Below are 56371 nucleotides of genomic sequence, written 5' to 3' on the forward strand. Positions count from 1 at the left end.
AAGCCTTCCTCGCACCCCTGCTCCTGCGCCAGGCGCTGCGCGGTGAAGAGGATGTGCCCGGCGAGCTGCTTGTCGTCGGCCTCGCTGAGGTCGTGCAGGGTTGCGATGTGCTTCTTGGGTATGACCAGAAAATGCACGGGTGCCTGTGGGGCGATGTCATGGAAGGCCATGACCTGATCGTCCTCGTAGAGCACCTTGGCCGGAATGTCCCCGGCGACGATCTTGCAGAACAGACAATCCACGTCGATCTCCTGCTGGCTGAATAGACCCGAAGTGTAACAGCGGCTATGCCCTGGGGTCAGGTGCCGCCCGTGAGTTCACCCTTACGCCGGCTGAAAGAGTTTGCCGACCCGCGCCGCGATCACGCGGACCAGGGCACGAGGGAAGATGCGCGGCAACAGGCTGCCCAGGCGATTGCGCCAGCCCGGCACGATCACCGCCTGACGCCGCTCCAGCCCGCGGACGGCGGCCAGGGCCACTTCCTCGGCGGACATCAACAGCTTGCCCTGCTCCATGCGCCCGGTATGCAGGCCGGCGTTCTTGAAGAAGGCGGTCTTCGTCGGACCTGGGCAGAGCACCGACACCGACACCCCACGCCCCTTGAGCTCTTCGCGCAGACCCTCGGAGAAATGCAGCACATAGGCCTTGGTCGCCGCATAGCTGCTCATGTAGGGAATGGGCTGGAAAGCCGCGGTGGAGGCCACGTTGAGGATCTGACCACCGCCCTGGATCGCCATGTGCTGGCCCAGGGCGTGACAGAGGCGGGTCAGTGCCAGGATGTTCAGCTCCAGCTGTTCCTGCACCCGCGGCCAGTCTGCTTCGAGGAAGTCCCCACCGCTGCCGATCCCGGCGCAGTTGACCAGCAGGCCGATGGCGCGCTCGCTCTGCTCCAGCTCGTGCAGCAGCCCGGTCAGGTGCAGGGGCTCGGACAGATCGCAGACGCGGTAGAGCACCTCCACGTCGAAGCGCTGGGCCAGTTCGGCGGCGATGCTCTCCAGCTTGTCCTTGCGCCGGGCGAGCAGGATCAGGGGCTGACCCCGCCGCGCCAAGGCCTCGGCCAGGGCCAGGCCGATCCCGCACGAGGCACCGGTTACCAGGGCATAACGCTGCATACTGCTTTCTCCAGGATAGTGCCGGTCGCCGGCGGGGTCCGCCACGGACCTAGTAGGGTTTGACCACCACCAGGATGACGATGGCGATGAGCACCAGCACCGGTACCTCGTTGAACCAGCGATAGAACACATGGCTGCGCTTGTTCTCGCCGCGCTCGAATTTCTTGCGCATGGCGCCACAGACATGGTGATAGCCGATCAGCACCACCACCAGTGCCAGCTTGGTGTGCATCCAGCCCTGGGTCAGCCAGCTCGGATTGATCACCAGCAGGCCGATGCCGAACACCAGCGTGAGGATCATCGCCGGCAGCATGATGCCGCGGTACAGCTTGCGCTCCATCAGGCAGAAGCGCTCATGACTCACGGCGTCGCTGCTCTGGGCGTGGTAGACGAACAGCCGCGGCAGATAGAACAGGCCGGCGAACCAGCAGACCAGGGCAATCAGGTGAAAGGCTTTGAACCAAAGATAGAGCATCGGGGCGTTCTCCTTATCAGGCGGCGCGATATTAGAGTGGCGCTGCCGGCAAGTCATTCACTCCGGTCGTCTCGGCTGACAGCCCACGGTCGCGCAATAGTTGACCGTTTTGCTCGGGCAAGCGGATAATTTCGAGACTGAATTGTGTTCGGCGCAAGCCGGGAGACTACGGCAATGACCATTGAAACCTTCACCCCGACCCCCCTGCAGTTCACCCTGGGCGCGGCCAGCAAGGTGAAGAACCTGATCGAGGAAGAGGGCAATCCCCGCCTGAAGCTACGCGTCTTCGTCACGGGTGGCGGCTGCTCGGGCTTCCAGTACGGCTTCACCTTCGATGAAGATTCCGCGGATGACGACACCGTCATCGAGCGCGATGGCGTGCATCTGGTGGTGGACCCCATGAGCTTCCAGTACCTGGCCGGCGCCGAGGTGGATTACCAGGAAGGCCTGGAAGGCTCGCGCTTCGTCATCAAGAACCCCAACGCCGCCACCACCTGCGGCTGCGGTCAGTCCTTCTCCATCTGACCTGAACCGTGCCCGGCCTAGCGCGGGTAGAGTGCGCCCAGGACCCGGAGCCCGCTGGCTCCGGTGACCTCGGGGCAATTGCCGGGTAGCCGTTCGCAGAAGCGCTGGGCCAACCAGGCGAAAGCCATGGCTTCCATCCAGTCCGGCGATACCTCATAGGCCGCGGTACTCTGTACCTTCGCGGGTGCCAGGTGCCGGGCCAGGCGCTTCATCAGGTCGACATTGTGCGCACCGCCGCCACAGACCAGCACCTCGTCCACCGTCTGGGCCGTGCGGATGCTCTCGGCGATGCTTCTGGCGCTCAGCTCGGCCAGGGTGGCCTGGACGTCAGCGGGATCCAGGGCGGCGTGCTGTCCAAGATGCTGCTGCAACCAGCGCAGATTGAAATGCTCGCGGCCGGTACTCTTCGGTCCGCTCTTTACAAAGAAGGGGTCGCTCAGCAGCCGCTGCAGGAGCGTTGGGACGACCTGCCCCTGCGCTGCCCAGGCACCGTTCGCGTCGAAGTGCAGCCCCTGGCTGTGATGGATCCAGGCATCCAGCAGTACATTGCCCGGTCCGCAATCGAAGCCGCGCACTGGCAGCCCCGGCGCCAGCAGGGTCACATTGCTGAAGCCGCCGATATTGAGCACTGCGCGTGGGCGATCCAGGCCGAACAGGTCGGCATGGAAGGCTGGCACCAGGGGAGCGCCCTGGCCACCCGCGGCGAGATCACGACGGCGGAAATCGGCCACCACGTCGATGCCGCTCAGCTCGGCCAGGAGGGCGGCGTCGCCGAGCTGCAGGGTATAACCCTGCGCCGGCAGGTGGCGAATGGTCTGGCCATGGCTACCCACGGCGCGGATGTCGTCCGGTGTCAGCCCCTGTTGCTCGAGCAATTCGGCGATACCTTGGGCGGCCAGCCTCACCCAGGCCTGCTCGGCCTGGGCGATGCGCTCGATCTCGTTGTCCCCAGGCGCGCACAGGGCCAGCAGCTCGCCACGCAAGGCGTCGGGCATGGGCATGCCCAGGGCGGCGACGAAGCGGGTCCGTTCCTCCTGCTCGATCAGGGCGATATCCAGTCCATCCAGACTGGTGCCGGACATCACCCCCAGGTAGCGCGGCATCCTAGCGCTTGTTCATCGCGAGGAGCGAAGCCCGCTCCTGGTCCATACGGGCCATGAGCGGCTGGCTCTGGGCCAGGAAGCGCGAGATTTCGTTCTTGGCGATGGGATCGGCCATGGGCAGTTTCACCCCAAGCGGATCGACGTGGTTGCCGTTGATGCGGAATTCGTAGTGCAGGTGCGGCCCGGTTGCCAGCCCGGTCATGCCCACGAAGCCGATCACCTGGCCCTGCTTCACGGCCGTACCGGCCCGCATGCCCTTGGCTATCCGGCTCATGTGGCCGTAGACGGTGGTGTAGGTCTTGCCATGTTGGATCATCACCACGTTGCCGTAGCCGTTCTCGCGACCGGATTTAACGATCTTGCCATCACCGGTGGCATGGATCGGCGTCCCGGTCGGCGCGGCATAGTCGACGCCCTTGTGCGCCCGCATCTTGTTCAGCACCGGATGGAAACGGCCCATGGTGAAGCGCGAGCTGATCCGCGAGAACTCCACCGGGGTACGGATGAAAGCCTTGCGCATGCTGCCGCCTTCCGCCGTGTAGTAGTTGGTGGTGCCGTTCTTCGCGGTATAGCGCACCGCGGTAAAGGCCTTGCCCTTGTTCACGAAGCGAGCGGCCAGGATGTTGCCGTAGCCGACGTGCTTGCCGTTGACCACCTTGTCCTCGTACACCACCTCGAATTCGTCGCCTTCCTGGATGTCCAGCGCGAAGTCGATGTCGTAGCCGAAGATGTTGGCCAGCGCCATGGTCATGTCGTGCGACAGCCCGGCCTTCTGCGCCGAGGCGAACAGCGAACTGCTGATCCGACCCTGGGCATAGGCCTTGCGGATGTCCGGCGTAATGGTCTTGTGCTCGACCTCGTAGCCTTGGTCCGACTTGACCAGCGACAGGGTCTGCAGCGCGGTGAGTTTGGTGCGTACCGCCAGCAGTTCGCCAGAGGATTCACGCTGGAATTCGATTTTCTGACCTACCCGCAGGCGGGTCAGCTTCTTGGCTTCCTTGCTGCTGGCAATGACCTCGTGCACGACGGCGGCGGCAAGGCCGGCCCGCTCGAACAGTGTCGAGAGCGTATCGCCCTTGCGCACCGTCTCGGTCGTCCATTGCGGCTCGACGCTTTCGGTGGCGACGACCTCTTCTTCGGCAGGAGCTTCCTCGGCATTCTGCTCGGCCGGTTGATCCGGAGAGATCTGGGCAAAGGGGGAGGTGGCCTGGGTGTCCGCACCTTGAGTATCGGAGAGCACTTGCTCCTTTAGATCATCCTGATCCTGCACGGCGCGCCTGGCGTCGTGTTCCACATCCAAATTGATGAAAGTACGTTTCGCCTCGACCTGCTGAGAGGGAAACACGAGCAAGGCCAGACTCAAGAGTGCGGCCACCCCGCTGGCGGCCACGAGGTGGCTTTTGGGGTAGAACGGACTTTTGGAGATTGGCTTCGTCATTTAGCTACAGTGATGATGTGACGTTAAAAGAAGTGAATAACTGCCTAAAATATAATCAAAAGCTAGCTGTCACAACCCTTTGGGGCGGTTGATCCGACGTGCCGGCTGGCGGCTACCAGGGGCATCTTGATAAGGTTCACGCTTTCGAAATTCAGAGGCAAAGCCCCTATGAAAACGGTCCAGGAGCAGCTGGCGGTCATCAAGCGTGGAGCAGATGAGCTGCTCGTCGAGTCAGAGCTTGTAACAAAACTGGAGCGCGGCACCCCGTTGCGCATCAAGGCAGGCTTCGATCCGACCGCTCCGGATTTGCACCTCGGCCACACTGTGCTCATCAACAAGCTGCGTCAGTTCCAGGAGCTGGGCCATCAGGTCATCTTCCTGATTGGCGACTTCACCGGCATGATCGGCGACCCCAGTGGCAAGAGCGCTACCCGTCCGCCCCTGACCCGCGAGCAGGTGCTGGAGAATGCCGAGACCTATAAGGCCCAGGTATTCAAGATCCTCGATCCGGCCCGTACCGAAGTGGCCTTCAACGCCACCTGGATGGATCAGCTGTCGCCGGCGGACTTCATTCGCCTCTCTTCTCAGTACACCGTGGCACGCATGCTCGAGCGCGATGACTTCAGCAAGCGCTACGCAGGCAACCAGCCCATCGCCATCCACGAGTTTCTCTATCCCCTGGTCCAGGGCTATGACTCGGTCGCCCTGCGCGCCGATGTCGAACTGGGCGGTACCGACCAGAAATTCAATCTGCTCATGGGGCGTGAGCTGCAGCGTGCCTACGGCCAGGAAGCCCAGTGCATCCTGACCATGCCATTGCTAGAAGGCCTGGATGGCGTCAAGAAGATGTCCAAGTCCCTGGGCAACTACGTCGGCATCCAGGAAGCCCCCGGCGTCATGTACAACAAGCTGGTGTCCATTCCCGACACCCTGATGTGGCGTTACTTCGAGCTGCTCAGCTTCCGCAGTCTGGAAGAGATTGCCCAATTCCGCAGCGACGTGGAGCAGGGCGCCAATCCCCGCGACATCAAGATCAAGCTGGCCGAAGAGATCGTCGCCCGCTTCCATGGTGAAGAAGCGGCGCAGACTGCCCATCGCTCTGCGGGCAATCGCATGAAGGAAGGCGAGCTGCCGGAGGACCTGCCTGAGGTCGAGTTGGAAACCGATGCGCCATTGCCGGTCGCCGCCGTCCTCAACAAGGCCGGCCTGGTGAAGAACGCGGCGGCCGCCCGGGACCTGCTGGCAGCCGGCAGCGTCAAGGTGGATGGCGAAGTGGTCGATCGTGGCTTCCAGTTCGAGATCGGCCGTACCTATATATGTCAGGCCGGCAAGAAGACTTTTGCCCGCATCAGCGTCCGTCAGCAATAAAATTGAAATAACCTGTTGACGCCCTCTGAAACTCGCCTATAATGCGCCCCACTTCCGGCGCAGATGCTGAAGCGGCTTGAAAATCAAGCACTTAGGTCTGAGTCGGGCGAGGGGTCCACGGATTCTTCGCCATTTGGTTCTCGCCTTCGGGCGGTAACAGAGTGAAAGGGAGGGGTTGACAGCGTCTCAGGATGCTGTAGGATTCGCCTCCCGCTGCCGAGATTGGTTAGACCGGTCAGGCAAGCGCAAGTGGTTGAGTTGAAACGAAAAAGTTCAAATCAACGCTTGACAGGATGTGAGGCTAGCGTAGAATGCGCGCCTCGGTTAGCGACACGGTCGCAGCCACTGCTCTTTAACAAGTTGAATCAAGCAATTCGTGTGGGTGCTTGTGAGATAAGTCTGATGTCGCAAGATTATCAGCAACACAAGTAACTCGTGAATTCATGAGTTTTTTGCGATTGCTGAGCCAAGTTTAGGGTTTTCTCAAAACCCGATCAGTCTACTTAACTGAAGAGTTTGATCATGGCTCAGATTGAACGCTGGCGGCAGGCCTAACACATGCAAGTCGAGCGGATGAAGAGAGCTTGCTCTCTGATTCAGCGGCGGACGGGTGAGTAATGCCTAGGAATCTGCCTAGTAGTGGGGGACAACGTTTCGAAAGGAACGCTAATACCGCATACGTCCTACGGGAGAAAGTGGGGGATCTTCGGACCTCACGCTATTAGATGAGCCTAGGTCGGATTAGCTAGTTGGTAGGGTAACGGCCTACCAAGGCGACGATCCGTAACTGGTCTGAGAGGATGATCAGTCACACTGGAACTGAGACACGGTCCAGACTCCTACGGGAGGCAGCAGTGGGGAATATTGGACAATGGGCGAAAGCCTGATCCAGCCATGCCGCGTGTGTGAAGAAGGCCCTCGGGTCGTAAAGCACTTTAAGTTGGGAGGAAGGGCTCATAGCGAATACCTGTGAGTTTTGACGTTACCAACAGAATAAGCACCGGCTAACTTCGTGCCAGCAGCCGCGGTAATACGAAGGGTGCAAGCGTTAATCGGAATTACTGGGCGTAAAGCGCGCGTAGGTGGCTTGATAAGTTGGATGTGAAATCCCCGGGCTCAACCTGGGAACTGCATCCAAAACTGTCTGGCTAGAGTGTGGTAGAGGGTAGTGGAATTTCCAGTGTAGCGGTGAAATGCGTAGATATTGGAAGGAACACCAGTGGCGAAGGCGACTACCTGGACTAACACTGACACTGAGGTGCGAAAGCGTGGGGAGCAAACAGGATTAGATACCCTGGTAGTCCACGCCGTAAACGATGTCAACTAGCCGTTGGGATCCTTGAGATCTTAGTGGCGCAGCTAACGCATTAAGTTGACCGCCTGGGGAGTACGGCCGCAAGGTTAAAACTCAAATGAATTGACGGGGGCCCGCACAAGCGGTGGAGCATGTGGTTTAATTCGAAGCAACGCGAAGAACCTTACCTGGCCTTGACATGCTGAGAACTTTCCAGAGATGGATTGGTGCCTTCGGGAGCTCAGACACAGGTGCTGCATGGCTGTCGTCAGCTCGTGTCGTGAGATGTTGGGTTAAGTCCCGTAACGAGCGCAACCCTTGTCCTTAGTTACCAGCACGTTATGGTGGGCACTCTAAGGAGACTGCCGGTGACAAACCGGAGGAAGGTGGGGATGACGTCAAGTCATCATGGCCCTTACGGCCAGGGCTACACACGTGCTACAATGGTCGGTACAAAGGGTTGCCAAGCCGCGAGGTGGAGCTAATCCCATAAAACCGATCGTAGTCCGGATCGCAGTCTGCAACTCGACTGCGTGAAGTCGGAATCGCTAGTAATCGTGAATCAGAACGTCACGGTGAATACGTTCCCGGGCCTTGTACACACCGCCCGTCACACCATGGGAGTGGGTTGCTCCAGAAGTAGCTAGTCTAACCTTCGGGAGGACGGTTACCACGGAGTGATTCATGACTGGGGTGAAGTCGTAACAAGGTAGCCGTAGGGGAACCTGCGGCTGGATCACCTCCTTAATCGAAAGATGTCAGCTTGCTGGCAAGCACCCACACGAATTGCTTGATTCACTGATAGAAGAGCAATTGAGTTAGTTAGACTCAAGGTAAGACGATTGGGTCTGTAGCTCAGTTGGTTAGAGCGCACCCCTGATAAGGGTGAGGTCGGCAGTTCGAATCTGCCCAGACCCACCAATCGATGGGGCCATAGCTCAGCTGGGAGAGCGCCTGCCTTGCACGCAGGAGGTCAGGAGTTCGATCCTCCTTGGCTCCACCATCTCCACCTAACCGCTAACGCAATTGCTTGAAAAGCTCAGACATGAGCGTTTGATGCACCCTCCGGTGTAGCCCAAACTCTGATGTCTGGTCTTTGATCAGAACTGTTCTTTAAAAAATTGGGAAAGTGATAGAAGTAGACTGCATTAACTGTTTTCACTGGCAGTTAGTGTCGTCAAGGTAAAATCTTGCGAACTCAAGCGCAAGTTTTCGGCGAAATGTCGTCTTCACTCATCTAACGCTTTGCAGATCGGTAACGTCCTTGGACGTCAGCGAGATTGCTTGGGGTTATATGGTCAAGTGAAGAAGCGCATACGGTGGATGCCTTGGCAGTCAGAGGCGATGAAAGACGTGATAGCCTGCGATAAGCTTCGGTGAGGTGGCAAATGACCTGTGACCCGGAGATCTCTGAATGGGGAAACCCACCTAGCATAAGCTAGGTATCTTAACCTGAATCCATAGGGTTAAGAGGCGAACCAGGGGAACTGAAACATCTAAGTACCCTGAGGAAAAGAAATCAACCGAGATTCCCTTAGTAGTGGCGAGCGAACGGGGACCAGCCCTTAAGTTGATTTGAGAGTAGCGGAACGCTCTGGAAAGTGCGGCCATAGTGGGTGATAGCCCTGTACGCGAAACGCTCTTATCAATGAAATCGAGTAGGACGGGGCACGAGAAACCCTGTCTGAATATGGGGGGACCATCCTCCAAGGCTAAATACTCCTGACTGACCGATAGTGAACCAGTACCGTGAGGGAAAGGCGAAAAGAACCCCGGAGAGGGGAGTGAAATAGAACCTGAAACCGTATGCGTACAAGCAGTGGGAGCCCACTTTGTTGGGTGACTGCGTACCTTTTGTATAATGGGTCAGCGACTTATTTTCAGTGGCGAGCTTAACCGAATAGGGGAGGCGTAGCGAAAGCGAGTCTTAATAGGGCGTCTAGTCGCTGGGAATAGACCCGAAACCGGGCGATCTATCCATGAGCAGGTTGAAGGTTAGGTAACACTGACTGGAGGACCGAACCCACTTCCGTTGAAAAGGCAGGGGATGACTTGTGGATCGGAGTGAAAGGCTAATCAAGCTCGGAGATAGCTGGTTCTCCTCGAAAGCTATTTAGGTAGCGCCTCATGTATCACTCTGGGGGGTAGAGCACTGTTTCGGCTAGGGGGTCATCCCGACTTACCAAACCGATGCAAACTCCGAATACCCAGAAGTGCCGAGCATGGGAGACACACGGCGGGTGCTAACGTCCGTCGTGAAAAGGGAAACAACCCAGACCGTCAGCTAAGGTCCCAAAGTCCTGGTTAAGTGGTAAACGATGTGGGAAGGCTTAGACAGCTAGGAGGTTGGCTTAGAAGCAGCCACCCTTTAAAGAAAGCGTAATAGCTCACTAGTCGAGTCGGCCTGCGCGGAAGATGTAACGGGGCTCAAACCAGGCACCGAAGCTACGGGTATCACCTTTGGTGATGCGGTAGAGGAGCGTTCTGTAAGCCTGTGAAGGTGAGTTGAGAAGCTTGCTGGAGGTATCAGAAGTGCGAATGCTGACATGAGTAACGACAATGCGAGTGAAAAACTCGCACGCCGAAAGACCAAGGGTTCCTGCGCAACGTTAATCGACGCAGGGTGAGTCGGTCCCTAAGGCGAGGCTGAAAGGCGTAGTCGATGGGAAACGGGTTAATATTCCCGTACTTCTAGTTACTGCGATGGGGGGACGGAGAAGGCTAGGCCAGCTTGGCGATGGTTGTCCAAGTTTAAGGTGGTAGGCTGACTGTTTAGGTAAATCCGGACAGTTAAGGCCGAGAACTGATGACGATCCTTCTTTTAGAAGGAGAAGTGGTTGATGCCATGCTTCCAGGAAAAGCCTCTAAGCTTCAGGTAACTAGGAACCGTACCCCAAACCGACACAGGTGGTCGGGTAGAGAATACCAAGGCGCTTGAGAGAACTCGGGTGAAGGAACTAGGCAAAATGGCACCGTAACTTCGGGAGAAGGTGCGCCGGTGAGGGTGAAGGGTTTACCCCGTAAGCTCATGCCGGTCGAAGATACCAGGCCGCTGCGACTGTTTATTAAAAACACAGCACTCTGCAAACACGAAAGTGGACGTATAGGGTGTGACGCCTGCCCGGTGCCGGAAGGTTAATTGATGGGGTTAGCGCAAGCGAAGCTCTTGATCGAAGCCCCGGTAAACGGCGGCCGTAACTATAACGGTCCTAAGGTAGCGAAATTCCTTGTCGGGTAAGTTCCGACCTGCACGAATGGCGTAACGATGGCGGCGCTGTCTCCACCCGAGACTCAGTGAAATTGAAATCGCTGTGAAGATGCAGTGTATCCGCGGCTAGACGGAAAGACCCCGTGAACCTTTACTGTAGCTTTGCACTGGACTTTGAGCTTGCTTGTGTAGGATAGGTGGGAGGCTTTGAAGCGTGGACGCCAGTTTGCGTGGAGCCATCCTTGAAATACCACCCTGGCAATCTTGAGGTTCTAACTCTGGTCCGTTATCCGGATCGAGGACAGTGTATGGTGGGCAGTTTGACTGGGGCGGTCTCCTCCTAAAGAGTAACGGAGGAGTACGAAGGTGCGCTCAGACCGGTCGGAAATCGGTCGTAGAGTATAAAGGCAAAAGCGCGCTTGACTGCGAGACAGACACGTCGAGCAGGTACGAAAGTAGGTCTTAGTGATCCGGTGGTTCTGTATGGAAGGGCCATCGCTCAACGGATAAAAGGTACTCCGGGGATAACAGGCTGATACCGCCCAAGAGTTCATATCGACGGCGGTGTTTGGCACCTCGATGTCGGCTCATCACATCCTGGGGCTGAAGCCGGTCCCAAGGGTATGGCTGTTCGCCATTTAAAGTGGTACGCGAGCTGGGTTTAGAACGTCGTGAGACAGTTCGGTCCCTATCTGCCGTGGACGTTTGAGATTTGAGAGGGGCTGCTCCTAGTACGAGAGGACCGGAGTGGACGAACCTCTGGTGTTCCGGTTGTCACGCCAGTGGCATCGCCGGGTAGCTATGTTCGGAAGAGATAACCGCTGAAAGCATCTAAGCGGGAAACTTGCCTCAAGATGAGATCTCACTGGAGCCTTGAGCTTCCTAAAGGGCCGTCGAAGACTACGACGTTGATAGGTCGGGTGTGTAAGCGCTGTGAGGCGTTGAGCTAACCGATACTAATTGCCCGTGAGGCTTGACCATATAACACCCAAACAATCTGACCGCAGGTCAGAGCGTGAGGAAGACGACGCCGAAAACGAGCGCGTGGGTTCGCAAGACCCCAAAGACGAATTGTCTACTTCGATCACAGACCCAATTGGGCCGGCCAGGCAGTCTTAGCGCCTGGCCAGCCAACCGAATTGCTTGACGAACATAGAGCATTGGAACCACCTGATCCCTTCCCGAACTCAGAAGTGAAACGATGCATCGCCGATGGTAGTGTGGGGTTTCCCCATGTGAGAGTAGGTCATCGTCAAGCGCCTAACACCCAGCACCCCCGCTCAGTTCATTCTGGCGGGGGTGTTGTCTTTGGGGTGGGAAAAGTTTTGGCGGGATGCCAAGAGGCTTGGGCGGTGGGGCCTGCAGGCGGAAGCCGGAAAGCCGGAAAGCCGGTAAGCCGGTAAGCCATGCGGCTGAGGTTGCCCTCACCCTCTCCTGGGGGAGAGGGGGCCAGGAGCGGTGCGACTGGGCGCTTGAGGGCTACCTGACAGCCAAGGTGCTGCTTGGGGCCTGCAAGAGCGCCGACAGCCCGGCTACGCCGGGCTGTCGGGTTTGAAGCGCGCAGGACTGGCGTAGGTTGGCGCTGAGCGCAGCGAAGCCCAACAGGCGAACGCTGGCGCACTGAGCTTTGGAAGGCAAGCCTAGGCAGAGTGGCGAGGTGAAACCTCGATGTTGGGCTTCGCTAGGCTCAGCCCAACCTACGACAGCGTTACGAGAGCAAGAAAAAGCCCGGCAGACGCCGGGCTTTTTGCGTTTTGGAAGGGCTCAAGCAGGTTCGGGCAGGGCCAGGTCGCGTTTGGCGATGTACTTCCAGTCGGCTTCATCGATGTAGATGCCGCCAGGGCCGCTGCCGCCTTCGAGGTCAATGGCTACCTGGGCGCTGACCTGGGGTTTGACGCTGGCCAGGATGGGCACGAAGCCCAACTGTTGGCTGGTCTCGATCAGCGCCTGCTGGTTGCGTTCGTCGATGTCGGCGGCTTCGTCCAGGTAGTAGGGCAAGCGGATCTTGGCGGCCTGCTCCCGGTCCATCAGGTGTAGCAACAGATACATGTTGGTCAGCGCCTTGATGGTCATGGTGGTGCCATTGGACGCGGCGCCGTCGATGTCGGTATGCAGGATTGGCTGACCACCCTGCTTGGTGATCTCGAAGGCCAGTTCGAAGAGGTCCTTGAGGCCGAGCTGGTTGCCGTTGGCGGCTACCAGGCGGGCCAGGTATTCCTTGGCGTCCTCGTTCTTCTGGTCCTGGCTGCTGTCCTGGGTGAGATCAAACACCGAGAGGGTTTCGCCTTCCTCGTACTGACCGGCGCTGTGGATGATCTGGTCGATGTGCTTGAGTGCCTCTTTGTTGGGCGCCAGGACGATGCGGAAGCTTTCCAGGTTGGAGACCTGCTTGCGGTTGATCTCGCGGTTGAACAGCTGCAGCTGGTGTTCCAGGTTGTCGTAGTCGCTGCGGATGTTTCTCAGCGTCCGGGCGATGTCGGTGACGGCGGCGCGACGGGCCTTGGCCAGGGTCAGGGCTTCGTCCTGGCGATGGGCATAGGCATTGACCAGCAGCTGCAGGCGACGCTCGGGGTCTTCCTCGTTGTCGAACTTGGCTACGCCCTTGAGCCGCACCTGGGCATAGAGCGCCTCGATCTGGGTGTCGGCGCGCTGCAGGGCCTGCCAGGTGTCCTGATAGTCGTTGAGCAACGGCAACAGGTTCTCCAGGGAATCGTCCACCGCTTCCATGAAGGGCGTGCCCTGGGGCAGGTCGGTGGGTAGCAGCTGCCGGCGGCGCAGGGCGTCGGCGAGGGTGCGGTCCTTGGCTTCCAGATCGGCCAGTTGGCGACCGATCAGTTGAAGCTTGGCAGAGAGTTGCTGGACGCGTTCGGTGAAGGCGTCACCAGCGCGTCTCAGTTCGTCCTGGGCGGCTTCCAGTTGAGCCAGCTGTTCGAGTTTTTCGTTTTCCTCGGCGCCGAGGGTCTGGCAGCGGCGGAAGTCTTCGAGGGCCTTCTGGGCATCCAGGACCTGCTGGTAGAGGGCTTCGGCCTGGGCCTTGCTGGCCTGGCGGTCGATGCTGACGCCCTGCTGGGCCTTGAGTTGCTTGAGTTCGCGCTCCAGGCGATCCTTCTGGTCGCGCAGGGCGGCACGATCGGCCAGGGCCTGCAGGGTGGGCGGCTCGATCCCCGAAAGGTCGACGGACAGGCCCGGCAGTTCGAGGCGATCGCCCTGGAAACGCGCCAGGATGCCTTCGAAGGTCTTTACCCAGCTGCCGTCTTCGGCCAATTCGACGCCCTTGGCCCCCAGCGGCAGACTGAACAGCTGGCCATTGAACAGCCGCATCAGGCGATCGACGTCGGCCTGGCTGAATTCCTCGCGCAGGTGGGCGTAGCTGTTGTTGTCGGCGTGGTCGAGTTGCTGGCGTATGCCCTTGAGGCGCTGTTCCAGTTCGCGGACGCGCTGGTCGAGGTCTTCGCTACTGAACTGACGCGCCTGGGAGAGGGCACCGGCCAGTTCGTCGTGGGCGTCCTTGGCCGACAGCAACTGAGCCTCCAGAGGCACGGTGGAGTCCACCAGGGCGAAGCGGTGCTTGAGCTGGGCCAGGTCGGTGAGCCAGCGTTGCAGGCTGCTGATCTCGCGCTCGCGGCGCATCAGCTCACTGGTGCCGTCGCGCTGGCTCTGCTGCAGGCCGTCCTGTTCCTGGCGGTAGTGCTCGGTCTGGGCCAGCAGCTCGTCGCGACGGTCGATCGCGTAGTGCTGCCAGGTGCCGAGCAGACTGTCGAGCAGCGGCGAAAGACGGTGCAGCTTGCCCCTCAGGTGATCACGCTGTTCGACGCCATTGGCCAGGGCTTCCACGAGCGGGCCGGCGGCCACCAGGGACTGATAGTCCTGCTCCATGCGGCGCACGTCGCGGAAGGCTTCCTCGCAGGCGGCGATGTAGTCGACGCTGCCGGATCTCAGGCTGTGCTCGAAGGCGTCGAGAAACAGCTGCTTGAGCTTGGCCGCAGTGATCTCGCGCATGTGCAGCAGGTTGATGAAAAGGGCGCGGAAGGTCTTGAGACTCTGTTCGCTGGTGGAGCGCAACGGGATCAGGGTCAAATCCAGCGGAATGCTGGTGTGGCCGCCGACCAGCAGGCGGCGCAACTCCTCGGGTTTGACCTCGTAGGCCTTGAGGCCGGCACGCTCCAGGCTGGCGAAGAGCTCGCGCTGGCGCAGGCAGGCACCGTCACGTTGATAGTGGGCCAGGTCAAGCTCGCCGGCATAGGCGAAGAACTGGTGGCCGAAGCCTCCGCCCGGACCGCGACCGGCCACGCCGATGACGTGGGGACCATGGGCCAGGCGCAATTCGATGAGGATGTAGCTGGTGTCGGTGGCGAAGTAGAACTTGCGCGACTGCTCGTTGCTGTACTTGCCGAAGCTCATGTCGGAGAGCCGCGCCAGGATGGGGAATTGCAGGGCGTTGATCGAGGCGCTCTTGCCCAGGTTGTTGGCGCCATAGACCGACAGCGGCTGTTCCAGCGGGAAGAGGCCGAGGCTGTAGCCGGCGGTGTTGAGCAGGGCGAAGCGGCTGATGCCGTAGCGGATCATAGGTCGAACTCCCGTTCTGCGGCGATGGCGCGGGCCAGGGCGGCCTCTTCGTCATCTTCGTCGGCGCTCTCTTGCTCGGTGCTGTCCTCGTCGCCCGCAAGGGTTGGGGCCGGCAGCGGCAGATCGCTGGCATGCAGGCCGGCGGCCAGGTCGCGGTCCTGTTGCACGGTCAGGCAGACATCCAGGAAACGGTGCATGGGCGGCAGGAAGCGATAGGTCCCGTTGCTGTCCAGGGCGAAGCCCAGCTGGGTCAGGCGGCGCAGGATCTTTTCCTCCAGCTCTTCCTGGGTGGTGACCTCGGCCTGCAGGAAGAGGTCGCGGTACTTGTCCAGCAGCGCCGGCAGTTCGTGCCGACCCAGGGTGCCGCCGTCGAGCACGGCCAAGGGGTCGCGACCCTGGTCGGCCAGGTGCTCGACCAGGATGAAGGTGAACAGTGCCAGGCGCTGGGCGGTCTTGTTGACCTGGGCACCCATCTGCTCGGGGACGAAATAGTAGAAGCCGCGTGGATCGCAGACCAGTTCGAAGCCGAGGGCACGGAACAGGGCGCGGTACTGGTCCTGCTGCTGGCTGAGTTGGGCGTAGCTCTCGGGCTCGCTGCGGGACAGGTGATAGCCCTTGAACAGCTCGCGGAAGATGGGCGCGAGCTGGGTCATTTCGTTGAGATCAAGTTGCATGGGCATCGCTCGCGAGAGATCGGGCGGTCAGGGCGTAGGAGCACAGGCTGACGCGGTGTTCGAGGGTGTCGTAGTGGCGACGATCCAGCCGCTGGCGCTGGAAGCGCGTATCCCGAGACAGGCGCGAGAACCAGTAGAGCAGCTCGTCGGTGTCGCCGGCCGGCTCCTGTTCCAGCAGCCAGGCCATGAGGTCGGGCAGCGGCAGGGCGTCCTGGCAGAGATCGAGCATCTCGCGGGCGGTACGGGGCGCGGCCGGGCGTTCGCTGTCACGCGGGCGACTGGTCTGGCTGGGGAAGCGCGCCGGCTTGGGCTCGAAGCGGGCCAGGGCGTAGACATAGCTTTCCACCTGAGCGGTGGTGCCGAGGAAGACGCTCTGTGGCCGGCTGAACAGCGGCAAGGCGGCCTGGGGCACGGCGTCGAGACCCTTGCGGCGAATGGTGGCCAGGGCCAGGGCGGCGCCGCGGGTCACGGCGTTGTGCCGGCGTGCCTCTTCGCGCAGCGGTAAGAGCAGTTCGCGCGCGCGTCTCAGGGCCAGCTGGGCGGCATTGTGCATCTCCAGGATGCGCGCCTGGGTGCGCAGTAGCAGGTCGTCGTCGATCAGGTGGCCAAGGCGCTGCTGTTCACCCAGTAGGTGCAGGAGGACCTGCTCGACGCGATGCACGCCGCGTTCGAAGGCGCCGTCGGCGGCTACCAGCTGGATCATCGGCTCGACGTATTCGTCCCAGGTGGCCAGCACCTCGGCATAGCGCTGGCGTAGCGGAATCTGGCGGTCGCTGGTCTTGGCGCGCTCGGCCACGCCTTCCAGGGCATGGCCATCGTTGGCCAGCTTCTTGAGGACGTCGCGCACGCGCATGTCCAGCAGACGCAGCTGGCGCGCCAGGTCCGAGCCGTCGCGGTTGTCGAAGGCTTCGCGGATGTGACCGGCGAGGCGTTCCAGGTGGCGCAGGTAGGCCTCGATCTCCAGGCACAGGCCCAGGCGGTGCTCGCGCCTGAGGTAGCCGAGGAAGTCGTGGATCTGGCCATTGAGTTCGAAGCGGTTGGGGCTCTTGGCCACCGGCACTAGGATATCGAGGCGGATCCAGGTGTCCAGCAGCGCCGTAAGGTCGGCAGGCGTGCGTTCGGGCAACTGCTCGGCGAGGCGGGCGCGCAGTTCGGCCAGGCCCAGGGTACCGCTGTCGAAGTGGGTGCACAGCGGGTCGATGAGGTACCAGTGTTCGGCGAGGGTACGCAGGACGCGTTTGGGGTCGATCATGGCGGGGACCGCACCAGACAAAAGCGCCATTGTACTCCAGACGCCAGAGCCTTCGGTGTGACCGCGGTGGGACCGGTGGCCTTTCGATCCAGGGCGATCCGGGCGACAATGCCGCCCCGCATAATTCCCTCGCGTGTCCGAAGGATCCGCCCATGTCCGACCCCACCACTTCCGCCAGCCCCTCGCTTGCCGCCGAGGCGCGTCGTCGCGCCTATCTGCAGGCGTTGCAGCTGGATGTCTGGGTGCCGCGTACGGTGTTGCCCTTCGCGGCGCCTTCGCGGCCGGAAGCCCTGTGGGTCGAGGAACCGGAGGAGGCGCCCGTCGCCGCCCGGGTGGTACGCCCGGAGCCGGTGGCCAAGGCTGCGCCAGCCGCTGCAGTAGTCGAGGCACCGGCGGCGAATCGTCCGCGCATCGAGATCCCGCGACCCAGCGCAGTAAAGCCGGCTGCGGCCACGGTGGTCGAGGCGGAGCCAGAGCGCGCGCCTCCACCACCGCGCGAGCCGGCGCCTCGCTTCGCCCTGCAGCTGTTGCAGGCCGGGCGCTGCCTGTTGCTGCTCGAATTGCCGACTGGCGATACCCTGGGTTCACGCGATCCGGCCGCTCTGCTGCTCAAGGATCTGCTGCGCGCTGCCGGTCTGCCGGACACACCGCGGATCGTCAGCGAGGAGCCCATTCGCTGGCCGCTGCTCAACAGCGGTCAACTCGACCAGGGGCCGGCGGCGGCCTGCGAATTCGTGCAGAGCTTCGTCTCGGGGCATCAGGAGCGGTTGGGTGAAGGCCTGGGTCTCTGGCTGATCGGCGGCGCGGCGCGGCGCTGTAGCGGTGTCGAGGATACGCAGCTGACCGGCGTGGAGCAGGACACGGCCCTGGGACCGGCCTGGCTGGTACCGGGGCTGGACATTTTGATGGAGGAGCCGGCCGCCAAGGCCGCGCTCTGGCAAGCCATGCGCCCACTGCGGCGTCGCTGGATGGGACAGTAATGAACGATGCGGTGAGCTTTCGGCGGATGACCGAAGCCGATCTGAACACGGTCTTGAAGATCGAATATCAGGCCTTCAGCCATCCCTGGACCCGTGGCATCTTCCTGGATGCGCTCAAGTCCTACGACTGCTGGGTGATGCTGGCGGGCGACCAGCAGGTCGGGCATGGGGTGATCAACGTCATCCTCGACGAAGCCCATCTGCTCAATATCACCATCAAGCCGGAAAGCCAGGGCCGCGGTCTCGGTCTGTGCCTGCTGGAGCATCTGCTGCAGGAAGCGCGCAAGGCCAAGGCTAACGAGTGCTTTCTGGAGGTGCGCGCCAGCAACCAGTCGGCCTACAGGCTGTACGAACGCTATGGCTTCAACGAGATCGGCCGCCGGCGGGACTACTATCCCGCGGTCGGCGGCCGGGAAGATGCGCTGGTGATGGCCTGTACGCTGCTCGACTAGGCCTTCAGCGGTTTCAGTGATCGGCGCGCTTTTCGTCCAGATCCAGGCTGGTGTCACCGGCAAGGTCTTCGTCGTTGGCGTCCAGATCGGCGTAGCGGGCGTCTCTCTGGGTTTCGGCTTCGTTGGGCTCGTCGGCTTCGCCGTCCCAGGCCTCGCCATCCAGGGGATGGCTGCGACCGAGTTCGGCTTCGTCCTGGCCTGAGCCGCCGCCGATGTCGCTGTCCTCGACCACGCTCAGCTCCTTGTCATTGGGCCAGGCATCGCCATAGTCGCTTGGCGAGCGGGCGCCGGTTTCGTCCAGCAGGGTTTCCGGGCTGGCGTCATCCATGGTGGGCTGGTGATCCAGGGTCTCACCACCGGTCATCCCGGCCTGGCGCACGCGTTCCTCAGGGAATTGCCCTGCGTAATCGCGTTCATCCATTTCGTCGCCGATGCGACCACCGCGCTCGTCCTTGCGATCGCTGAAGTCGAGTTCGCGCATGTCGCCCATGCGGTCCTGGATGTCGTCGATCTCTTCGGGGGTCTTGGTGATGTCGGGCTTGTTCATGGTGGTCTCCAAAGGCTGGGCTGCTAGAGCATCTCCCTGAATCGGACTACGCGCCGGCAAGGGGAATTCCTCGGTGCTGCCAGAAGGTGTGAACGAACCATACGGTGACCCGGCAGTCGTACCTTCCATGATTGACCTCGACAGCCTTACCTCATCGGGCCAGCCGCTGGCCTTCTTCTTCGATCTGGATGGCACCCTGGCAGAATTGCAGCCACGTCCGGAACAGGTTTTCATTCCCGCCGAAACCCTCGCCGCGCTCGAACAGCTGGCGCGCCACCATGGCGTCGCGGTGGTTTCCGGGCGCCCGCTGTCCGAGATCGACGGCTTCACGGCGCCGCTGCGGCTGGCCGCGGCGGGGGTGCATGGCGCCGAGTGGCGCGATCCCCAGGGCGAGACCCATCGGGTGACCCTGGACGCTGAGGTGCTGGCGCAGGTCGGTGCCCGTCTGGAAGCGGCCCTGGCCGAACATCCGGACCTGCTGCTCGAACGCAAGAGCGTGGCCTTTGCCCTGCATTATCGTCAGGCGCCGGAAAAGGAAGCGCTGGTGCGCGAGCTCGCCGAAGGCATCGCGGCCGATCATCCCGAATTTAAGTTGCAACCCGGCAAATGCGTCTTCGAACTCAAGCCCGCCGCGGCGAGCAAGGGCGAGGCTATTGCCCGTTTTCTCGAACTGGAACCCTTTGCCGGCTGCCTGCCGGTGTTTCTCGGTGACGATCGCACCGATGAAGAGGGGTTCGACGTCGTCAATGCGCGAGGCGGTCTGACCATCAAGGTGGGGGAAGGGGAGACGGTCGCCAAGACCCGCCTGCCTTCGGTGGAAGCGGTAGCCCTATGGCTGCAACAGCTGAGCCGCGACCTCGCGCCAAATTATAAGCAAGGAGATTAGGATGAGCCGTTTAGTGGTGGTATCGAATCGGGTAGCCCCGATCGAGGAGGGCAAGGCGACCGCGGGTGGTCTGGCGGTGGGCGTACTGGATGCCCTGCGCAAGTCGGGTGGCATCTGGTTCGGCTGGAACGGCGAGACGGTCAAGGAAAACGGGCCGGCCAAGACCCAGACCAAGGACAACATCGACTATGTGACCTTCGGCCTGACCAAGCGCGACTACGACCACTACTACCGCGGCTTTTCCAACGCCACCCTCTGGCCGATCTTCCACTACCGGATCGACTTGGCTCGCTACAACCGCGAAGAGTACGACGGCTATCGAAGGGTGAACATGGCGATGGCCGAGCGCCTCAAGCCGCTGCTCAAGCCCGATGACATCATCTGGGTGCACGACTATCACCTGATTCCCTTCGCCGAAGCCTGCCGCATGCTGGGCATTCGCAACCGCATCGGCTTCTTCCTGCACATTCCCTTCCCGGCGCCGGAGATCCTCACCGCCATCCCGCCGCACAACGAATTGCTCAAGACCCTGTGCTTCTATGACCTGATCGGCTTCCAGACCGACACCGATCAACTGGCCTTCCAGGACTACATCACCCGTGAGGTACGCGGCGTGCTGGAAAAGGATGGCAGCCTGACCGCCTATGGCCACAACTTCCGCGTCGGCGTCTATCCCATCGGGGTGATGCCGGACGTGATCCAAAAGCAGGCGGAGTCCTATCGCACGCGCCGGCAGTTCATCTCGCGCAGCATCGAAGGCGTGCCCTACAAGACCATCGTCAGCGTCGACCGCCTCGACTATTCCAAGGGCCTGGTGGAGCGCTTTCAGGCCTTCGAAAAACTGCTGGAGCACTTCCCCGAGCATCACCGGGCCGTGCAGTTCGTGCAGATCGCGCCTTCGTCCCGTGCGGACGTGGTGTCCTACCAGAACATTCGCCGTCAGCTGGAGAGCCATGCCGGCCATATCAATGGCCACTTCTCCGAGCTGGACTGGACGCCTATCCGCTACCTGAACAAGAGCTATGACCGGCGCACGGTGATGGGGCTGTTCCGCTCGTCCGACGTGGGTCTGGTGACCCCGCTGCGTGACGGCATGAACCTGGTCGCCAAGGAGTACGTAGCCGCCCAGGATCCGGAGAATCCCGGTGTGCTGGTGCTGTCGCGCTTTGCCGGTGCGGCGCGGGAACTCAATTCGGCGCTGATCGTGAACCCCTATGATCACGTCGGCATGGCCGAGGCGTTGGACCGGGCGCTGCGCATGTCGCTGGAAGAGCGCAAGTCGCGCTACGAGGACATGATGCGGGTGATCCGCAAGGCGGACCTGGCCTCCTGGCGCGACAACTTCCTGCGCGACCTGCGAGCCTTCAGCTCCAAGGCGCTGGTGCAGTCCATCGATACCCAGGATGTCGCCGACGAAGAGGCGGAGAGCAAGCAGAAGGTCGCTCTGTAAGCTTTTTGCGATTTGATTGAGCCCGGCTTAGGTCGGGCTTTTTCATGGGGGCGAAAAAGCCGTCTTGAGCTGAGTCTTGGAATGGAGGGCAGGGAGTGGTGATGCCCTCACCCTAGCCCTCTCCCAGAGGGAGAGGGGATGAAGGGGCGGCATCAGCCCTGTAACCGCGTGCCTTGATCTGCTCGCGGTCAGGCTTTTTCAGGGCAGCGGAAAAATCCGGGCAATAAAAAAGGGCCAGCTTACGCTGACCCTTGGAAATAGGTGGTGGCTACGCAGGGACTTGAACCCCGGACCCCAGCATTATGAATGCTATGCTCTAACCAGCTGAGCTACGTAGCCATCCGAGGCGCGCATTATTGGCAAGCCGCCGGTGACTGTCAAGCTTTCAGGGAGAGAATTTTTTGGTTGTCGATCAATTGCTTGGCACCGCTATGACTTCCACGACGCAATATGCGTGGAGAGATTCTGACTCTCTTGATGGCTGACGCCGCTTACCCTGTTGGCATATTGCACTTCACCAGGTACACGAGAACCAACGGCGCTGTCGTAGCGCTATGCCGGCAAGGAAAGGAATGCCAGGGGAGGCTCCTTGGATGCTTCATGGCCTGGTGGTGTGGTGAGCCTCAGAACAAAGCTTGATGCGCACAAGGTGAGGCCGTAGGTGTACGGGGGCGGATCCCAATAGCGCAAGTCAGGTCAGCGGATCGGCGCAGGAGGAGCGCTGGGTCAGGCGCTAGTCTGGGGTAGGATGCAAGGACCTTTCTTCGCGAGGATATCCCTGCCTCCATGACCAAACTCTCCGGCGACGGCCTCACTCCGGTCCGGCGCATGAAGCTCATCGCGCTGCTACTGCTGTTCCTGGCAGCAGCGCTCTATTGCGTGGCCACTGCCCTGGAGGCCAGCCATCCGGCCTGGGGCTACGCCGCCGCCTTCGCCGAGGCCGCCATGGTCGGGGCCATCGCCGACTGGTTCGCGGTGACGGCGCTGTTCCGCCATCCGCTGGGCCTGCCGATTCCCCATACCGCCATCATTCCGCGTAACAAGGCCGGGGTCGGGCGCAAGCTGTCGGACTTCATCTGCCTGCATTTCCTCGCCACGCCCCAGGTGCTGGCCAAGCTGGAAGAGCTGGACGCCGCCACGCGCCTGGCGGGTTGGTTGCGCCAGCCGGACAACGCTGCTGCCGTCGCCAGTCAGGCCACCGGTGTCGCCCGCTATTCTCTAGAAGCCCTGCGCGAAGTACGGGTGCAGGCCTTCATCCGGCGGATGGCGGTGGAGCGGCTGCAGCGCCTGGATGTGGCGGCGCTGTCCGGCGAGCTGCTCGATATGCTGACCGCCGACAACCGTCACCAGGCGGTGCTCGACGAGGTGCTGCAGGAAATCGACCGACTCTTGCAGGACGAGGAGACCCAGGCGCTGATCGCCCGCACCATCGGTGGTGAGCTGCGCACCCTCAAATACCTGGGGCTGGACGAGCGGGTCGGGCGCTGGTCGGCGATCAAGGTGGTGCAGGCGGTATCGCGCCTGATCGGCGAGATCAGCCATGACCGCGAGCATGAGTTGCGCCGGCATTTCGATGGCTATCTGGTCGGCTTCATCGAGCGCCTCAAGGAGGACCCGGCCTTTCGCTGGCGCGGCGAGCAGCTGCGTGATCGGTTGCTTGCGCATCCGGCGCTGGCTGGCTATCTGCAAGAACTGTGGGATGAACTGGTGAACTGGCTGCAGGCGGATCTTGCCGCCCCGGACTCGCGCATCCGCCGCCGCCTGGGCCGACTGCTGGCCGAGCTGGGTGAAACCCTGAGTCGCGACGAGGCCATGCGCCGCTGGATCAACGAGCAACTGATGGCGGTGGCGCCGCCCTTCATCGACCGCAATCGGCGCCGCATCGGCGACTACATCGCCGACCGGGTAGCGGCCTGGGACACCGGCGAGCTGGTCCAGCAACTGGAGCAGAGTGTGGGCAAGGACCTGCAGTTCATCCGCATCAACGGCACCCTGGTGGGCGGCCTGGTGGGCTTGGTACTGCATGCCCTGACGGTTTGGTTGGGGCCGGGGTAGGGTTTTCCAGCCTGATCTCGGCCATGGGCCGCTCCTACAGAAAATCACGCTTGGCAGGAGCGGCCCATGGCCGCGATGCTTCGAGTGCCAACAGCTCAATTCCGTTGGCATACCCGTCCTCTCCTCTTGGATGTGAGCCGGGGAAAGGGTGTGCCCAAACCCCGCCTTTCAACGTGGAAAAGGCTGCGCCGTTTTCCACGCTACGGTTATCTGATGAGGTCATCCCCGCCACCCATCACCCCACCCGCACCCAGACGGCGGCGCGCGGACTAATCCTGATAGTCACTGTCCCGAGCGTCCCATGTATCGAATCGGCTTCGCCTGCATGTACCGTCATCCCGAGCGCAGTCTGTCGCTCAAGGAACTGGAGCAGATCGAGCGGACCTTCAACACCCGCACCACCACCCTGCGCTGGCTGGGTAGCGTCGAGCGTGCCGTGGCCGAGGCCAAGTTGCTGGACGTGGTCACCCACAACCTGGATGCCCAACTGAGATTCGTCGAGCATGTCGCCGACCGGCCGGAAAACCTGCGCATGCTGCGCCTGAGCAGCGATCTGCTGCCCTTCTACAGCCACCCTGAGTTCGCCTACTTCTACCGCTCCCAAGAGCTGCAAGGCTTGCTGGCCGACCGCTTTGGCCGCCTGGGCGAGCTGGCGCGTCGTCGTGATGTACGGCTGTCGCTGCACCCAGGGCAATTCTGCGTACTCGGCTCGGACCGCCCCGAGGTCGTGGAAAACAGCCTGAAGGAGTTCGAATACCACGCCGACATGATCCGTCTGATGGGCTACGGTCAGCGCTTTCAGGACTTCAAATGCAACGTGCACATCGCCGGCCGCCTGGGCGTGCCTGGCATCCGCGCGATCTGGCCGCGTCTCTCCACCGAGGCACGCAACTGCATCACCTTCGAGAACGATGAAAAGACCTACGGTGTCGACGACTGCCTGCAGCTGGCCGATCTCGCCCCGGTAGTGCTGGACATCCACCACTGCTGGATCCATGAGGAAGCCTACATCGACCCCTGGGAGCCGCGCGTGGAGCGTATCCTCGACAGCTGGCGCGGGGTGCGTCCGGCCATGCACTACTCCCAGCCGCCGGAGGCCCTGATGGAAATGGGCGTCTCGCCCACCGAGCGGATCGACATCAAGTTCCTGCTGCAGCAGATCAGCAAGCGGGTGCTCTATGCCCACAGCGACATGATGTGGAACGACTGGTGCAACCGCTACGCCTGCCAGTTCCTCGACCGCTTCGACATCATGTTCGAGGCCAAGCACAAGAACGTCACGGTGCAGGATTTCTACGATCGCTACCTGGGCGGCGACGGCAGCCTACCTCCAGCGGATCATGGAATTCTTGCGGGCCAGGATGCCGCCAACCCGTAGCGTGGAAACCGAGCAGCGTTTTCCACGGGTAGGTACTGACGCCACCAGTGGACAAGGCTGCGCCGCTGTCCACGCTACGGGAGCTAGTACGTAGGTTGGCGCTGAGACGGCTCCATCGTCGAAGCCCAACGCAGAGGTTTAACCTTGGGCGCTGTTGGGCTTCGCTGCGCTCAGCGCCAACCTACGGGCGGGCCTTCATTCGCAACATGCCGCAATGAGCCCATCAGGCGATAGGCCGGAAGACCCGCTTAACTCAAGGGTCATCCTTCTGAACCGACCGTCGCGAGGCCTGCCATGCCGACCCGTCGCCATTTCCTGCAGACCACCACCGCCCTGGTTGCCGCCGTGACCGCTGCGCCCTGGCTGTGGCAGAGCGCCTTGGCCGCCGAGCCGTTGCTGACCCGCAAGATCCCTCGCACCGGCGAGGCCCTGCCGGTGGTGGGCCTGGGTACCTCGGGCAATCTCGATGTCGATCTGAGCGACGCCGCCCTGGCGCCCTTGCAAGAGGTGCTCAAGGCGCTGCTCGACGGTGGTGGCAGCCTGATCGACACCGCGCCCAGCTATGGCAATTCCGAGCGGGTGGCCGGCGAGCTGGTGAAGCGCGCCCAGGCCAGGGAACAGGTCTTTCTCGCCACCAAGGTGTCGGCCACCGGTCGCCAACGTGGTGCTGCCCAGTTGGCTGCCAGCTTCAAGGCACTGCAGACCGATCGCCTGGATCTGGTCCAGGTCCACAACCTGCAGGACACCGCCACCCAGTTGGCGCTGCTGCGCGAACAGCAGCAGGCCGGCAAGGTGCGTTATGTCGGCGTCACTCACTATCGCGAAGCGGCGCTGGACGATCTGCTGGCCACGCTGAAAAAGGAGAAGGTCGACTTCGTGCAGTTCAATTATTCGGTGGGGGAGCGTGAAGCGGAAAAGCACCTGCTGCCCTATTGCCGGGACCAGGGTATCGCCGTGCTGATCAATCGACCCTTCCAGCGCGGCAATCTGCTCTCCGGCACCCGAGGCAAGCCGCTGCCGCCGCTGGCCACTGAGCTGGGTGCCAGCAGCTGGGCGCAGCTGCTGCTCAAGTTCATCCTCGCCGACCCCGCCGTGACGGCCGTGATCCCGGCCACCAGCAATCCGCGCTACATGATCGACAACCTGCAGGCCGGCCGCGGTCGCCTGCCGGATGCACGCCAGCGTGAGGCCATCGCCAGGCTGTTCGCCTAGATGAAGGACTGGCTCGGTCGCGTCCTCGACGCCCGCGCCGGCGAGTCGTCCGCGGCCCTGGCGGGCTTCGCATTGTTCCTCTGCCTGTTCGCCGGCTACTTCATGCTGCGGCCGATCCGCGAGGCCATGGGCATCGCCGGTGGGGTGGAGAATCTGCAGTGGCTGTTCACCGCCACCTTCCTGGTGATGCTGCTCGCCGTGCCGCTGTTCGCCTGGCTGAACTCGCGGGTGGCACGGATCCGCTTCGTCGACTGGGTCTACGGCTTCTTCGCCCTCAACCTGCTGGCGTTCGCCGCCTGCTTCGCCAGCCTGGGCGACAGCCTCTGGCTGGCGCGCACCTTCTATGTCTGGATCTCGGTCTACAACCTCTTCGTGGTCTCCGTGGCCTGGAGTCTGATGGCCGATGTCTTCGACAGCGCCCAGGCACGACGACTGTTTGCCTTCATCGCCGCCGGGGCCAGCGTCGGCGGGCTGCTCGGACCCGTGCTGGCCGCGGCCCTGGTGCCCTGGGTCGGTCAGGCGGGGCTGGCACTGCTGGCCGCCGCGCTGCTGCTCCTGGCCCTGACGCTCAAGGCCTATCTGATGGGCTGGCGCGAGACCCGTGGCGCTGGACGGCCGGGTGCGTCGCCGACCGAGAGTCCGCGGCGACCGGTGGCTGGCAATCCCTTCAGTGGCCTGACCCGGGTCCTGGCGTCACCCTATCTGCTGGCGGTGAGCGCCTTCGTCATCCTGCTGGCCACGGTCAGCACCTTTCTCTACTTCGAGCAGGCACGGCTGGTGGCCGAGCTGTTTCCCGACCGCGCCCGACAGGTGCAGGTGTTCGGCCTGCTGGATTTCGTGGTCCAGGCCGGCGCCCTGGCCAGCCAGGTGCTGATCACCGGCCGCCTGGCCCAGCGCCTCGGGGTGCGGGTGCTGCTGGCCGGGGTGCCGCTGCTGATGTGTGTGGGTTTCGTGGGGCTTGCCCTGCTGCCCACCTTTGCCATGCTGGCCGGGCTGATGATCGTGCGGCGAATCGGCGAATACGCCTTCATCCGTCCGGGCCGGGAGATGCTCTTCGCGCCGCTGGACGCCGAGACCCAGTACAAGGCCAAGAACTTCATCGATACCGTGGTCTATCGCGCCGGTGACGCCGCCAGTGGCTGGGCCAAGAGTCTGCTGGATCTGCTCGGCCACGGTGCCTGGCTGCCGGCTCTGGTGGGTGCTGGCTGCGCGGCGCTCTGGGCCGGGCTCGGCTTCTACCTCGGCCACCGGGCGGATCAGGCGGCCCAGGCGAGTGAAGCGGAGCGGCGCTGAATGCTGGCTGAATCGTTGTGTCCGGATACAACCCGGAGTTCCGGGGCGTGGTCGATGGGGTGCTAAGGTGAGACCTTCTCTTTGCTGCTGAGCCCTCCATGTTCCGCTCCCGCGCCATGATGTACCTGGTCCTTTTCGTCCTGCACCTGTTCATCGGCATCAGCCTGATCGGTGATCTCGGCCTCGGTCTTGCCGGTCAGCTGCCGTTGTGGGCCTTGCTGATCCTGTCCTTCGTCTTGGTGCCCCTGGGGTTTCGCTCCCGGGACATGGCCTCCCGGCTCCTGGCCTGGGCGGCGCTGATCGCCATGGGCGTGTTTTCCAGCCTGGCGGTGTTCAGCCTGCTGCGCGGTGTGATGGTGGCTTTTGCCAGCCTGATCGGCCAGCCGCTGGATGCCGCCTGGCGCGCCGGCAGCGCCTGGGTGGTGCTGGGCCTCGTGCTGCTGGTGGCGCTGCGCAGCGTCTACAACGCCCGGCGTACCGCCAAGGTCAAGGAGGTGGAGCTGACCCTGCCGGCACTGCCCGCCGCCCTGGAGGGGCTGCGCATCGTCCAGCTCAGCGACCTGCACATCGGCCCGACCATCAAGGCCGGCTACCTGCAGCGCATCGTCGAGCGGGTCAACGGCCTGGATGCCGACCTGGTGGCCATCACCGGCGATCTGGTGGACGGCAGCGTGGCCGAGTTGCGGCAGGAATTCCTGCCGCTGCAGCAGCTCAAGGCACGCCTTGGTACCTACGCCATCACCGGCAACCACGAATACTACTCCGGTGCCGAGGCCTGGGTTCGGGCCTGGCGCGAGCAGGGGCTGACCCTGCTGATCGACGAGCACCGGGTACTGCAGCACCAGGGTACGCCCTTCGTGCTGGCCGGCATCACCGACTATTCGGCACCGCTTTATGTGCCTAGCCACCGCAGCGACGCAGCGGCCGCCTTCGCCGGTGCCCCGGAAGGGCTGTTCCGTCTGCTGCTGGCCCACCAGCCGCGCTCGGCGCCCAAGGCCGAGGCGGCCGGCACCGACCTGCAGCTCTCCGGCCACACCCACGGTGGCCAGTTCTGGCCCTGGATGCACTTCGTGCGCCTGCAGCAACCCTGGGTGGCCGGCATCCATCGCCTGGGCCGGCTGACCGTCTACATCAGCCGCGGCACCGGCTACTGGGGGCCACCGCTGCGCTTCGGTGCGCCGAGCGAGATCACCCTGATCAGGTTGCGGCGGGGGTAGCGGTAGACCAGGCCGCCATTCAGCGCCCGCCTTGGCAAGAACCTCAGGTTAGACGCCTTACTGCCGCCCGAGGTGCCTGGCGGTTCTCGGAAGGGCGAGGGATGGCTGTTTGCCACTGCTTGCCCCTTGGAGTCGAATCCTTATCCTGACTCCGTATTCACCCGGACGCCCCAGCGTCCAAGGACAATCTGCAACACGGATAAGGATGTATCGCCATGACGAGGACAGTGGCTTTCTTGCTGGTCCCCGAGGTGCTCATGCTGGATTTTTCCGGGCCGGTGGAGGTGTTTTCCATCGCCAATCGCTATCTGCCAGCGGCTGACCACTATCGCATTGTGACCATCGCTGCCGGGCGCCGGCGGACCCTGCGCTGTTCCAATGGCATGACGATACGCACGGATCTCACTACCCAGCAGCCGCCCGCCGCCTATGACCTGCTGCTGGTGCCCGGTGGCCCGGGAGCCTACCTGGAACCACACCCGGACATCGCCACCTGGTTGCGCCAGGTGCCCGAGCGCTGCGGGCGCTACGGGGCTGTCTGCACCGGCACCTTTCTGCTCGGCAGCGCCGGCCTGCTCGATGGCCGGCGGGTGACCACGCACTGGAATTATCGCGAGCGGCTGGCGCGGCGCTTTCCTCGGGCCCAGGTGACCGCCGACGACATCTACCTGAGCGATGGTCCGCTGCTGAGCTCGGCCGGGGTCACCGCCGGCATCGACCTGGCGCTGGCGCTGGTGGCCGAGGATCACGGCAAGGCCATCGCCCGGGAGGTGGCCAAGGTGCTGGTGGTGGTGACCCAGCGGCAAGGCAAGCAGGCCCAGTTCAGTCCGCTGTTCGACGAGCCCGAGGCGGCCACCGCCATCACCCGGGTGCAGCACCACATCGTGGCGAACATCGAACAGGCCTATTCGATCAGCCGGCTCGCCGAGCTGGCGACCATGGGCACCCGCAACTTCGCCCGGGTGTTCAAGCGCGACACCGGCATGACGCCGCTGGAGTTCGTCCTGCGGGCGCGCATCGATCACGCCCGTGGATTGCTGGAGACCAGTGACCTGCCTTTGAAAACGGTGGCCTTTCGCAGTGGCTTCGCCAGCGACAGGTGCATGCGCGCCGCTTTCCAGGGCCATCTGGGGCTGACCCCGGCTCAGTACCGCTACCAGTTCAGCTGAAATCGGCCACCGATGGCGGTATCACGCCCGTCGATGGCAGCTTATGGCCGTAGATCGTCATACAACTGGCCTGGGCAGCGGCCAGAATGGTCGTACCTATCGGCAAGCAGAGGCGCATACCGTCGAGGGGCTGCGGAGCCTGGTGCCCCGCAGTCCCCGAGGCAAGGTGGCGCGACACGGTCATGCAAGAGCTCAAGTCCCTGGAAGACGCCAGTGCCTTCCGCTTCTGCGGCCTGGTCCTGGATACGCGACGGCGCCTGCTGCTGGATGGCGAGCGTGTGCTGCCCCTCGGCGGACGGGCCCTGGATATCCTGCGGGTGCTGCTGCAACAACCCGGCGAGCTGGTCGGCAAGCAGACCCTGATGGCCCGGGTCTGGCCTGGCGCGGTCGTCGAGGACATCAATCTGCGGGTGCACATCTCGGCCCTGCGCCGGGTGCTGCGCCCCTATAGCACCCAGGATCCCATCCTCAGCGCCCGGCATCGTGGCTACGGTTTCGCCCTGGCGGTAGAGCGCCTGAGCGAAGAAGACCTCACGCCGCTGGCCGAGACGCCGCTGCCCCTGACGCCCCTGGAGGGGCGCGAGACCAGCCTGGTCGAACTACGCCGCTTGCTCGCTCAACGCCGCCTGGTGTCGGTGGTGGGCACCGGCGGTGTCGGCAAGTCGCTGCTGGTCCAGCATCTGCTGCCTACATTGGCGGAGGGCTTCCCCGATGGGGTACAGAGTCTCGATCTCGCGGCACTGGGCCACATGATGGCGCTGGTTGAGCGGCTCGCCAGTGACCTGGGACTCGCCAGTGGCAGTGGTCTGCCGGCGCTGCAGGAAGCCCTGGCCACGCGGCGCCTGCTGCTGGTGCTGGACAACGCCGAGCGGCTGGTCGAACCCGCGGCCTGGCTGGTGGAGAACCTGCTGCAAGGCTGTCCACAGCTCAGGGTGCTGGTCACCAGTCGCGAGGCCCTGCGCGTGGAGGGGGAGGCCGTGTTGCGTCTGGCGCCGTTGCCGGTCGCGAATTCACCTTCGCGGCATCTGCGCGATGCCATGCGCGAGCCGGCTTTTCGGTTGTTCGTCCGGCGCGCCCGGGCGCGGCTGCCAGGGCTGCAACTGCGACCGACCGACGTGCAACTGGTAGGCGAGATCTGTCGTCGCAGCGAAGGTGTGCCCCTGGCGCTGGAGATCCTGGCCGAGCAGGTGGCGGCCCTGGGCCTGCACGGAGTACTGGCACAACTCGACGGCGGCTATTACCTGAGCGTAGCCGGGCGGCGTACTGCGGCGCAGCGCCAGCGCAGCCTCGGCGCCATGCTCGACTGGAGTCTGCACAGCCTGAGCGAATCGGAGTTCGGCGTGCTGGCGACCCTGGCCGAGGCCGGAGAGCATTTCAGTCGTCAAGAGGCCCTGCGGCTGGCGGCGCAGCGCGGGCTGGAGGAGGCCTTGTTCATCCCCCTCCTGGGGCAACTGGTGGACAAGTCGCTGATCCTGGTAGCAGGCAGTGGGGCGACCCTAGGCTACCGCCTGCTGGCCATGCTGCGCCTGCACCTGCGCCAGTTCCGCCAGCAACCGCCGCTCCAGGGCCTGCTGCTGCCAGGCCAGCGGCGGGATCCCGACGGCACGGGTGAATACCCGGCTCAGATGCGCCTGGTCGAAGAAGCCGCATTCCAGGGCGATCGCCGCCAGGGGTAATTCGCGCTTGGCGAGCAATTGCTGGGCGCGGTGGAGGCGCTGCTGCCGCAACCATTCCAGTGGAGCGAGCCCGGCACTGAGCTTGAACTGGCGGGTGAAGTGACTGCGCGACAGGCCGCAGACGGAGGCGACCTGGCTGACGCTGATACCGCGCTCCAGATGCTGCAGCAGGACCTCCTTGGCCAGCCGTTCCTGCCAGGCGGCCAAACCGATCAGTCGGGTACTGGATAGAGCCAGGGTGCTATCGACGGTCATGGACATGGCGCTTTCCCTATCAAACCAGCCGCGTCGCGCGACCGCCTGGATGAGAATGATTCCCTGCAGTTGTCTGACGTGCGAGTTGCCTATCGTTAATTAGCGTTAAGGCGGCAACGCTCTAGGCGCAATACTGTCGCGACGGGCCTGGTCGACTGTGCCGGCGAGCCAGCAGGTGCCAGCCCAGCAGGGCGAGGCCGAGCAGTCCGGCGAGCAGCAGGGGCGCCGGGCCATAGGCCTTGAGTGCGGCGAGCAAGGCCAGGATGTGTTGTTCGAACAGTCGCCCCAGGACCAGGCCGGAGCCGATCCACAGGGTGGCGCCGCCCAGGTCATAGGCCAGGAAACGCCGCAAGGGCATGGCACTGGCGCCCGCGCTCAGGGTGGCGAGGGCCGCGGCGCCGGGGACGAACTTGGCGACCAGCAGCAGGCCGGGCAGGCGGGTGGCGGTAGGGACATGGTGGCCAGGCAGGTGGCGCAGCAGCCAGGCGCCATGGCGCCGACCGGCCCAGTACCAGAGCAGATCGGCCACGCCGGTGACCGCCACGCTGGCCAGCAGCGCCAGGAGCAACTCGGCTTCATCGGCCGCGGCGCCCATCACCAGCAAAGACGGATAGGCCGGTACCGGCAGGCCCAGCTGTTCGCCAAAGACGTTCAGCGTCAGCCAGAGGGTGGCGTTACCGGCCACCAGGGAAGTCAGGGCTTGGGTGCTCATGGCGCGTTCTCGACAAGGGGAGGCCGTGGGAGCGGCCTCCTAGCGCAAACTAAGCCTACGATTTCGCGAGCAAATCGTAGTCAGAGCATTTGCGGCAGTTCGTTGGGCCGCAGATCAAACACCAGCACCTCGGCATCGGTCCCGTGGGCCAGCTGCAGCTCGTGCTCGCCGCGCAGCCTTGCGCCGTCACCGGCCTGCAGCAGGACGCCATTCAGCTCCAGGCTGCCGCGGGCGACGTGCACATAGGCATGGCGCTCGGGGGCCAGTTGCAGCGTGGCGCTTTCGCTGCCGTCGAACAGGCCAGCGTAGACCCGGGCGTCCTGACGCACTTCCAGCGAGCCCTCGGCGCCGTCCGGCGAGATGATCAGGGCCAGACGACCACGCTTGGCCTCGGCGCTGAAGTGCTGCTGCTGGTAGCGCGGTTCGGCGCGGCGCACGTTGGGCACGATCCAGATCTGCAGGAAATGCACACTCTCGCGCTCGGAGTGGTTGAACTCGCTGTGGCTGACGCCACTGCCGGCGCTCATCAGCTGGACGTCGCCCGGGCGGATCACCGAACCGGTGCCCAGGCTGTCCTGGTGCTCCAGGGCGCCTTCGAGCACATAGGAGAAGATCTCCATGTCGCGGTGCGGGTGCTCGCCGAAGCCCTGGCCCCCGGTCACGGTGTCGTCGTTGATCACCAGCAGGTCGGAGAAGCCCTGTTCCGCCGGATTGCGATAGCTGGCGAAGGAAAAGGTGTGGAAGGACTTGAGCCAGCCGTGGTTGGCGGCGCCGCGATCGGAAGCTTTACGAATGGCCAGCATGATGAGGCTCCTTGTCTGAGTGGGGCGCGGTCTGTTCCGACGCCATGGAAGTCATCCTACTGTGGCGCCCCAGTTTGATTAACGAGCTGGGAGGAGAATGGTCGTCCTGTTCTGGTTGACGATACCTTTCGCCAAAGGGCGCCTCCCTGTTTACCGTGATCGTTACACCTGACGCGGACGGGCAGGCCAGAGCCGTACCGCCAGGGCCAGCAGGGCAGTCGCCAGCGCCAGGCCGGCGACGCCATTCCAGCCCATGCGGGCCAGCAGCAGACTGCCCAGCGCCGCGCCGCTGGCCATGCCAATGAACATGCCGGTAAAGAGCACCGCGTTGAGGCGACTGCGCGCCTCGGGTTCCAGGCCGTAGACCTGCGCCTGGTGGGCGATCAGGGTGGCCTGGACGCCGAGGTCGAAGACCACCGTCGCCAGCGCCAGGAGCACCAGACCGGCCACGCCCGGCAGCCAGGGCAGCAGGAGCAGGCTGGCAAAGGCCGTGGCCGCCAGGCCGATGCCCAGGTGCGTCACCCATTCCGAGCCATGGCGATCCGCCAGGCGGCCGGCCCAGGGGGCGGCCAGGGCACCGGCGGCACCGGCCAGGCCGAAGGCGCCGGCGGCGGCGCTGCCCAGCTGGAAGGGCCCGGCGTGCAGATAGAGGGCGAGGGTCGACCAGAAGGCGCTGAAGCCTACTGACAGCAGCCCTTGCGCCAGGGTCGCCCGGCGCAGCGCGGCATGCCGGCGCCAGAGGGCGCCCAGGGAGCCGAGCAGGGCCGTATAGCTGAGTCGGGTGGTGGCGGCGAAGGCGGGCAGGCCGCGCCACACCGCCACGCCGATGGCGGCGATGCTCAGGGCGGCGAGCAGATAGACCGCGCGCCAGCCTAGCCACTCGCCCACCAGGCCGCTCACCACCCGCGACAGCAGGATGCCCAGCAGCAGGCCGGTCATCACCGTGCCGACGATACGGCCTCGCTCGGCCGGCGGCGCCAGGGTCGCGGCGGCGGGCACTAGGTCCTGGGCCACGGTGGCGGCCAGGCCGGTGACCAGGCTGGCCAGCAGCAGCCCATGCAGCCCGGGCGCCAGGCTGGCACCGAGCAGCGCCAGCAACAGCACGGCCAGCTTGGCCAGGATGATGCGGCGGCGGTCGAAGCGATCACCCAAGGGCGCGAGTAGCAGCAGCCCCAGGGCATAGCCGAGCTGGGTCAGGGTGGGGATCAGCCCCACGTCGGCAGCGGGCGCGGGCAGGGCACTGGCCAGGGTGCCCAGCAGGGGCTGGCTGTAATAGAGGTTGGCCACGCTGAGGCCGGCGCCGGTGGCCAGCAGGCCGAGCAGGGCAGGCGACAGACTGCCACTGTGAGGCGAGGTCTGGCTATGCGAGAGTGGAATGTCGGTCATGGCGATTCTCCGGGTAGAAAGACGATGAGCGCATTCTTCGCCAGAGTGGTCGCTGCTTGTAGCCGAACGCGGGGTACAGGGGGTATACGTAGGCCGTATGAACGCTACCTTTACCCATGATCGTCTCGACCTGCTGGAAACCTTCGTGCGCATCGTCGAGGCCGGCAGCCTGTCGGCGGCTGCACGTCAGCTCGGCACCACCCAGCCCACCGTCAGCCGGCGCCTGCAAGCGCTGGAGTCCGCGCTGCAGGTGCGCCTGGTGCAGCGCTCGACCCACGCCCTGCGCCTGACCGAGGATGGTCAGCGCTGCTACCGCCAGGCCCAGCAACTGCTCGGTGACTGGCAGGCCTTCGCCGCCGCCTTGCACGGCGCCCATGCCGAGCCCGAGGGGCGGCTGCGGGTTGTGATGCCCCATGCCTTCGGCCAGGAGCAGTTGCTCGATCCGCTGGAGACCTATCTACGGCGCTATCCGGGCATGCAAGTGGACTGGGTACTCAGCGACCGGGCGCCGAATTTCGTCGCCGATGGCGTCGACTGCGCCATCCGGGTGGGCGTGGTGGAGGACCCGGACACGGTGGCGGTGCGCCTGGGTGACGTCCAGCGCATCCTGGTGGCAGCGCCGGAACTGGCAGGAGCTCTTGCGGCACCCGAAGCGCTGACGGCGCTGCCCTGGATCGCCATGACCCAGTTCTACCAGACCGAACTGCGCCTGCAGCTCCGCGCCTCCGGCGAAAGCCGGCTCATCCCCTTGCGCCCGCGGCTGGCCACCGAGAGTCTCTTTGTCGCCCGTCATGCTGCGGTGCGTGGTCTGGGCTGCGCGGCGCTGTCGCACTGGATGGTGCGCGAGGACGTTGCCGCCGGTCGCCTGGTACACCTGCTACCCGAATGGCAGGCGGCGCCCCTGCCGATCTATCTCATCTATCCCTACGCCCGGGTCTATCCGGCGCGGCTGCGGCTGTTCCTCGACTTGGTGCGCGAAGCCTGTGCGCAGATGCTGGACGTGACAGCGCCCGCCTGACGGCAACGATCAGACAGGCGCTTCGCAGCCAGTGGCGATCAGGCCAGACGGGCCAGACGCTTTGGTCGCCGTCCATCCAGGCTCAGGGCTCCGGCACCAAAGGCCGCTACCTGCAACAGGCCGCCGGTGATGGCGATGTTCTTGAGGAAATGGATCAGCTGGTTCTGATCGGCGAACTGGCTGTGGAACACCGCGGCGGTCACCAGGGTGAAGCCAGCCATGGCGATCGCCACGGGGCGAGTGCGATAGCCGATCAGCAGGAGGCTGGCGAGGCCCAGCTCCACCGTCAGGGCGCCGAGGTAGGCCAGCTCGACGAAGGGCAGACCCATGGCGGCGATGTAGCCCTTGGTCGCCGCCGGGGCAAGCAGCTTGCCCACGCCGCTGAACAGGAAAAGGCTGGCGAGCAGCAGGCGGCCGGTAGTGGCGGTAAAGGCTTGGGTGGTGTTCATGATGACTGTCCTTTCCAGATCCGGCATCCGTCATGGATGCGATAGAGCTAGATTACTGTCCACTTAGCAGTCGATTAAGTAGCTTCCGTGCGTTTAATAGTCTCCAAAGGGTTGACTATGTAGGGTGTGCCGTCACCTTCTGTGACCTGAATCCATTCAGCAATACGCCACAGCACAGACGTACAAAAACCAGCACAGACGTCCAAGGCCGCTCACCGTCGTTCGGGCGAAAGTCCACCCCATCGACGGCTCGGGCATAGGTATCTCCCGCTGCCGACGCTGGCATCAGGAGGATGGGCCATGGGTAATGTACGGCTGGATCTGGGACTCTTGTTCCTGCGCCTTGGGGGCGCTGGAATGCTGCTGACGGTGCACGGCCTGCCCAAGGCGCTGCACTTTCACGAGCAGCTCGGCCTGATCGAGGACCCGCTGCACCTGGGGGCCTGGCCGACGCTGGGCTTCGCCGTCTTCGCCGAGGTGCTCTGTCCGTTGCTGATCGCCCTGGGCTGGGCGACGCGCCTGGCCTGCCTATCCTCGGGTTGCTGCTGATCGCCCTGCTGGTGGTGCACCTCGAGTGGTCTCTGGAGCAGGGCCAGTTCGGCTGGCTGCTGTTGGTGCTGTTCGGCACCCTGGCGCTCACCGGGCCGGGTCGCTATTCGCTGGAGGCGCGGCTGAGCGGGCGTCATGCGGCTCACGCGGGTTTCGCGAGGGCGTTGTCGTGAGTGCCGCGGTTGGACAGGACCTGCACCAGGCGCACAGTCGCATCGTCACCCTGGTGATCCGCCACCAGCCTCTGGCCGACCAACAGGACGCCTACCAGAGCTGGCTGCAGCGCGCGGTCACCGCTGCCCGTGACGCCTGTGGCCATCTCGGTGTGGATGTCATCCCGCCGGCCGAGGAGGGCGCTGCCTTCACCACTCTGGTGCGCTTCGCCGACGTCGAGCGGCTGCAGGCCTGGCTGGCCTCACCAGAGCGCCAGGCCTTGATCGCCGAGGTGGCGCCGCTGTTGCACGGAGCCGATGCGCCCGAGGTGCATGCCGACGCCGAGTTCTGGTTCAACCCGCCGCGCCCCGGGGTGCGCCAGCCACCGGCCTGGAAGCAGGCGGTGCTGACCTACCTGGTCATCGCGCCCCTGACGATGCTGATCCCGCCGCTGTGGCAGCCGCTGTTCGCGCGCTATCCCGTGCTGGCCGGCACTGTGCCGAGCAACCTGCTGATCACCCTGTGCATCGTGCCGCTGGTGGTGTTCCTGATCATGCCGAGGGTGAGCCGCCTGTGCGCGCCCTGGCTCAACGCCCGCTCGGGCGCCTTTTTCACTCCTTCCACCCACAGAGGCGAGCAGCCATGAGCACCTTCACCACCCGCGACGGCGTCGAGATCTATTTCAAGGACTGGGGCAGTGGCAAGCCCGTGCTGTTCAGCCACGGCTGGCCGCTGGACGCCGACATGTGGGACTACCAGATGCACCATCTGGCCAGCCATGGCTATCGCGCCATCGCCTTCGACCGGCGCGGTTTCGGGCGCTCCGGCCAGCCGTGGAATGGCTATGACTACGACACCTTCGCCGACGACATCAAGGAGCTGATCGAGCACCTGGATCTGCGCGACGTCACCCTGGTGGGCTTCTCCATGGGCGGTGGCGATGTCACCCGCTACCTGGCGCGCCACGGTTCGGCGCGGGTCGCCAAGCTGGCGCTGCTCGGCGCCGTCACCCCGCTGTTCGGGCAGAAGCCGGACTTCCCCCAGGGCGTCGACCAAGGCGTTTTCGACGGTATCCGCGGGGGTCTGCTGAAGGACCGCGCCCAGTTCCTGGCTGACTTCGCCCCGGTGTTCTATGGCACCAACCAGGGCCAGCAGGTCTCCGAAGGCGTTTTCACCCAGACCCTCAACATCGCCCTGCTGGCTTCGCTCAAGGGCACGGTCGACTGCGTCACCGCCTTCTCGGAAACCGACTTCCGTCCGGACATGGCCAAGATCGACGTGCCGACCCTGGTGATCCACGGCGACGCCGACCAGGTGGTGCCCTTCGCGACCACCGGCAAGCTGGCCGCCGAGCTGATCCGCGGCGCCGAGCTCAAGGTATACGCCGGCGCGCCCCATGGCTTCGCGGTGACTCACGCCGAGCAGCTGAACCGCGACCTGCTGGCCTTCGTCGCCGGCTGAGCCTTCCCGGGCGCCCTGCGCCCGGACTTCTGATCCTGGTCCCGGAGGCCACATGCAACACGCCGATCTGATCCTGCACAACGGCAAGCTCCACACCGTCGATCCCGAGCGCCCCGAGGCGACCGCGGTCGCCATCAAGGACGGCGTCTTTCTTGCCGTGGGTAGCGACAGCGATGTCATGGCGCATCGCGGCCCGGGCACCCAGGTGGTCGACCTGCGCGGTCGCCGCGCCATCCCGGGCCTCAACGACTCCCACCTGCACCTGATCCGCGGTGGCCTCAACTACAACCTGGAGCTGCGCTGGGAAGGCGTGCCCTCGCTGGCCGATGCCCTGCGCATGCTCAAGGACCAGGCCGAGCGTACCCCGGCGCCCCAGTGGGTGCGGGTGGTGGGCGGCTGGAACGAATTCCAGTTCGCCGAGCGCCGTCTGCCGACCCTGGAAGAGCTCAACCAGGCCGCGCCGGACACCCCGGTGTTCATCCTGCACCTCTATGACCGGGCCCTGCTCAATCGCGCCGCCCTGCGTGTCGTGGGCTACACCAAGGACACGCCCAATCCGCCAGGCGGCGAGATCCAGCGCGACGCCCGGGGCGAGCCCACCGGCATGCTCATCGCCCGGCCCAACGCCATGATCCTCTACGCCACCCTGGCCAAGGGGCCCAAGCTGCCGCTGGAATACCAGGTCAACTCCACCCGCCAGTTCATGCGCGAACTCAATCGCCTGGGCCTGACCAGCGCCATCGACGCCGGCGGCGGCTTCCAGAACTACCCGGACGACTACCAGGTCATCCAGGAGCTGGCCGATGCCGACCAGCTCACCGTACGCATCGCCTACAACCTCTTCACCCAGAGGCCCAAGGAAGAGCTGGCCGACTTCAGGAACTGGACCAGCAGCGTCACCCTGCACCAGGGCACCGACTTCCTCCGCCACAACGGCGCCGGCGAGATGCTGGCCTTCTCGGCGGCCGATTTCGAGGACTTCCTCGAACCGCGCCCGGACCTGCCGCCCACCATGGAGGCCGATCTGGAACCGGTGGTGCGTCACCTAGTGGAGCAGCGCTGGCCGTTCCGCCTGCACGCCACCTACGACGAATCCATCTCGCGCATGCTCGACGTCTTCGAGCGGGTCAATCGCGACGTGCCCTTCAACGGGCTGCCCTGGTTCTTCGACCACGCCGAGACCATCAGTCCGCGCAACATCGAGCGGGTCAAGGCCCTGGGCGGCGGCATCGCCATCCAGGACCGCATGGCCTTCCAAGGCGAATACTTCGTCGACCGCTATGGTGTCAAGGCCGCCGAGCAGACCCCGCCGATCCAGCGGATGCTCGCCGAAGGCGTACCGGTAGGGGCGGGGACCGATGCCACCCGCGTCTCCAGCTACAACCCCTGGACCTCACTGTACTGGATGGTCAGCGGCCGTACCGTCGGCGGCCTGGCGCTCTATCAGGAGGGCCTGCCGCGGGCCACCGCCCTGCAGCTGTTCACCCAGGGCAGCGCCTGGTTCTCCTCGGAACAGGGCAAGAAGGGCCAGCTGCGGGTGGGCCAGCTGGCCGACGTGGCAGTGCTCTCGGCGGATTTCTTCACCGTCGAGGAAGAGGCCATCAAGCACCTGGAGTCGGTGCTGACCGTGGTCGGCGGCCGCATCGTCCATGGTGCCGAGGAGTTCGATCGCCTCGGCCCGGCGCCCTTGCCGGTCACGCCGGACTGGTCGCCCGTGGTCAAGGTGCCCGGCCACTGGAAGCCCGGCGCGCCCTTGCAGGCCGCCGTGCACCAGTGCGCCGGCGCCTGTTCCGTGCATGGCCACGGCCATGAGCGGGCGCGCCATAGCAAGGTGCCGGTGAGCGACTTCAGTGGCTTCTGGGGCGCCTTCGGCTGCTCCTGCTTCAGCTTCTGAGGAGCGTCCGCCATGACCGCCGCCGCCCTGACTCCTAACACCGCCTCGCCCTGGCAGCCACTGCGCCAGCGCACCTTCCGCTGGCTGTGGCTGGCCAGCATCGCCTCCAACATCGGTACCTGGATGCACGAGGTGGGTGCTGGCTGGCTGATGACCTCGCTGTCGGCCAGTCCCCTGGCGGTGGCCCTGGTCCAGGTGGCGGGGGCGTTGCCGATGTTCCTGCTGGCACTGCCGGCCGGTGCCCTGGCCGACATCGTCGACCGCCGCCGCTACCTGCTCGGCGTGCAGCTGTGGATGGCCACGGTGGCCCTGGCTCTGGCCGGGCTGACCCTGGCCGGCTGGATGACCGTACCGCTGCTCCTGGGGCTGACCCTGGCCATGGGCGTGGGCACGGCGCTGATGCTGCCGGCCTGGTCGGCGCTGACGCCCGAGCTGGTGGACAAGCGCGAGCTGCCGGCGGCCATCGCCCTGTCCAGCCTGGGCATGAACGTGGCCCGTGCTCTGGGACCGGCCCTGGCCGGGGTGCTGGTCAGCCTGGCCGGTCCCTGGCTGACCTTCGCCCTTAACGCCGTTTCCTTCCTTGCCGTGATCGTCGCGCTCCTGACCTGGCGGCGCCAACCTGCAGCCGCCGTGCTGCCCGCGGAGCGCCTCCTGGGCGCCGTCCGGGTCGGTTTCCGCTATGCCCGCAGCTCGCTCCAGCTGCAGGTGGTGCTGGCCCGGACCGCCGCGTTTTTCCTCGGCGCCAGCGCCGGCATGGCCCTGTTGCCACTGCTGGTGCGCCAGGCTCTGCAGGGCACCGCCCTGGATTTCGGCATCCTGCTCGGGTGCGTCGGCCTGGGTGCCATCGGCGGCGCCATGCTCCTGCCGCGGCTGCGCGAACGGCTGTCCAGCGACCTGCTGGTGGCCGGTGCCAGTGCGCTCTATGCCGGCGTGCTGCTCGGCCTGGCCTGGATTCGTGACTTCGCCTGGCTGCTGCCGGTCATGCTGGTCAGCGGCCTGGCCTGGATCGCCGTGCTCTCCAGCCTGCAGGTGGCGGCCCAGACCGCCGTGCCCGGCTGGGTGCGCGCCCGTGCCCTGGCCGTCTACATCCTGGTGTTCTTTGGCACCAGCGCCCTGGGCGGCTTGCTCTGGGGCTCCCTGGCCAGTCACTTCTCCCTGAGTCTGGCGCTGAGCGCGGCGGCCGTGGTGCTGCTGGCCGGGATCGGGCTGACCTGGCGCCTGCGTCTGCCGGTCACCCCGGCGGCCGATATCGCCCCTTCGCTGCACTGGCCGGCGCCGATCCTCGACGACTCCCTGGATCGCGAACGCGGTCCGGTGATGGTCACCCTGGAGTACGACATCGCCCCCGAGCATGGTCCGGCCTTCCGCCAGGCGATGCAGGCGGTCGGCGCCATGCGCCGGCGCAACGGTGCCTTCTCCTGGGCCCTGCTGCAAGACAGCGCCGAACCACGCCGCTGGCAGGAATTCTTCTGCGATGAATCCTGGCTGGAGCACCTGCGCCACCACCACCGCGTCACCCAGGGCGAACAGCGCCTGGAAGCGGCGGCGCGGCAGTACCAGACCCCTGACGTACCCATCGCCATCCGTCATCTCCTGGGCGGCGCCTGACGCCGCCCTTCACCCCCAAGCACCACCACTCCCCCGAGGACTCCACCATGAGCAAGCCCTACAACCGTCTCGACAAGAACGATGCCGTCGTCCTGCTGATCGACCACCAGGCCGGTCTGATCTCGCTGGTTCAGGATTTCACCCCCAGCGACTTCAAGAACAACGTCCTGGCCCTGGCCAACAGCGCCAAGTTCTTCGGCCTGCCCACCATCCTCACCACCAGCTTCGAGCAGGGCCCCAACGGCCCGCTGGTGCCCGAGCTGGTCGAGCTGTTTCCCGAGGCCCCGTACATCGCCCGTCCCGGCCAGATCAATGCCTGGGACAACGATGACTTCGTCGCCGCCATCAAGGCCACCGGCCGCAAGCAGCTGATCATCGCCGGCGTGGTGACCGATGTCTGCGTGACCTTCCCGGCACTGGCGGCCATTGCCGAAGGCTTCGACGTCTTCGTGGTGACCGATGCCTCCGGCACCTTCGACAAGACCGTGCAGCAGGCTGCCTGGGCGCGCATGAGCGCCGCCGGCGTGCAACTGATGAACTGGTTCAGCGTCGCCTGCGAACTGCACCGCGACTGGCGCAACGACATCGAGGGCCTGGGCGCGCTGCTGTCCAACCACATCCCCAACTACCGCAACCTGATGACGAGCTACGCCAAGCTGGCCGCCAAGTAAGAGCCTATCCAAAGTCTGCTGCGCGTCGGCCAAACGGCGTTGAAGAGGCCTTCGGAATGCTCATTTACTATTTGTAAACTCCGCTTCCTCAGGCCTCTTCGCCTTGTTTGGCTCTAGCTCGCGAGACTTTGAACAGACTCTAAGGTAACGACAGTCAGGCGCCCCTCCCGGCGCCTGACCTTCGCGGAGGGATGCCGTGAATCGCAATGACCTGCGCCGCATCGACCTGCACCTGCTGGTGGTGTTCGAAAGCCTGATGCACGAGCGCAACCTTACCCGCACCGCGGAAAAGCTCTTTCTCGGCCAGCCGGCCATCAGCGCCGCCCTGGTGCGCCTGCGGCAATTCTTCGACGATCCGCTGCTGGTGCGCAGTGGCCGCGCCATGGAGCCTACGCCGCGCGCCCTGGCCATCCTCGCACGCCTGCAACCGGCCCTCGACGGCCTATCCAATGCCCTGAGCGAGGTCGACGACTTCGATCCCGGCGCCAGTCGCGCGGTCTTTCGCCTGGGCATGTCCGACGACGTCGAATGCGGCCTGCTGCCGCCGCTGCTGGCCCACCTGCGCGAGGTGGCGCCGCATTGCGTGCTGGTGGTCCGCAACGCCAACTTCCTGCTGCTGCCCGGCCTGCTTGCCAGTGGCGAAGTGTCCCTGGGCATCAGCTACACCACCCAGCTGCCGGCCAACGCCAAGTGCCGCACCCTGAGGCACATCCGCGCCCTGGTGGTGCGCGCCGACCGCGATCCCGCGCCCCTGACCCTGGATGACTATTGCGCGCGGCCCCATGTGCTGGTGTCCATGTCCGGCGATCTCTGCGGCAACATCGACGATGACCTGGCGCGCCTCGGCCGCAGCCGCAAGGTGGCACTGGGCGTGCCCCATTTCAACGGTCTCGGCGCCTTGCTGGCGGGCAGCGACCTGCTCGCCACAGTGCCCGACTATGCCGCCCGGGCGCTGGCCGCCAGTGGCAGTCTGCGCATCGAGGAACCGCCGTTTCCCATCGTCCCGGCCAAGCTGTCGCTGGTCTGGCGCGCCGCTCAAGACCTGGACCCAGGAGAGCGCTGGCTGCGCGGCGAGATCGTCAGATTCATGGGCGAGACGTCCTAGCGATTCGGGCTATCAGCGGCATCGATAAGCGCTATCCGCCGGTACGATTTATTGGCGAAGGGGTTGGCTTTCTAGGATGGCTGCATGTCTTCCGGAGCCCCTCCCATGAACCTCGCCACCTTCCGCAATGCCCTTCGCCTGCTGGCCTGCGCCGGCTTCCTTGCCCTGCTGGCCGGTTGCGCCAGTTCCCACAACGCCTATCTCAAGGACGGCCACACGGCCTACCTGGTGCAGTGCAACGGGGTGTTCGGCAGCTGGTCCGGCTGCGCCGGCGAGGCGGCCGCGCGCTGTCCCACCGGCAGCTACCAGGTCCTTGCCCGCAACCACCTCGATGGCGCCAGCGAAGCCCAGGCCGAGGCCAGCGTCGCCGATCAGTCCTATCCAGTGCGCAATCTGCTGGTGCAGTGCCAGGGCGAACAACTGGCCTGGCGGGTGGGTACTTTCGTCCGCCGTATACCGGTGAGCGAAGGCTAGTCCACCAAGGCTTCTTCCAATACCCGCAAGAATTCCCGCGCCGCCGGTGTCGGCAGCGGCGACCAGATCGCATGGACGTTACGCTGCGGGGCATCGCTGACCGGTACCTGGGCCAGACCCGCGAAGGTGATGGCGATACTGTGGGGCACCAGCCCGATCGCCAGCCCACGACGGACAAAGCGTTCCAGCAGCTGCATATTGCTCGTCTCGAAGCGCACGCGATGGGGCAGGCCCAGGGCGGCGAAGGCCTCATCGGTCTGCCGCCGCGCCCCGCTGCCGGCGGGCAGGTCCACCAACGGCAGATCCATCAGCTCATGCAGAGAGAGTCGCTCGCGTCTGGCCAGGACGTGCCCTGCCGGCAGCACCGCCACCAGCTCCTCGCTGAGCAGCAGACGGCTGGCCACCGCCTCCAGGGTCACCTGGCGGGACAGGCCATCAGGGCGAAATCCAATTGCCGCTCGCGCACCGCCGCCAGCAGCGTCTCGCTCTTGTCCTGGCGCAGCCGGATGTCCACCTGAGGATGACGGGCATGGAAGGTGGCCAGCAACTCGACGATATCCAGACGGGGCACCGAGGAGATCAGGCCGACCGTCAGGGTGCCGCGAATGGTGCCGACCGCGGCGGCCACGTCCTGCTGCGCCCTTTCCACCGCCGCTAGCGCCTGACGGGCATGGACCAGCAGGGCCTCGCCCGCCGGGGTGACGAGTACCTGGCGCGGCAGGCGTTCGAACAGGGTGGCGCCCAACTCGGCCTCCAGCCGGGCGATCTGGTGGCTGAGCGCCGACTGCACCACGTGGCAGCGTTCGGCGGCCCGGGTGAAGTGGCGCTCCTCGGCCAGGGCGACGGCGAACTCCAACTGCTTGAGATTCATGAATTCTATCTTGAAATGAGATCGGGATTATCTTAACGATTCATTTAACCGATAGCTGTTGTTGTCCGATACTGATCGGCCTTTCCCTCCCCGGACCCTGCGGATGTCGACTCCCACGCCACCCCTCAGCCGCTGGCTGACCCTGCTCATGGCGGTCGCCACCGGCATCGCCGTGGCCAGCAACTACTACAATCAGCCGCTGCTGCACACCATCGCCCAGCGCTTCGACCTCAGCTACACCCAGGCCGGCAGCATCGTCACCACCGCCCAGCTCAGCTATGCCGCCGGTCTCCTGCTGCTGGTACCCCTGGGCGATCTGCTGGAGCGCCGCCGGCTGATCGTCACCATGAGCGTGATCGCCGCCGCCGGCCTGGCCCTGAGCGCCACCGCCACCAGCCTGACCTGGCTACTAGTGGGCACCGCCATGACCGGGCTCTTCTCGGTGGTGGCCCAGGTGCTGGTACCCTTCGCCGCCACCCTCGCCGCGCCGGAGCAGCGGGGCAGGGCGGTGGGCACGGTGATGAGTGGCCTCATCCTCGGCATCCTGTTGGCGCGCACCGTGGCCGGGGCGCTTTCCTCCCTGGGCGACTGGCGCACCGTCTACGCCGTAGCGGCTGGCCTGATGCTGGCGACCGCCCTGGCCCTGCGCCTGGCACTGCCGCGCTATCAGCAGTCGGCGGGCCTGAGCTATCCGCGCCTGCTGGGCTCGGTGTTCGTGCTCTTGCGCGACGAACCCCTGCACCGCCTGCGTACCCTGCTGGGCTGCCTGGGTTTCGCCGTCTTCGCGGTGTTCTGGACGCCCCTGGCCTTTCTGCTGGCCGCCGAGCCCTATGGCTTCAGCGACGGTACCATCGGCCTGTTCGGTCTCGCCGGCGCGGTGGGCGCCCTGGCCGCCAACCTGGCCGGGCGCATGGCCGACCAGGGCAAGGGTGGTCTTGCCACCAGTATCGGCCTGGCGGCCATGGTATTGGCCTGGCTGCCCCTGGCCTTCGCCCAGACGTCCTTGGCGGCGCTGCTGCTCGGCATCCTGGTACTGGATCTCGCCGTGCAGCTCAGCCACGTCAGCAACCAGAACGTGGTCTACCGCCTCCGCCCGGAAGCCCGCAGCCGCCTCAACGCCGGCTACATGACCGGCTACTTCCTTGGCGGCTCGCTGGGCTCGCTGCTGTCGGCACGGTTGTACGAGCACTTCGGCTGGACCGGCGTGAGCCTGGCCGGCTGCCTGCTGGCGGCCACGGCGCTGGCGGTCTGGGGCCTGTTCCTGCTACGCCAGCGCCAGGCGCGGGCCTGAACGCCATCATCAGCGCGGTCGATGAGCGCTATCCCGAGGGACGATTTCTAGGCGCGGGGTGGGCTGGAGACAATAGGTCCACACCCACCCGACCCAGGTATTCGCCATGAAAGCCCTCACCGCTCTTTTCGCCGCCACCCTGCTCACCACCGCCGTCGCCCAATCCGCCCAGGCCGAGGAAAGCGCCCTGCGCCCCCTGGGTTCGCTGATCGAAAAGCACCAGCAGCAGGATCGCACCCTGGCCGAAAACGGCGCTGATCGCAGCCTGCAACCCTTGATCCAGCGTCAGCAGCAGCGCCTGGATGACCAACGCCTGGCGGCCGACGGCGCCGAACGGACCCTTCAGCAGTGGCCCCAGCGTCAGCCGACCCGCGGCACCGTGGCGTGAGTCGGCTGGACCGTCAGCCGGTCGCGCAGATAGTCCGAGAACAGCTGGACGATGCGCGCCGACTGGCGGTGCTGGGGATAGACCGCATAGACGGCTGCGCTGGGCAGGGCGAAGTCCTCCAGCACCTGCACCAGTGCCCCTGAGGCCAGCGCCGCGCCGATGATGAAGGTCGGCAGCACCGCAATCCCCTGACCGGCGATGGCCGCATCCCTTACCACCTCTCCGTTGTTGGCCCTGAGCTGACCCTGCATGGACAGCGCCAGCGGCTTGCCCCCACGCTGGAAACGCCATTCCACCTGCCGGCCATGACCATAGAGTAGGCAGCTGTGTCCGGCCAGATCCTCCGGCTCCATCAGCGGCGGCGCCTGGCGCAGATAGTCCGGGCTGGCACAGGTCACCAGCTGCATCTCGGTCAGCCGCTTGGCGATCAGGCTGGAATCGGCCAGGGTGCCGATGCGGATCGACATGTCGTAGCCCTCGGCGAGCAGATCCACCGCCCGGTCATTGAGATCCAGCTCCAGGCGGATCTGCGGATAGGCCGAGAGAAAATCCGGCAGCAGGGGACTTAGGTGCAGGGTGCCGAAGGTCATGGGCGCACTGACGCGTAGCACCCCCTGGGGCACCGTCCGCCGGCTGGAGAGCAATTCCTCGGTATCGTTGACGTCTTCGAGGATCTTTACCGCTCGCTCGTACAGCAGCATCCCCAGCTCGGTCGCCTGCAGGCGCCGTGTGGTGCGATTGATCAACCGCACGCCAAGACTCTCCTCCAGCAACAGGGTCCGCCGGCTGACGAACTGCTTGGACAGCCCCAGCTTGTCGGCGGCGGCGGTGAAGCTGCCCTCGTTCAGGGTAGTGACGAACAGGCGCAGGTCTTCGAAGTTCATGGCGGCATCCAGGCAGCGGGCGGGCTTTCGCGGGCGATCGAGTGGCCGTCATTGTGCCAAATCCGTAAGCCCATGACCGTGGCGTCGCACCCCTGCCATCAAAGCGATCGCCCAAAAGAAAACCCCCTCGCCACCTTGCGGTGAGGAGGGGGCCTTGGCGGTAGCCGTGACTCAGACGTTGAAGCGGAAGTGCATGACGTCACCGTCCTTGACGATGTACTCCTTGCCTTCCAGGCGCCACTTGCCGGCTTCCTTGGCGCCGTTCTCGCCCTTGAAGGCGATGAAGTCGTCATAGGCCACCACTTCGGCGCGGATGAAGCCCTTCTCGAAGTCGGTGTGAATGGCGGCGGCCGACTGGGGCGCTGTGGCGCCGACGCGGACGGTCCAGGCGCGCACTTCCTTCACCCCGGCGGTGAAGTAGGTCTGCAGGTTGAGCAGCTCGTAGCCGGCGCGGATCACCCGATTCAGGCCCGGCTCTTCCATGCCCATGGACTCGAGGAACATCTGCTTTTCCTCGTCGTCGTCCAGTTCGGCGATCTCTGCCTCGATCTTGTTGCACACCGGTACCACCACGGCGCCTTCTTCCTCGGCGATGGCGCGGACCACGTCCAGGTGCGGGTTATTCTCGAAGCCGTCTTCAGCGACGTTGGCGATGTACATCACCGGCTTGCTGGTCAGCAGGTGGAAGCTGCGCACCAGGCGCTTCTGCTCGTCGTCCAGGCCCTTCAGCAGGCTACGGGCGGGCTTGCCGGCCTCGAAGTGGGGGATCAGCTTTTCCAGCAGGACCTTTTGCGCCAGGGCTTCCTTGTCGCCGCCCTTGGCGTTGCGGGTGACACGCTGCAGCTGCTTCTCGCAGCTGTCGAGGTCGGCGAAGATCAGCTCCAGGTCGATCACCTCGATGTCCCGCTTGGGGTCGACCGAGTTCGACACGTGGATGACGTTCTCGTCTTCGAAGCAGCGCACCACGTGGGCGATGGCATCGGTCTCGCGGATGTTGGCGAGAAACTTGTTGCCCAGGCCTTCACCCTTGGAGGCGCCTGCCACCAGACCGGCGATGTCGACGAATTCCATGGTGGTGGGGATCACCCGCTCGGGCTTGACGATTTCCGCCAGGGCGTTCAGCCGCGCATCGGGCATGGGCACGATGCCGCTGTTGGGCTCGATGGTGCAGAAAGGGAAGTTTTCCGCCGCGATACCAGATTGGGTCAGGGCATTGAACAGGGTGGACTTGCCGACGTTGGGCAGGCCGACGATGCCGCAATTGAATCCCATGGTGTGTGTCCTCGCGGAAGAAAAGGAAGAGGGTAGGGTAGGTCAGGCCTTGCGGCTGTGCAGGCGTTGCATGGCGCGGGTCAGGTCACCGGCCAGCAGCTCCGGAACGACATCCAGGGCAGCGTCGATGCTGTTGTCGAGCAGCTCCTGCTCGCTCCGCGGCGCGCGGCCCAGCACGAAATTGGAGACCAGGCTGGCGTGGCCCGGATGGCCGATGCCCAGGCGCAGGCGCTGGAAACCGTTCTGATTGCCAAGCTGGGCGATGATGTCGCGCAGCCCGTTGTGGCCGCCATGGCCGCCGCCGGTCTTGAGGCGCGCGGTGCCGGGTGGCAGGTCGAGTTCGTCATGGGCCACCAGGATGGCCGCCAGCGGAATGCGGAAAAAGCCGGCGAGTGCCGCCACGGCCTGGCCGCTGCGGTTCATGTAGGTAGTCGGGATGAGCAGACGAACGTCGTTGCCCGCGTGGCGAAAGCGCCCCACGAGGCCGTGATACTTGCGCTCGACAGCCAGGCTCGCGCCTTGGGCGGCTGCCAGTCGCTCAACGAAAAGGGCCCCTGCATTGTGCCGGGTCTGGTCGTATTCAGGGCCTGGATTACCCAGGCCGACGATCAGTTGGACGGCAGTCATGTCAGGAGCCCTTCTCTTTCAGGCGTGCGAGAACTTACTCGGCAGCGCCTTCTTCGGCACCGTCAGCAGCTTCTTCACGGATGCGCGGCAGGTGGATGCTGGCAACCGGCAGATCGCTGCCGTGGGCCAGGGACACCAGCTCTACGCCAGCCGGGACATTCAGATCGCTCAGGTGAATGATCTGGTCCAGCTCGACCTTGGCCATGTCGACTTCGATGAATTCCGGCAGGTCTTTCGGCAGGCAGGAAACTTCGACTTCGTTGATGGTGTGCAGGATCTCGCCACCCTGTTGCTTCACGCCCACGGAGGATTCCTGGTTCATGAAGTGCAGCGGGACGTGAGCGGTCAGCTTCTGGTCAGCGATGACGCGCAGGAAGTCGGCGTGCATGACGTAGCCCTTGGAGGGGTGACGCTGCAGAGCCTTGACCAGTACGCTTTCGTTGCTGCCACCAACCTTCAGGGTGATGACGCTGGCGAAGGCAGCTTCGCTTTCCAGCATCTTGGCCAGGTCTTTGCCGACCAGGGTGATGGAAGTCGGGGCCTTGTCGCCACCGTAGATCACGGCAGGAACGTTACCGGCGTTACGACGCAGGCGGCGGCTCGCACCTTTCCCCAGGTCGGAACGCACTTCGGCATTCAGAGTGAAATCAACCATTGTGAATCTCCAGGATAAGGAATCGGCAGACCGAGACTTGCGACCAGTTCTACGGCCCTACCGACTAAAAAGCCCCGGTAGGCCATCACGGCCTTCCGGGGCGCTTCCAGAGCGGCTGTTCCTTAACGGAACATCGCGCTGATGGATTCTTCGTTACTGATCCGGCGTACCGCCTCGGCCACCACCGGCGCGATGTCCAGCTGGCGGATACGGCTGCAGGCCTGAGCCGCGGCGGACAACGGGATGGTGTTGGTCACCACCAGTTCGTCCAGCACGGAGTTGTCGATGTTCTCGATGGCGCGACCCGACAGCACCGGATGGGTGCAGTAGGCCAGGACCTTGGCGGCACCGTGTTCCTTCAGGGCCTTGGCCGCGTGGCACAGGGTACCGGCGGTATCGACCATGTCGTCGACCAGCACGCAGGTGCGGTCCTGGATGTCACCGATGATGTGCATCACTTCCGACTGGTTGGCCTTGGGGCGACGCTTGTCGATGATCGCCAGGTCCACACCCAGGCTCTTGGCCACGGCACGCGCACGCACCACGCCGCCGATGTCCGGGGAGACGATCATCAGGTTTTCGAAACGCTGGTCTTCGATATCATCCACCAGGGCTGGGGAGCCGTAGATGTTGTCCACGGGAATATCGAAGAAGCCCTGGATCTGGTCGGCGTGCAGGTCGACGGTGAGCACTCGATTGATGCCCACCACGGTCAGCATGTCGGCCACGACCTTGGCGCTGATGGCGACCCGCGCGGAACGCGGACGGCGATCCTGGCGCGCATAGCCGAAATAGGGGATGACTGCGGTGATACGAGTCGCCGAGGAGCGGCGGAAGGCATCGGCCATCACCACCAGTTCCATCAGGTTGTCGTTGGTCGGCTCGCAGGTGGGCTGGATGATGAAGACATCCTTGCCTCGTACGTTCTCGTTGATTTCGACGCTGATCTCGCCATCGGAGAATTTTCCGACGGAGACGTCACCGAGAGGGATGTGCAGCTGGCGCACGATGCGCCGTGCCAGATCGGGGTTGGCGTTCCCCGTGAAGACCATCATCTTGGACACGCTGCAGTTCCTGCGGCTTGAGGTGGGTCTTGGAAGGAAAATGGCAGGGGCGGCTGGATTCGAACCAACGCATGGCAGGATCAAAACCTGCTGCCTTACCGCTTGGCGACGCCCCTGTATCTTGCAGAGTACTAGCTGTACTCATTCTCTGGTCAGGCTTGCCAGCGCCCGGTGCAACATTGATGTGTTGCTGCCTTTGGCTACGAAGCCTGGAAGTGATGCTGGTAGCTGGCTAGCTACTGTATCAGCTTCGGTCTTATTTGGAAAGCTTCCAAATATGCAACCTCCAGTGCCGGTTAATCTAGCTGAAACAAATTTGTTTAGCAAGATCAAAGCGTTACGAATTTCTGGGTAACGCCTTTCGACCGTACTCTGGCAGTCGTTTCGACCTGACCACTTGAGAACGGCGCAAACTTTAATGGCGGGAGTGTCCCGTGTCAACAGCGGATCTGAAAAAATTTCTGCTGTACTTACAGAGACTTGCGGTACCGCTACGAGATACCAGGGTTCCGGCGGCGCGACGGGGGTGAGCTTTTCACCCACGCCCTCGGCGAAGGCGGCCTGGCCACGGACGAATACCGGCACGTCGGCGCCCAGGCGCAGCCCCAGAGCGGCCAAGTCATCGAGACTGGCGTCCAGGCCCCAGAGGTGATTCAGGCCGAGCAGGGTAGTGGCGGCATCCGAGCTGCCGCCACCGATGCCGCCGCCCATGGGCAGGCGCTTGGTCAGCCAGAGGTCGGCGCCCTGGCGGGTACCGCTTTCTTCCTGCAGCAGGCGAGCCGCGCGCAGGATGAGATTCTGTTCCGGGGCGACACCCGGCAGGCCGTCATGCAACTGCAATTCGCCGTCATCGCGTCCGGCAAAGCCCAGGTCGTCGCCCCAGTCGAGAAACTGAAACAGCGTCTGCAATTCGTGATAACCGTCCGGACGGCGGCCGAGGATATGCAGGAACAGATTGAGCTTGGCAGGCGCCGGCAGGGTGAAGGCGGGCGCCACGGTCATTTGCCCAGCTCGCGCGGCTGCCAGTTCTTCACCACCAGGATGACTTCCAGATCCTTGCCGGTGAGCTTGAGGCGCTCGGGCAGGGTGTAGCCGTTCTGCTCGGTGTAGCGGGTGTATTCGACGGTCCAGCCGTCCTGCACCAGGCGCGCCAGGTGGCTGTCGGCGTCCAGGGTGAGCTGGCTGCGGCTGTCCGGGGCCGGCAGGCCACGCACCCACCAGAGCAGGTGCGAGACCGGCAGGCGCCAGCCGAGCTGCTGTTCCAGCAGGGCCTCGGGGGAGTCGGCCTGATAGCTGCCCTGACCCGAGACGTCGAGCGTGACGGCGCCCGGACGACCGGTGAGGCGGGTGGCGCCGCGACCCAGGGGGCCGGCCAGGCGGATGTCGTAGTAGTCCTGGCGCTGCAGCCAGAACAGAGTACCGCTGCCGGAGTCGCGCGGGGCGCGGATGCCGACCTTGCCATCGATCTGCCAGCCATCGAGGGCGGAAATACGTTTTTTATGAGCCTGCCATTGGGCGGCGTTGCCCTGGCCTTCCACGGCCTCCTGGTGGGAGGTGCTGGCGCAGCCGGCCAGCAGGGCGAGCAGGAGCAGGGTGAAGAGGGTGCGCGCGCGGATCATCGGAGGGTTTCGCTTCCAGTCAGGCGTTTGAGGGTGTTGCGCAGGATGGCGTCATCGGCGTCGGCGTCGAGGCCCACGCGCCAGACCTTGCGCGCTTCGCTGTGCTTGCCCTGGGCCCAGAGCACCTCGCCCAGGTGGGCGGCCACTTCCGCGTCGGGGAAGCGTTCGTAGGCCTGGCGCAGATAGCGTTCGGCATCGGCCAGCTGGCCCTGGCGATAGCGGATCCAGCCCATGCTGTCGAGGATAGCCGGGTCGTCCGGGCTCAACTGATGCGCCTTGTCGATCAGCTGGCGCGCTTCGGCCAACCGGGGCGTGCGATCGGCCAGGGTGTAGCCGAGGGCATTGAGGGCCATGGCGTTGTCGGGGTCGTGGGCGATGATGTAGCGCAGGTCGCTTTCCAGCTGCCCGAGATCACCCCGCTTTTCCGCCAGCATGGAACGGACATAGAGCAGGTTGAGGTCGTTGGGATACTGCTGCAGGGCCTGCTGCACGGTCTGGTCGGCGAGGGCGGTCTGGTCGGCACTGGCCAGGCCTTCGACTTCCAGCAGATAGAGCGGTACGGCGTACTCGCTCTGACGCTTGCGGGCTTCGGCCAGGCGCTGGCGGGCCTCGGCGATGCGGCCGCTACCGAGCAGGATTTCCGTCTGGCGCTGCTGGGCAGCCAGGTAATCGGTGCCTGGACCGACCTGGGTGTATTCGGCCAGCGCCTTCTCGGGCTGGTCGAGTTCCTCGTAGCTGCGCCCCAGATTGAGGTGCGCGGCGTCCACATGGCTGCCGCGGTCGATCAGTTCCTTGAGGTAGATCTGGGCTTCGCGCCAGGCCTGGGCTTCCAGGCAGACCAGCGCCAGAGAGAATCTCAGGTCGTCATCGTCCGGAAACTGGGCGACCAGTTCGGCGAATTCGCGCTTGGCCTGGTCCAGGCGATCCAATTCCACCAGCAGCCGGGCATGGGCCAGGCGCAGGCGGCGATCTTCCGGATGCTGGCGGATGCCGGCTTCGAGCAGCGGCAGGGCCTCGGCGCTGCGGTCCTGGCTCTGCAGCAGGCGCGCGCGCAGGAGCAAAGGGGCCACTTCCCGCTTGGCCGCCGGATTGCGCTCCAGCAATTTCAGCGCCTCGTCGGCGCGGCCGTCCTGCTGCAGCAGCAGGGCCTTGCCGAACAGCAGTTGGCCGTTATGCGGATATTTGGCCAGCAGCCGATCGAAGCTCTTGAGCAGGCCGGCGCGGGTGGTCTCGTCGGTTTCCGCCGCGGACAGGGCAAGGAAATCGAAGTGGGTGTCACCCTGGCCCTGGAGCACGCGCTCCATGTAGGCCATGGACTCGTCATAGCGACCGGCGCGGGCCAACATGATGGCGGCGGCACGCTGGGCGTCCAGGTTGTCCGGAGCATTGCGGGCCCAGATCTGCGCGGTTTCCAGTGCCGGGGTATCGGCACCCAGGTACTCGGCGATGCGGAAGGCACGCTCGGCGACGCCCGGATCCTGGGTCGACTTGGCCTGCTCGACATAGTTGGTCAGGGCGATGTCGAACCGGTTGCGCTGCCCCGCAAGCTCGCCGACCAGGAGGTCATAGAGGGTGTCTTCGCGAAAGGAGCCGGCCGGTTGCGGCGTGCTCGTCTTGGCGGTGGGCGGCGGGATGGCGGCGGCGGGCGTCGGCTGACGGCCGAGGTTCTGGCAGCCGGCGAGCAGCAGGGCGGTCGTCAGCAGCGCAAGGTATCTGGTCATAGGGTCGGGGCGGCCTTTTTACAGTCGGTCCATCATGCCACAAGAGTCGCCGTGGCCGCGTCGCGCATGCGCAGCGGCCGGCCGAGAAGTGCGGTGGTCGAGGCTGTTGACGCCTTTTGTCCGGCAAGATTCATTTGCCCAGGCTATGACACCCATTGTCCGACGTCTCGTCGCTGCTGGTTGTCGCCACTGCGCGCCCATAGGACAATGTCCGGCTTTCCTATCCGTTCGACTGCTTGCGTCCATGGCCTTTCTCGCGCTCGGCATCAATCACAAGACCGCCTCGGTTGAGGTGCGCGAACGTGTGGCTTTCACTCCGGAGCAGACGGTCGAAGCCCTGCGCCAGCTGGAGCAGGCCACCCACAGTCGCGAAGCGGCGATTCTCTCCACCTGCAATCGCAGCGAACTCTATCTGGAGCTGGAGCCCAGTCTGGCGGAGGCCGTGCTGGCCTGGCTCGCCCAGTACCACCGGGTCCCCCTGGAAGATTTGCGCGCCAGCATCTATCTGCACCAGGACGAGGCCGCGGTACGGCACATGATGCGCGTGGCCGCGGGGCTGGACTCCATGGTACTGGGCGAACCGCAGATCCTTGGTCAGCTCAAGTCGGCCTATGCCGTGGCCCGCGAGGCCGGTACCGTCGGTCCGCTGCTGGGGCGCCTGTTCCAGGCCACCTTCAACACCGCCAAGGCGGTACGCACCGACACCGCGATCGGTGAGAACCCGGTGTCGGTGGCCTTTGCCGCGGTCAGCCTGGCCAAGCAGATCTTCAGCGACCTCAGCCGCAGCCAGGCCCTGCTGATCGGCGCCGGCGAGACCATCACTCTGGTCGCCCGTCACCTCCATGAACAGGGCGTGCGGCGTATCGTCGTTGCCAACCGGACCCTGGAGCGCGCCAGCCATCTGGCGGAAGAATTCGGCGCCCATACCGTGCTGCTGGCCGACATTCCTGACGAACTGGTCAACAGTGACATCGTCATCAGCTCCACTGCCAGCCAGTTGCCGATCCTCGGCAAGGGCGCGGTGGAGCGGGCGCTCAAGCAGCGTCGCCACAAGCCCATCTTCATGGTCGATATCGCCGTGCCGCGCGACATCGAGCCGGAGGTGAGCGAGCTGGAAGACGTCTACCTCTATACGGTGGACGACCTCCACGAGGTGGTGGCGGAAAATCTCAAGAGTCGCCAGGGCGCCGCCCAGGCGGCCGAGAAGCTGGTGCTGGCCGGGGTCGAGGACTTCATGCAGCGGCTGCGCGAGCGCGCCGCGGTGGATGTGGTCCGCGCCTATCGCCAGCAGGGCGAGCAGATTCGCGACGATGAGCTGGCCCGCGCCCAGCGCCAGCTGGCCAATGGCGCCGATCCCCAGGAAGCCCTGGCAGCCCTGGCACGCAGTCTCACCAACAAGCTGATGCACGCACCGAGCGTGCAGCTCAAGAAACTATCCGCCGAGGGGCGCGTCGACGCGCTGACCCTGGCTCAGGAACTCTTCGCCCTCGACGAGGGTTTGGACAAGACATGAAGACCTCTCTGTTGCACAAGCTCGACGGTCTGCAGGACCGCTTCGAGGAGCTGACCGCGCTGTTGGGCGACGCCGAAGTCATCAGCGACCAGACCCAGTTCCGTGCCTATTCCAAGGAATACGCCGAACTCGAGCCGGTCAGCCAGGCGTTCATCGAATACCGCAAGGTGCAGGCCGACCTGGAGGGTGCCCAGGCGCTGCTCAAGGACAGCGATCCGGATCTGCGTGAGATGGCCGAGGAAGAGGTGACCAGCGCCAAGGCGCGGTTGCAGGAACTGGAAGACGAGCTGCAGCGCATGATGCTGCCGCGGGATCCCAACGACGGCCGCAACGTCTTCCTGGAAATCCGTGCCGGTACCGGTGGCGACGAGGCGGCGATCTTTGCCGGTGATCTGTTCCGCATGTATTCGCGCTATGCCGAACGCCAGGGCTGGCGCCTCGAAGTGCTCTCGGAGAACGAGGGCGAGCACGGCGGCTTCAAGGAAGTCATCGCCCGGGTCGAAGGCGACAGCGTCTACGCCAAGCTCAAGTTCGAATCCGGTGCGCACCGGGTGCAGCGGGTACCGGAGACCGAGTCCCAAGGCCGCATCCACACCTC

Annotated in this window: 46 protein-coding genes, 4 tRNA genes, 3 rRNA genes and 3 pseudogenes (2 of these 56 running past the window's edge); 31 read left to right on the forward strand and 25 right to left on the reverse strand. The window is 64.5% G+C overall.

Annotated features, from left to right (window positions below; translation table 11 throughout):
• From ACWPW1_RS03190 to hemJ, 3 genes are all read right to left on the reverse strand, one after another.
• A protein-coding gene (locus ACWPW1_RS03190; protein WP_017642985.1) for a histidine triad nucleotide-binding protein crosses the window boundary here: on the reverse strand, positions 1-242 show its 5' portion. The gene continues 100 nt to the left of window position 1, outside the view; 242 of the gene's 342 nt are visible here — the first part of the coding sequence; its start codon is at positions 240-242; the stop codon falls past the left edge of the window.
• Between the two features lie 81 nt (positions 243-323).
• A complete protein-coding gene (locus ACWPW1_RS03195) occupies positions 324-1112 on the reverse strand; it encodes an SDR family NAD(P)-dependent oxidoreductase (protein ID WP_059313400.1) in 789 nt (262 codons plus the stop codon).
• A gap of 49 nt (positions 1113-1161) precedes the next feature.
• Entirely contained in the window at positions 1162-1587 is a 426-nt protein-coding gene (gene hemJ / locus ACWPW1_RS03200; protein ID WP_059313401.1) for a protoporphyrinogen oxidase HemJ, read from the reverse strand.
• A 174-nt stretch (positions 1588-1761) separates the two neighbouring features.
• Here hemJ and erpA point away from each other — a divergent pair, with 174 nt between their 5' ends.
• Complete coding sequence (gene erpA / locus ACWPW1_RS03205) at positions 1762-2112, forward strand: iron-sulfur cluster insertion protein ErpA (protein WP_007162616.1); 351 nt, start codon at positions 1762-1764, stop codon at positions 2110-2112.
• Between the two features lie 17 nt (positions 2113-2129).
• Here the strand turns inward: erpA and ACWPW1_RS03210 are convergent, their stop codons facing one another.
• Both ACWPW1_RS03210 and ACWPW1_RS03215 read right to left on the reverse strand, forming a co-directional pair.
• Positions 2130-3215 (reverse strand): anhydro-N-acetylmuramic acid kinase, encoded by a 1086-nt coding sequence (locus ACWPW1_RS03210; protein WP_454252331.1) that lies wholly within the window; start codon positions 3213-3215, stop codon positions 2130-2132.
• Between the two features lies 1 nt (position 3216).
• Complete coding sequence (locus ACWPW1_RS03215; protein WP_454252332.1) at positions 3217-4653, reverse strand: OapA family protein; 1437 nt, start codon at positions 4651-4653, stop codon at positions 3217-3219.
• Positions 4654-4821: 168 nt separating this feature from the next.
• On the opposite strand from ACWPW1_RS03215, the gene tyrS reads away from it, so the two are divergent.
• The 6 genes from tyrS to rrf all read left to right on the forward strand — a co-directional run bounded on the left by tyrS (position 4822) and on the right by rrf (position 11781).
• Positions 4822-6021, forward strand: coding sequence for a tyrosine--tRNA ligase (gene tyrS, locus ACWPW1_RS03220; protein WP_454252333.1), 1200 nt, complete (start codon positions 4822-4824; stop codon positions 6019-6021).
• Positions 6022-6525: 504 nt separating this feature from the next.
• Positions 6526-8062, forward strand: a 16S ribosomal RNA gene (locus tag ACWPW1_RS03225).
• A gap of 97 nt (positions 8063-8159) precedes the next feature.
• A tRNA-Ile gene (locus tag ACWPW1_RS03230) sits at positions 8160-8236 on the forward strand.
• A 6-nt stretch (positions 8237-8242) separates the two neighbouring features.
• Positions 8243-8318: transfer RNA gene (locus ACWPW1_RS03235), tRNA-Ala, on the forward strand.
• Positions 8319-8611: 293 nt separating this feature from the next.
• Positions 8612-11504: ribosomal RNA gene (locus tag ACWPW1_RS03240) — 23S ribosomal RNA — on the forward strand.
• Positions 11505-11665: 161 nt separating this feature from the next.
• A 5S ribosomal RNA gene (gene rrf, locus ACWPW1_RS03245) occupies positions 11666-11781 on the forward strand.
• The 16S, 23S and 5S rRNA genes sit together here with 2 tRNA genes alongside, the layout of an rRNA operon.
• 506 nt (positions 11782-12287) lie before the next feature.
• Here rrf and mksF read toward each other — a convergent pair.
• From mksF to mksB, 3 genes are read right to left on the reverse strand one after another with little or no spacing between them, the layout of a single operon-like run.
• Positions 12288-15089 carry an Mks condensin complex protein MksF gene (gene mksF / locus ACWPW1_RS03250; protein WP_454252334.1) on the reverse strand — a complete coding sequence of 934 codons (2802 nt, stop codon included), beginning with the start codon at positions 15087-15089 and terminating at the stop codon, positions 12288-12290.
• Positions 15086-15763: an Mks condensin complex protein MksE gene (gene mksE / locus ACWPW1_RS03255; RefSeq protein WP_454252335.1), complete on the reverse strand. Its 678-nt coding sequence runs from the start codon at positions 15761-15763 to the stop codon at positions 15086-15088. The genes mksF and mksE overlap by 4 nt, the downstream gene beginning before the upstream one ends.
• Positions 15753-17015, reverse strand: coding sequence for an Mks condensin complex protein MksB (gene mksB, locus ACWPW1_RS03260; protein WP_454252336.1), 1263 nt, complete (start codon positions 17013-17015; stop codon positions 15753-15755). The genes mksE and mksB overlap by 11 nt, the downstream gene beginning before the upstream one ends.
• Before the next feature lie 152 nt (positions 17016-17167).
• On the opposite strand from mksB, the gene ACWPW1_RS03265 reads away from it, so the two are divergent.
• Positions 17168-17995, forward strand: coding sequence for an energy transducer TonB (locus tag ACWPW1_RS03265; RefSeq protein WP_454252337.1), 828 nt, complete (start codon positions 17168-17170; stop codon positions 17993-17995).
• Positions 17995-18447, forward strand: coding sequence for a ribosomal protein S18-alanine N-acetyltransferase (gene rimI, locus ACWPW1_RS03270; protein WP_323149426.1), 453 nt, complete (start codon positions 17995-17997; stop codon positions 18445-18447). The genes ACWPW1_RS03265 and rimI overlap by 1 nt, the downstream gene beginning before the upstream one ends.
• Before the next feature lie 13 nt (positions 18448-18460).
• Here rimI and ACWPW1_RS03275 read toward each other — a convergent pair whose 3' ends face one another.
• Positions 18461-18994 carry a hypothetical protein gene (locus ACWPW1_RS03275; RefSeq protein ID WP_271653771.1) on the reverse strand — a complete coding sequence of 178 codons (534 nt, stop codon included), beginning with the start codon at positions 18992-18994 and terminating at the stop codon, positions 18461-18463.
• 127 nt (positions 18995-19121) lie between these two features.
• On the opposite strand from ACWPW1_RS03275, the gene otsB reads away from it, so the two are divergent.
• Positions 19122-19880, forward strand: coding sequence for a trehalose-phosphatase (gene otsB / locus ACWPW1_RS03280; protein WP_454252338.1), 759 nt, complete (start codon positions 19122-19124; stop codon positions 19878-19880).
• A gap of 1 nt (position 19881) precedes the next feature.
• Complete coding sequence (otsA, locus tag ACWPW1_RS03285; protein ID WP_313649394.1) at positions 19882-21330, forward strand: alpha,alpha-trehalose-phosphate synthase (UDP-forming); 1449 nt, start codon at positions 19882-19884, stop codon at positions 21328-21330.
• Between the two features lie 262 nt (positions 21331-21592).
• On the opposite strand, the gene ACWPW1_RS03290 is transcribed toward otsA, so the two are convergent.
• Positions 21593-21669, reverse strand: a tRNA-Met gene (locus tag ACWPW1_RS03290).
• Between the two features lie 447 nt (positions 21670-22116).
• On the opposite strand from ACWPW1_RS03290, the gene ACWPW1_RS03295 reads away from it, so the two are divergent.
• The 7 genes and pseudogenes from ACWPW1_RS03295 to ACWPW1_RS03325 form a co-directional block, all read left to right on the forward strand.
• Positions 22117-23385: a DUF445 domain-containing protein gene (locus tag ACWPW1_RS03295; RefSeq protein ID WP_454252339.1), complete on the forward strand. Its 1269-nt coding sequence runs from the start codon at positions 22117-22119 to the stop codon at positions 23383-23385.
• 301 nt (positions 23386-23686) lie between these two features.
• Complete coding sequence (gene uvsE, locus ACWPW1_RS03300) at positions 23687-24763, forward strand: UV DNA damage repair endonuclease UvsE (RefSeq protein WP_454252340.1); 1077 nt, start codon at positions 23687-23689, stop codon at positions 24761-24763.
• A 294-nt stretch (positions 24764-25057) separates the two neighbouring features.
• Positions 25058-25975 (forward strand): aldo/keto reductase, encoded by a 918-nt coding sequence (locus ACWPW1_RS03305; RefSeq protein ID WP_454252341.1) that lies wholly within the window; start codon positions 25058-25060, stop codon positions 25973-25975.
• Positions 25976-27268, forward strand: a complete 1293-nt coding sequence (locus tag ACWPW1_RS03310) for an NTP/NDP exchange transporter (protein ID WP_454252342.1) — start codon at positions 25976-25978, stop codon at positions 27266-27268.
• A 98-nt stretch (positions 27269-27366) separates the two neighbouring features.
• Complete coding sequence (locus ACWPW1_RS03315) at positions 27367-28485, forward strand: metallophosphoesterase (protein WP_454252343.1); 1119 nt, start codon at positions 27367-27369, stop codon at positions 28483-28485.
• A 215-nt stretch (positions 28486-28700) separates the two neighbouring features.
• Complete coding sequence (locus ACWPW1_RS03320) at positions 28701-29654, forward strand: GlxA family transcriptional regulator (protein WP_454252344.1); 954 nt, start codon at positions 28701-28703, stop codon at positions 29652-29654.
• Between the two features lie 182 nt (positions 29655-29836).
• A pseudogene (locus ACWPW1_RS03325) lies at positions 29837-30529 on the forward strand (winged helix-turn-helix domain-containing protein); the annotation flags it as partial.
• Between the two features lie 621 nt (positions 30530-31150).
• Here the strand turns inward: ACWPW1_RS03325 and ACWPW1_RS03330 are convergent.
• The 4 genes from ACWPW1_RS03330 to ACWPW1_RS03345 all read right to left on the reverse strand — a co-directional run bounded on the left by ACWPW1_RS03330 (position 31151) and on the right by ACWPW1_RS03345 (position 34486).
• Positions 31151-31591, reverse strand: a complete 441-nt coding sequence (locus ACWPW1_RS03330; protein WP_454252345.1) for a helix-turn-helix domain-containing protein — start codon at positions 31589-31591, stop codon at positions 31151-31153.
• Between the two features lie 115 nt (positions 31592-31706).
• Positions 31707-32297 carry a DedA family protein gene (locus tag ACWPW1_RS03335; RefSeq protein WP_454252346.1) on the reverse strand — a complete coding sequence of 197 codons (591 nt, stop codon included), beginning with the start codon at positions 32295-32297 and terminating at the stop codon, positions 31707-31709.
• An 80-nt stretch (positions 32298-32377) separates the two neighbouring features.
• Complete coding sequence (locus ACWPW1_RS03340) at positions 32378-33100, reverse strand: pirin family protein (RefSeq protein ID WP_454252347.1); 723 nt, start codon at positions 33098-33100, stop codon at positions 32378-32380.
• A 162-nt stretch (positions 33101-33262) separates the two neighbouring features.
• Entirely contained in the window at positions 33263-34486 is a 1224-nt protein-coding gene (locus ACWPW1_RS03345; RefSeq protein WP_454252348.1) for an MFS transporter, read from the reverse strand.
• Between the two features lie 97 nt (positions 34487-34583).
• Here ACWPW1_RS03345 and ACWPW1_RS03350 point away from each other — a divergent pair, with 97 nt between their 5' ends.
• Positions 34584-35504, forward strand: coding sequence for a LysR substrate-binding domain-containing protein (locus ACWPW1_RS03350; protein WP_454252349.1), 921 nt, complete (start codon positions 34584-34586; stop codon positions 35502-35504).
• 38 nt (positions 35505-35542) lie between these two features.
• Here the strand turns inward: ACWPW1_RS03350 and ACWPW1_RS03355 are convergent, their stop codons facing one another.
• A complete protein-coding gene (locus ACWPW1_RS03355) occupies positions 35543-35953 on the reverse strand; it encodes a DoxX family protein (protein WP_454252350.1) in 411 nt (136 codons plus the stop codon).
• A gap of 300 nt (positions 35954-36253) precedes the next feature.
• Between ACWPW1_RS03355 and ACWPW1_RS03360 the strand changes: the two are divergent.
• The 8 genes and pseudogenes from ACWPW1_RS03360 to ACWPW1_RS03395 all read left to right on the forward strand — a co-directional run bounded on the left by ACWPW1_RS03360 (position 36254) and on the right by ACWPW1_RS03395 (position 43868).
• Positions 36254-36675, forward strand: a pseudogene (locus ACWPW1_RS03360) (DoxX family protein).
• Complete coding sequence (locus ACWPW1_RS03365) at positions 36672-37301, forward strand: antibiotic biosynthesis monooxygenase (RefSeq protein ID WP_454252351.1); 630 nt, start codon at positions 36672-36674, stop codon at positions 37299-37301. The pseudogene ACWPW1_RS03360 and the gene ACWPW1_RS03365 overlap by 4 nt, the downstream one beginning before the upstream one ends.
• On the forward strand, positions 37298-38116 hold the full coding sequence (locus ACWPW1_RS03370) for an alpha/beta fold hydrolase (protein WP_454252352.1): 819 nt from the start codon (positions 37298-37300) through the stop codon (positions 38114-38116). Before ACWPW1_RS03365 ends, ACWPW1_RS03370 begins: the two co-directional genes overlap by 4 nt.
• Positions 38117-38168: 52 nt before the next feature.
• Positions 38169-40010, forward strand: a complete 1842-nt coding sequence (locus tag ACWPW1_RS03375; RefSeq protein WP_454252353.1) for an amidohydrolase — start codon at positions 38169-38171, stop codon at positions 40008-40010.
• A gap of 12 nt (positions 40011-40022) precedes the next feature.
• Positions 40023-41618 (forward strand): MFS transporter, encoded by a 1596-nt coding sequence (locus ACWPW1_RS03380; RefSeq protein ID WP_454252354.1) that lies wholly within the window; start codon positions 40023-40025, stop codon positions 41616-41618.
• A gap of 47 nt (positions 41619-41665) precedes the next feature.
• Entirely contained in the window at positions 41666-42289 is a 624-nt protein-coding gene (ycaC, locus tag ACWPW1_RS03385) for an isochorismate family cysteine hydrolase YcaC (protein WP_313647499.1), read from the forward strand.
• 196 nt (positions 42290-42485) lie between these two features.
• Entirely contained in the window at positions 42486-43394 is a 909-nt protein-coding gene (locus ACWPW1_RS03390; RefSeq protein ID WP_454252355.1) for a LysR substrate-binding domain-containing protein, read from the forward strand.
• Between the two features lie 105 nt (positions 43395-43499).
• Positions 43500-43868, forward strand: coding sequence for a hypothetical protein (locus ACWPW1_RS03395; RefSeq protein WP_454252356.1), 369 nt, complete (start codon positions 43500-43502; stop codon positions 43866-43868).
• Here ACWPW1_RS03395 and ACWPW1_RS03400 read toward each other — a convergent pair.
• Positions 43865-44739 (reverse strand): annotated as a pseudogene (locus ACWPW1_RS03400) (LysR substrate-binding domain-containing protein). The gene ACWPW1_RS03395 and the pseudogene ACWPW1_RS03400 overlap by 4 nt on opposite strands.
• Positions 44740-44842: 103 nt before the next feature.
• Here ACWPW1_RS03400 and ACWPW1_RS03405 point away from each other — a divergent pair.
• Complete coding sequence (locus tag ACWPW1_RS03405) at positions 44843-46030, forward strand: MFS transporter (RefSeq protein ID WP_454252357.1); 1188 nt, start codon at positions 44843-44845, stop codon at positions 46028-46030.
• Between the two features lie 106 nt (positions 46031-46136).
• Positions 46137-46418 (forward strand): hypothetical protein, encoded by a 282-nt coding sequence (locus tag ACWPW1_RS03410; RefSeq protein ID WP_454252358.1) that lies wholly within the window; start codon positions 46137-46139, stop codon positions 46416-46418.
• On the opposite strand, the gene ACWPW1_RS03415 is transcribed toward ACWPW1_RS03410, so the two are convergent.
• The 9 genes from ACWPW1_RS03415 to ACWPW1_RS03455 form a co-directional block, all read right to left on the reverse strand.
• The gene (locus ACWPW1_RS03415; protein ID WP_454252359.1) at positions 46391-47302 is read right to left on the reverse strand and encodes a LysR family transcriptional regulator; all 912 of its coding nucleotides are present in this window, start codon (positions 47300-47302) and stop codon (positions 46391-46393) included. The genes ACWPW1_RS03410 and ACWPW1_RS03415 overlap by 28 nt on opposite strands.
• A 171-nt stretch (positions 47303-47473) precedes the next feature.
• Positions 47474-48574, reverse strand: coding sequence for a redox-regulated ATPase YchF (gene ychF / locus ACWPW1_RS03420; protein ID WP_454252360.1), 1101 nt, complete (start codon positions 48572-48574; stop codon positions 47474-47476).
• 42 nt (positions 48575-48616) lie between these two features.
• Positions 48617-49201: an aminoacyl-tRNA hydrolase gene (gene pth, locus ACWPW1_RS03425; RefSeq protein WP_059313445.1), complete on the reverse strand. Its 585-nt coding sequence runs from the start codon at positions 49199-49201 to the stop codon at positions 48617-48619.
• A 34-nt stretch (positions 49202-49235) separates the two neighbouring features.
• Positions 49236-49856, reverse strand: a complete 621-nt coding sequence (locus ACWPW1_RS03430; protein WP_059313446.1) for a 50S ribosomal protein L25/general stress protein Ctc — start codon at positions 49854-49856, stop codon at positions 49236-49238.
• A gap of 122 nt (positions 49857-49978) precedes the next feature.
• Complete coding sequence (locus ACWPW1_RS03435) at positions 49979-50920, reverse strand: ribose-phosphate pyrophosphokinase (protein ID WP_017641089.1); 942 nt, start codon at positions 50918-50920, stop codon at positions 49979-49981.
• Between the two features lie 41 nt (positions 50921-50961).
• Positions 50962-51036, reverse strand: a tRNA-Gln gene (locus tag ACWPW1_RS03440).
• A gap of 25 nt (positions 51037-51061) precedes the next feature.
• On the reverse strand, positions 51062-51922 hold the full coding sequence (ispE, locus tag ACWPW1_RS03445; protein WP_442964860.1) for a 4-(cytidine 5'-diphospho)-2-C-methyl-D-erythritol kinase: 861 nt from the start codon (positions 51920-51922) through the stop codon (positions 51062-51064).
• Positions 51919-52539, reverse strand: a complete 621-nt coding sequence (lolB, locus tag ACWPW1_RS03450; protein ID WP_059313447.1) for a lipoprotein insertase outer membrane protein LolB — start codon at positions 52537-52539, stop codon at positions 51919-51921. Before lolB ends, ispE begins: the two co-directional genes overlap by 4 nt.
• Positions 52536-54260, reverse strand: a complete 1725-nt coding sequence (locus tag ACWPW1_RS03455; protein WP_454252361.1) for a tetratricopeptide repeat protein — start codon at positions 54258-54260, stop codon at positions 52536-52538. The genes lolB and ACWPW1_RS03455 overlap by 4 nt, the downstream gene beginning before the upstream one ends.
• A 244-nt stretch (positions 54261-54504) precedes the next feature.
• On the opposite strand from ACWPW1_RS03455, the gene hemA reads away from it, so the two are divergent.
• Together hemA and prfA are read left to right on the forward strand one after the other, a co-directional pair.
• Complete coding sequence (hemA, locus tag ACWPW1_RS03460) at positions 54505-55773, forward strand: glutamyl-tRNA reductase (protein ID WP_059313449.1); 1269 nt, start codon at positions 54505-54507, stop codon at positions 55771-55773.
• Positions 55770-56371: the 5' portion of a peptide chain release factor 1 gene (prfA, locus tag ACWPW1_RS03465; protein ID WP_059313450.1), read on the forward strand. Its footprint extends 481 nt past the window's final position; the window shows 602 of its 1083 coding nt (coding positions 1-602); it begins with the start codon at positions 55770-55772; its stop codon lies off the right edge, out of view. The genes hemA and prfA overlap by 4 nt, the downstream gene beginning before the upstream one ends.

The sequence above is a fragment of the Pseudomonas sp. Marseille-Q7302 genome (assembly GCF_965111925.1).

Bases quoted from the DNA above. Each gene is read 5' to 3' on its own strand.
- mksE (WP_454252335.1), bottom strand. From the start codon at position 15,763: ATGCAACTTGATCTCAACGAAATGACCCAGCTCGCGCCCATCTTCCGC.
- ACWPW1_RS03215 (WP_454252332.1), bottom strand. From the start codon at position 4,653: ATGACGAAGCCAATCTCCAAAAGTCCGTTCTACCCCAAAAGCCACCTC.
- ACWPW1_RS03315 (WP_454252343.1), top strand. From the start codon at position 27,367: ATGTTCCGCTCCCGCGCCATGATGTACCTGGTCCTTTTCGTCCTGCAC.
- hemA (WP_059313449.1), top strand. From the start codon at position 54,505: ATGGCCTTTCTCGCGCTCGGCATCAATCACAAGACCGCCTCGGTTGAG.
- ACWPW1_RS03405 (WP_454252357.1), top strand. From the start codon at position 44,843: ATGTCGACTCCCACGCCACCCCTCAGCCGCTGGCTGACCCTGCTCATG.
- ychF (WP_454252360.1), bottom strand. From the start codon at position 48,574: ATGGGATTCAATTGCGGCATCGTCGGCCTGCCCAACGTCGGCAAGTCC.
- ACWPW1_RS03355 (WP_454252350.1), bottom strand. From the start codon at position 35,953: ATGAACACCACCCAAGCCTTTACCGCCACTACCGGCCGCCTGCTGCTC.
- ACWPW1_RS03395 (WP_454252356.1), top strand. From the start codon at position 43,500: ATGAACCTCGCCACCTTCCGCAATGCCCTTCGCCTGCTGGCCTGCGCC.
- ycaC (WP_313647499.1), top strand. From the start codon at position 41,666: ATGAGCAAGCCCTACAACCGTCTCGACAAGAACGATGCCGTCGTCCTG.
- otsA (WP_313649394.1), top strand. From the start codon at position 19,882: ATGAGCCGTTTAGTGGTGGTATCGAATCGGGTAGCCCCGATCGAGGAG.
- ACWPW1_RS03195 (WP_059313400.1), bottom strand. From the start codon at position 1,112: ATGCAGCGTTATGCCCTGGTAACCGGTGCCTCGTGCGGGATCGGCCTG.
- ACWPW1_RS03350 (WP_454252349.1), top strand. From the start codon at position 34,584: ATGAACGCTACCTTTACCCATGATCGTCTCGACCTGCTGGAAACCTTC.
- mksB (WP_454252336.1), bottom strand. From the start codon at position 17,015: ATGATCGACCCCAAACGCGTCCTGCGTACCCTCGCCGAACACTGGTAC.
- ACWPW1_RS03320 (WP_454252344.1), top strand. From the start codon at position 28,701: ATGACGAGGACAGTGGCTTTCTTGCTGGTCCCCGAGGTGCTCATGCTG.
- ACWPW1_RS03305 (WP_454252341.1), top strand. From the start codon at position 25,058: ATGCCGACCCGTCGCCATTTCCTGCAGACCACCACCGCCCTGGTTGCC.
- ACWPW1_RS03370 (WP_454252352.1), top strand. From the start codon at position 37,298: ATGAGCACCTTCACCACCCGCGACGGCGTCGAGATCTATTTCAAGGAC.
- ACWPW1_RS03345 (WP_454252348.1), bottom strand. From the start codon at position 34,486: ATGACCGACATTCCACTCTCGCATAGCCAGACCTCGCCTCACAGTGGC.
- ACWPW1_RS03295 (WP_454252339.1), top strand. From the start codon at position 22,117: ATGACCAAACTCTCCGGCGACGGCCTCACTCCGGTCCGGCGCATGAAG.
- mksF (WP_454252334.1), bottom strand. From the start codon at position 15,089: ATGATCCGCTACGGCATCAGCCGCTTCGCCCTGCTCAACACCGCCGGC.
- tyrS (WP_454252333.1), top strand. From the start codon at position 4,822: ATGAAAACGGTCCAGGAGCAGCTGGCGGTCATCAAGCGTGGAGCAGAT.
- ispE (WP_442964860.1), bottom strand. From the start codon at position 51,922: ATGACCGTGGCGCCCGCCTTCACCCTGCCGGCGCCTGCCAAGCTCAAT.
- ACWPW1_RS03375 (WP_454252353.1), top strand. From the start codon at position 38,169: ATGCAACACGCCGATCTGATCCTGCACAACGGCAAGCTCCACACCGTC.
- ACWPW1_RS03275 (WP_271653771.1), bottom strand. From the start codon at position 18,994: ATGAACAAGCCCGACATCACCAAGACCCCCGAAGAGATCGACGACATC.
- ACWPW1_RS03380 (WP_454252354.1), top strand. From the start codon at position 40,023: ATGACCGCCGCCGCCCTGACTCCTAACACCGCCTCGCCCTGGCAGCCA.
- erpA (WP_007162616.1), top strand. From the start codon at position 1,762: ATGACCATTGAAACCTTCACCCCGACCCCCCTGCAGTTCACCCTGGGC.
- ACWPW1_RS03335 (WP_454252346.1), bottom strand. From the start codon at position 32,297: ATGAGCACCCAAGCCCTGACTTCCCTGGTGGCCGGTAACGCCACCCTC.
- ACWPW1_RS03210 (WP_454252331.1), bottom strand. From the start codon at position 3,215: ATGCCGCGCTACCTGGGGGTGATGTCCGGCACCAGTCTGGATGGACTG.
- hemJ (WP_059313401.1), bottom strand. From the start codon at position 1,587: ATGCTCTATCTTTGGTTCAAAGCCTTTCACCTGATTGCCCTGGTCTGC.
- ACWPW1_RS03415 (WP_454252359.1), bottom strand. From the start codon at position 47,302: ATGAACTTCGAAGACCTGCGCCTGTTCGTCACTACCCTGAACGAGGGC.
- lolB (WP_059313447.1), bottom strand. From the start codon at position 52,539: ATGATCCGCGCGCGCACCCTCTTCACCCTGCTCCTGCTCGCCCTGCTG.
- ACWPW1_RS03265 (WP_454252337.1), top strand. From the start codon at position 17,168: ATGTCCGACCCCACCACTTCCGCCAGCCCCTCGCTTGCCGCCGAGGCG.
- ACWPW1_RS03330 (WP_454252345.1), bottom strand. From the start codon at position 31,591: ATGTCCATGACCGTCGATAGCACCCTGGCTCTATCCAGTACCCGACTG.
- ACWPW1_RS03310 (WP_454252342.1), top strand. From the start codon at position 25,976: ATGAAGGACTGGCTCGGTCGCGTCCTCGACGCCCGCGCCGGCGAGTCG.
- ACWPW1_RS03340 (WP_454252347.1), bottom strand. From the start codon at position 33,100: ATGCTGGCCATTCGTAAAGCTTCCGATCGCGGCGCCGCCAACCACGGC.
- ACWPW1_RS03410 (WP_454252358.1), top strand. From the start codon at position 46,137: ATGAAAGCCCTCACCGCTCTTTTCGCCGCCACCCTGCTCACCACCGCC.
- pth (WP_059313445.1), bottom strand. From the start codon at position 49,201: ATGACTGCCGTCCAACTGATCGTCGGCCTGGGTAATCCAGGCCCTGAA.
- ACWPW1_RS03430 (WP_059313446.1), bottom strand. From the start codon at position 49,856: ATGGTTGATTTCACTCTGAATGCCGAAGTGCGTTCCGACCTGGGGAAA.
- ACWPW1_RS03455 (WP_454252361.1), bottom strand. From the start codon at position 54,260: ATGACCAGATACCTTGCGCTGCTGACGACCGCCCTGCTGCTCGCCGGC.
- uvsE (WP_454252340.1), top strand. From the start codon at position 23,687: ATGTATCGAATCGGCTTCGCCTGCATGTACCGTCATCCCGAGCGCAGT.
- otsB (WP_454252338.1), top strand. From the start codon at position 19,122: ATGATTGACCTCGACAGCCTTACCTCATCGGGCCAGCCGCTGGCCTTC.
- rimI (WP_323149426.1), top strand. From the start codon at position 17,995: ATGAACGATGCGGTGAGCTTTCGGCGGATGACCGAAGCCGATCTGAAC.